52 protein-coding genes and 1 riboswitch (1 of these 53 cut by a window edge) are annotated in these 57550 nt (G+C 71.5%); of the genes, 35 read left to right on the forward strand and 17 right to left on the reverse strand.

What is annotated here, in order from left to right:
* Positions 1–192: 192 nt before the first annotated feature.
* Positions 193–447, forward strand: coding sequence for a (2Fe-2S)-binding protein (locus tag ACZ5K7_RS30100; protein ID WP_351695350.1), 255 nt, complete (start codon positions 193–195; stop codon positions 445–447).
* 1 nt (position 448) lies between these two features.
* Here ACZ5K7_RS30100 and bfr read toward each other — a convergent pair whose 3' ends face one another.
* On the reverse strand, positions 449–931 hold the full coding sequence (bfr, locus tag ACZ5K7_RS30105) for a bacterioferritin (protein ID WP_351695347.1): 483 nt from the start codon (positions 929–931) through the stop codon (positions 449–451).
* Between the two features lie 182 nt (positions 932–1113).
* On the opposite strand from bfr, the gene ACZ5K7_RS30110 reads away from it, so the two are divergent.
* Positions 1114–1746, forward strand: coding sequence for a sulfite oxidase-like oxidoreductase (locus ACZ5K7_RS30110; RefSeq protein ID WP_351695345.1), 633 nt, complete (start codon positions 1114–1116; stop codon positions 1744–1746).
* Positions 1747–1750: 4 nt separating this feature from the next.
* Here the strand turns inward: ACZ5K7_RS30110 and ACZ5K7_RS30115 are convergent, their stop codons facing one another.
* Positions 1751–2305 (reverse strand): DUF4396 domain-containing protein, encoded by a 555-nt coding sequence (locus ACZ5K7_RS30115; protein ID WP_468918095.1) that lies wholly within the window; start codon positions 2303–2305, stop codon positions 1751–1753.
* A gap of 236 nt (positions 2306–2541) precedes the next feature.
* Between ACZ5K7_RS30115 and ACZ5K7_RS30120 the strand changes: the two genes are divergently transcribed.
* From ACZ5K7_RS30120 to ACZ5K7_RS30140, 5 genes are all read left to right on the forward strand, one after another.
* Positions 2542–3240 carry a Crp/Fnr family transcriptional regulator gene (locus tag ACZ5K7_RS30120; protein WP_351695341.1) on the forward strand — a complete coding sequence of 233 codons (699 nt, stop codon included), beginning with the start codon at positions 2542–2544 and terminating at the stop codon, positions 3238–3240.
* 111 nt (positions 3241–3351) lie between these two features.
* Complete coding sequence (locus ACZ5K7_RS30125) at positions 3352–4146, forward strand: nucleotidyl cyclase domain-containing protein (RefSeq protein WP_351695339.1); 795 nt, start codon at positions 3352–3354, stop codon at positions 4144–4146.
* On the forward strand, positions 4143–6350 hold the full coding sequence (locus ACZ5K7_RS30130) for a hypothetical protein (protein WP_468918100.1): 2208 nt from the start codon (positions 4143–4145) through the stop codon (positions 6348–6350). Before ACZ5K7_RS30125 ends, ACZ5K7_RS30130 begins: the two co-directional genes overlap by 4 nt.
* On the forward strand, positions 6347–7435 hold the full coding sequence (locus tag ACZ5K7_RS30135; protein WP_351695335.1) for a hypothetical protein: 1089 nt from the start codon (positions 6347–6349) through the stop codon (positions 7433–7435). Before ACZ5K7_RS30130 ends, ACZ5K7_RS30135 begins: the two co-directional genes overlap by 4 nt.
* The gene (locus ACZ5K7_RS30140; protein ID WP_351695333.1) at positions 7432–7929 is read left to right on the forward strand and encodes a Pycsar system effector family protein; all 498 of its coding nucleotides are present in this window, start codon (positions 7432–7434) and stop codon (positions 7927–7929) included. The genes ACZ5K7_RS30135 and ACZ5K7_RS30140 overlap by 4 nt, the downstream gene beginning before the upstream one ends.
* Positions 7930–7939: 10 nt before the next feature.
* Here the strand turns inward: ACZ5K7_RS30140 and ACZ5K7_RS30145 are convergent, their stop codons facing one another.
* From ACZ5K7_RS30145 to thiO, 5 genes are all read right to left on the reverse strand, one after another.
* A complete protein-coding gene (locus ACZ5K7_RS30145) occupies positions 7940–8818 on the reverse strand; it encodes a deoxyribonuclease IV (RefSeq protein WP_351695331.1) in 879 nt (292 codons plus the stop codon).
* 34 nt (positions 8819–8852) lie between these two features.
* A complete protein-coding gene (gene pknB / locus ACZ5K7_RS30150) occupies positions 8853–10760 on the reverse strand; it encodes a Stk1 family PASTA domain-containing Ser/Thr kinase (protein WP_468918104.1) in 1908 nt (635 codons plus the stop codon).
* A gap of 245 nt (positions 10761–11005) precedes the next feature.
* Entirely contained in the window at positions 11006–11800 is a 795-nt protein-coding gene (locus ACZ5K7_RS30155; protein WP_351695327.1) for a thiazole synthase, read from the reverse strand.
* 3 nt (positions 11801–11803) lie between these two features.
* Positions 11804–12004: a sulfur carrier protein ThiS gene (gene thiS, locus ACZ5K7_RS30160; protein ID WP_365798614.1), complete on the reverse strand. Its 201-nt coding sequence runs from the start codon at positions 12002–12004 to the stop codon at positions 11804–11806.
* Positions 12001–13170, reverse strand: coding sequence for a glycine oxidase ThiO (thiO, locus tag ACZ5K7_RS30165; RefSeq protein ID WP_351695323.1), 1170 nt, complete (start codon positions 13168–13170; stop codon positions 12001–12003). The genes thiS and thiO overlap by 4 nt, the downstream gene beginning before the upstream one ends.
* A riboswitch (TPP riboswitch) is annotated at positions 13168–13279 on the reverse strand. It overlaps the preceding gene by 3 nt.
* Positions 13280–13408: 129 nt before the next feature.
* Here thiO and ACZ5K7_RS30170 point away from each other — a divergent pair.
* The 5 genes from ACZ5K7_RS30170 (at position 13409) to ACZ5K7_RS30190 (ending at position 17954) form a co-directional block, all read left to right on the forward strand.
* Entirely contained in the window at positions 13409–14641 is a 1233-nt protein-coding gene (locus tag ACZ5K7_RS30170; protein WP_468918108.1) for an NAD(P)/FAD-dependent oxidoreductase, read from the forward strand.
* Positions 14642–14803: 162 nt separating this feature from the next.
* A complete protein-coding gene (locus ACZ5K7_RS30175; RefSeq protein WP_351695318.1) occupies positions 14804–15169 on the forward strand; it encodes an Rv2175c family DNA-binding protein in 366 nt (121 codons plus the stop codon).
* Between the two features lie 34 nt (positions 15170–15203).
* Positions 15204–15851 (forward strand): thiamine phosphate synthase, encoded by a 648-nt coding sequence (gene thiE, locus ACZ5K7_RS30180; protein ID WP_351695316.1) that lies wholly within the window; start codon positions 15204–15206, stop codon positions 15849–15851.
* Positions 15852–15987: 136 nt separating this feature from the next.
* Entirely contained in the window at positions 15988–16911 is a 924-nt protein-coding gene (gene metF / locus ACZ5K7_RS30185) for a methylenetetrahydrofolate reductase [NAD(P)H] (RefSeq protein WP_351695314.1), read from the forward strand.
* A gap of 56 nt (positions 16912–16967) precedes the next feature.
* Positions 16968–17954, forward strand: a complete 987-nt coding sequence (locus ACZ5K7_RS30190) for an SCO2102 family sporulation regulator (RefSeq protein ID WP_468918112.1) — start codon at positions 16968–16970, stop codon at positions 17952–17954.
* Between the two features lie 31 nt (positions 17955–17985).
* On the opposite strand, the gene ACZ5K7_RS30195 is transcribed toward ACZ5K7_RS30190, so the two are convergent.
* From ACZ5K7_RS30195 to ACZ5K7_RS30215, 5 genes are all read right to left on the reverse strand, one after another.
* The gene (locus ACZ5K7_RS30195) at positions 17986–19500 is read right to left on the reverse strand and encodes a phytoene desaturase family protein (RefSeq protein ID WP_468918113.1); all 1515 of its coding nucleotides are present in this window, start codon (positions 19498–19500) and stop codon (positions 17986–17988) included.
* 47 nt (positions 19501–19547) lie between these two features.
* The gene (locus ACZ5K7_RS30200; protein WP_351695308.1) at positions 19548–20162 is read right to left on the reverse strand and encodes a DUF4126 domain-containing protein; all 615 of its coding nucleotides are present in this window, start codon (positions 20160–20162) and stop codon (positions 19548–19550) included.
* Between the two features lie 441 nt (positions 20163–20603).
* Positions 20604–21230 carry a TetR/AcrR family transcriptional regulator gene (locus tag ACZ5K7_RS30205; protein WP_351695306.1) on the reverse strand — a complete coding sequence of 209 codons (627 nt, stop codon included), beginning with the start codon at positions 21228–21230 and terminating at the stop codon, positions 20604–20606.
* 62 nt (positions 21231–21292) lie between these two features.
* Positions 21293–23377: a YhgE/Pip family protein gene (locus tag ACZ5K7_RS30210; RefSeq protein ID WP_468918116.1), complete on the reverse strand. Its 2085-nt coding sequence runs from the start codon at positions 23375–23377 to the stop codon at positions 21293–21295.
* Positions 23349–24119, reverse strand: coding sequence for an ATP-binding cassette domain-containing protein (locus tag ACZ5K7_RS30215; protein WP_468918118.1), 771 nt, complete (start codon positions 24117–24119; stop codon positions 23349–23351). Before ACZ5K7_RS30215 ends, ACZ5K7_RS30210 begins: the two co-directional genes overlap by 29 nt.
* A gap of 196 nt (positions 24120–24315) precedes the next feature.
* On the opposite strand from ACZ5K7_RS30215, the gene ACZ5K7_RS30220 reads away from it, so the two are divergent.
* The 3 genes from ACZ5K7_RS30220 (at position 24316) to ACZ5K7_RS30230 (ending at position 26467) form a co-directional block, all read left to right on the forward strand.
* A complete protein-coding gene (locus ACZ5K7_RS30220; protein WP_468918120.1) occupies positions 24316–24879 on the forward strand; it encodes an SAV_6107 family HEPN domain-containing protein in 564 nt (187 codons plus the stop codon).
* Between the two features lie 150 nt (positions 24880–25029).
* Entirely contained in the window at positions 25030–25800 is a 771-nt protein-coding gene (locus ACZ5K7_RS30225) for a methyltransferase (protein WP_351695297.1), read from the forward strand.
* Positions 25801–26077: 277 nt separating this feature from the next.
* On the forward strand, positions 26078–26467 hold the full coding sequence (locus ACZ5K7_RS30230) for a DUF3040 domain-containing protein (protein WP_351695295.1): 390 nt from the start codon (positions 26078–26080) through the stop codon (positions 26465–26467).
* A gap of 140 nt (positions 26468–26607) precedes the next feature.
* Here ACZ5K7_RS30230 and ACZ5K7_RS30235 read toward each other — a convergent pair whose 3' ends face one another.
* The 4 genes from ACZ5K7_RS30235 to ACZ5K7_RS30250 all read right to left on the reverse strand — a co-directional run bounded on the left by ACZ5K7_RS30235 (position 26608) and on the right by ACZ5K7_RS30250 (position 32253).
* Positions 26608–28992 carry a transglutaminase TgpA family protein gene (locus ACZ5K7_RS30235; protein ID WP_468918123.1) on the reverse strand — a complete coding sequence of 795 codons (2385 nt, stop codon included), beginning with the start codon at positions 28990–28992 and terminating at the stop codon, positions 26608–26610.
* Positions 28992–30338 (reverse strand): DUF58 domain-containing protein, encoded by a 1347-nt coding sequence (locus ACZ5K7_RS30240; protein ID WP_468918124.1) that lies wholly within the window; start codon positions 30336–30338, stop codon positions 28992–28994. Before ACZ5K7_RS30240 ends, ACZ5K7_RS30235 begins: the two co-directional genes overlap by 1 nt.
* Positions 30338–31378 (reverse strand): AAA family ATPase, encoded by a 1041-nt coding sequence (locus ACZ5K7_RS30245; RefSeq protein ID WP_351695289.1) that lies wholly within the window; start codon positions 31376–31378, stop codon positions 30338–30340. The genes ACZ5K7_RS30240 and ACZ5K7_RS30245 overlap by 1 nt, the downstream gene beginning before the upstream one ends.
* Before the next feature lie 263 nt (positions 31379–31641).
* Positions 31642–32253: a beta-class carbonic anhydrase gene (locus ACZ5K7_RS30250; RefSeq protein ID WP_468918126.1), complete on the reverse strand. Its 612-nt coding sequence runs from the start codon at positions 32251–32253 to the stop codon at positions 31642–31644.
* A gap of 298 nt (positions 32254–32551) precedes the next feature.
* Here ACZ5K7_RS30250 and rsmH point away from each other — a divergent pair, with 298 nt between their 5' ends.
* From rsmH to ACZ5K7_RS30330, 16 genes are all read left to right on the forward strand, one after another.
* Positions 32552–33556, forward strand: a complete 1005-nt coding sequence (rsmH, locus tag ACZ5K7_RS30255) for a 16S rRNA (cytosine(1402)-N(4))-methyltransferase RsmH (protein WP_351695285.1) — start codon at positions 32552–32554, stop codon at positions 33554–33556.
* 42 nt (positions 33557–33598) lie between these two features.
* Positions 33599–34147 (forward strand): cell division protein FtsL, encoded by a 549-nt coding sequence (ftsL, locus tag ACZ5K7_RS30260; RefSeq protein ID WP_468918128.1) that lies wholly within the window; start codon positions 33599–33601, stop codon positions 34145–34147.
* A gap of 203 nt (positions 34148–34350) precedes the next feature.
* Positions 34351–36138, forward strand: coding sequence for a peptidoglycan D,D-transpeptidase FtsI family protein (locus tag ACZ5K7_RS30265; RefSeq protein WP_468918130.1), 1788 nt, complete (start codon positions 34351–34353; stop codon positions 36136–36138).
* A gap of 42 nt (positions 36139–36180) precedes the next feature.
* Positions 36181–37845 carry a UDP-N-acetylmuramoyl-L-alanyl-D-glutamate--2,6-diaminopimelate ligase gene (locus ACZ5K7_RS30270; RefSeq protein WP_468918131.1) on the forward strand — a complete coding sequence of 555 codons (1665 nt, stop codon included), beginning with the start codon at positions 36181–36183 and terminating at the stop codon, positions 37843–37845.
* A 4-nt stretch (positions 37846–37849) separates the two neighbouring features.
* A complete protein-coding gene (locus tag ACZ5K7_RS30275) occupies positions 37850–39277 on the forward strand; it encodes a UDP-N-acetylmuramoyl-tripeptide--D-alanyl-D-alanine ligase (protein WP_351695277.1) in 1428 nt (475 codons plus the stop codon).
* On the forward strand, positions 39274–40347 hold the full coding sequence (gene mraY / locus ACZ5K7_RS30280) for a phospho-N-acetylmuramoyl-pentapeptide-transferase (RefSeq protein ID WP_351695275.1): 1074 nt from the start codon (positions 39274–39276) through the stop codon (positions 40345–40347). The genes ACZ5K7_RS30275 and mraY overlap by 4 nt, the downstream gene beginning before the upstream one ends.
* Positions 40329–41756: a UDP-N-acetylmuramoyl-L-alanine--D-glutamate ligase gene (gene murD, locus ACZ5K7_RS30285; RefSeq protein ID WP_351695273.1), complete on the forward strand. Its 1428-nt coding sequence runs from the start codon at positions 40329–40331 to the stop codon at positions 41754–41756. Before mraY ends, murD begins: the two co-directional genes overlap by 19 nt.
* A 66-nt stretch (positions 41757–41822) precedes the next feature.
* Positions 41823–43178: a putative lipid II flippase FtsW gene (gene ftsW, locus ACZ5K7_RS30290; protein WP_351695271.1), complete on the forward strand. Its 1356-nt coding sequence runs from the start codon at positions 41823–41825 to the stop codon at positions 43176–43178.
* Between the two features lie 6 nt (positions 43179–43184).
* On the forward strand, positions 43185–44273 hold the full coding sequence (gene murG, locus ACZ5K7_RS30295) for an undecaprenyldiphospho-muramoylpentapeptide beta-N-acetylglucosaminyltransferase (RefSeq protein WP_362567496.1): 1089 nt from the start codon (positions 43185–43187) through the stop codon (positions 44271–44273).
* 28 nt (positions 44274–44301) lie between these two features.
* The gene (locus tag ACZ5K7_RS30300; protein WP_351695456.1) at positions 44302–45096 is read left to right on the forward strand and encodes a cell division protein FtsQ/DivIB; all 795 of its coding nucleotides are present in this window, start codon (positions 44302–44304) and stop codon (positions 45094–45096) included.
* A 277-nt stretch (positions 45097–45373) separates the two neighbouring features.
* Positions 45374–46570: a cell division protein FtsZ gene (ftsZ, locus tag ACZ5K7_RS30305; protein ID WP_351695268.1), complete on the forward strand. Its 1197-nt coding sequence runs from the start codon at positions 45374–45376 to the stop codon at positions 46568–46570.
* Positions 46571–46580: 10 nt separating this feature from the next.
* Positions 46581–47309, forward strand: a complete 729-nt coding sequence (gene pgeF, locus ACZ5K7_RS30310; RefSeq protein WP_351695266.1) for a peptidoglycan editing factor PgeF — start codon at positions 46581–46583, stop codon at positions 47307–47309.
* A 6-nt stretch (positions 47310–47315) separates the two neighbouring features.
* Positions 47316–48035, forward strand: coding sequence for a YggS family pyridoxal phosphate-dependent enzyme (locus tag ACZ5K7_RS30315; protein WP_351695264.1), 720 nt, complete (start codon positions 47316–47318; stop codon positions 48033–48035).
* 126 nt (positions 48036–48161) lie between these two features.
* Complete coding sequence (locus ACZ5K7_RS30320; RefSeq protein WP_351695262.1) at positions 48162–48803, forward strand: cell division protein SepF; 642 nt, start codon at positions 48162–48164, stop codon at positions 48801–48803.
* Between the two features lie 50 nt (positions 48804–48853).
* Positions 48854–49138, forward strand: a complete 285-nt coding sequence (locus ACZ5K7_RS30325) for a YggT family protein (protein ID WP_351695260.1) — start codon at positions 48854–48856, stop codon at positions 49136–49138.
* Positions 49139–49193: 55 nt separating this feature from the next.
* Positions 49194–50507, forward strand: coding sequence for a DivIVA domain-containing protein (locus tag ACZ5K7_RS30330; RefSeq protein WP_351695258.1), 1314 nt, complete (start codon positions 49194–49196; stop codon positions 50505–50507).
* A gap of 385 nt (positions 50508–50892) precedes the next feature.
* Here ACZ5K7_RS30330 and ileS read toward each other — a convergent pair whose 3' ends face one another.
* On the reverse strand, positions 50893–54030 hold the full coding sequence (ileS, locus tag ACZ5K7_RS30335) for an isoleucine--tRNA ligase (RefSeq protein ID WP_468918140.1): 3138 nt from the start codon (positions 54028–54030) through the stop codon (positions 50893–50895).
* 788 nt (positions 54031–54818) lie between these two features.
* Here ileS and ACZ5K7_RS30340 point away from each other — a divergent pair.
* The 4 genes from ACZ5K7_RS30340 to ACZ5K7_RS30355 form a co-directional block, all read left to right on the forward strand.
* Entirely contained in the window at positions 54819–55520 is a 702-nt protein-coding gene (locus ACZ5K7_RS30340) for a TraR/DksA family transcriptional regulator (RefSeq protein ID WP_468918143.1), read from the forward strand.
* Positions 55521–55586: 66 nt separating this feature from the next.
* Positions 55587–56195 (forward strand): signal peptidase II, encoded by a 609-nt coding sequence (gene lspA, locus ACZ5K7_RS30345; RefSeq protein ID WP_351695252.1) that lies wholly within the window; start codon positions 55587–55589, stop codon positions 56193–56195.
* A gap of 80 nt (positions 56196–56275) precedes the next feature.
* The gene (locus ACZ5K7_RS30350) at positions 56276–57220 is read left to right on the forward strand and encodes an RluA family pseudouridine synthase (RefSeq protein ID WP_351695250.1); all 945 of its coding nucleotides are present in this window, start codon (positions 56276–56278) and stop codon (positions 57218–57220) included.
* Positions 57217–57550 carry the 5' portion of a GNAT family N-acetyltransferase gene (locus ACZ5K7_RS30355; RefSeq protein WP_351695248.1) on the forward strand. It continues 137 nt past the right edge of the window, so the window shows 334 of its 471 coding nt (coding positions 1–334); its start codon is at positions 57217–57219; the stop codon falls past the right edge of the window. The genes ACZ5K7_RS30350 and ACZ5K7_RS30355 overlap by 4 nt, the downstream gene beginning before the upstream one ends.

The following is a 57550-nucleotide window of genomic DNA, read 5'->3' on the forward strand; positions in this document are numbered from 1 at the left end:
TTTTGGGGGGGGATGGAAACTAGAGCGGGGGGTTTGGTGGGGGGGGGGGGGGGGGGGGGGGGGCCCCCCCCCCCCCCCCCCCCCCCCCCCCACTCCACTTTTGCACTCCCCGGGTGATGGGTAAGGTTAGGTTTGCCTCACCGACCAGTCGGGACGGCACCACTGATCGATCCCGGCGGGAGGTGAATCCGCGTGTACGTCTGCAGCTGTTTCGGGGTGACCGAAGCGCAGGTCAAGAAGCATGCGGAGGACGGAGCCTGCACCCCTCGCCAGATAGCGTCCGCCTGCAAGGCGGGCACGGACTGCGGTTCGTGCGTCCGCCGCATCCAGGCGATCCTCGGCCGGGGCGCCTGCCCCCGCCGCGAGCTGGCCGACCAGGGCCGCCCGGTGCTCTCCACTGATCTCTCGGACCTCTCGGAGTACGACGCGCTCGACGAAGCCGCCTGACTCAGCTGCTCTCGGGCTGCTCGATGATCTGCGAGATGTAGAGCGCCTCGCCGAGCTTCTCCACCAGGTCCAGCTGGGTGTCGAGGTAGTCGATGTGGTGCTCCTCGTCCTCCAGGATGGACTCGAAGATGTTCGCGGACGTGATGTCGCCCTTCTCGCGCATCACCTTGATCCCGCGCTTGAGACGGTCGATGGCCTCCACCTCGACCTGCTTGTCCGCCTCGAACATCTCCTTGACGGTCTGTCCCACCCGCACGTGGAAGAGCCGCTGGTAGTTGGGCAGCCCCTCCAGGAACAGAATCCGGTCGGTGAGCGTCTCGGCGTGCTTCATCTCGTCGAACGACTCGTGCCGGGTGTACTTCGCGAGCTTGTACCAGCCGAAGTTCTCCTGCATCTTCGCGTGCAGGAAGTACTGGTTGATCGCGGTGAGCTCACCCGTGAGCTGCTCGTTGAGGAATTCGATGACCTCGGGGTCGCCCTGCATCGCAGAGGCTCCTTCCACGGACTGGGGTGTTTGCGGCGCATGATTGCACCGGCATAGAAGATCGTCCAGTAAGTGCCTACTTAGTAAGTAAGGCCATGCTTGGCATCACTTGACCGATTTGATGATCTTTGCGGGGGCTGTGTGGTCAGGTGCACCACCTGTCGTCTGTCAGGATGGAAGGCATGGGTCATCCGGTGGAGCGTGCGTCGAGAGAAGCCGCGGAGTCCGGGCTTCCACCGGGACAGCGGCTGCAGCGCGGCTGGCCGGTCACCCACTACGGCCCGGTGCCCAAGTTCCGTCCGGAGCGCTGGGAGTTCAGGGTCTTCGGCGCCACCGCCGACGCGGGCCCGCACATCTGGAACCACGAGCAGTTCACGGCCCTGCCCTACGCCACCGTGGTCGCCGATCTGCACTGCGTGACGAAGTTCAGCATGCTGGGCGCCGAGTGGGGCGGGATCCCGGCGTGGACCCTCCTGGAGCTCGCTCCGCCCGCCCCCGATGTCACCCATGTGATGGTGTGGGCGGAGTACGGCTTCAGCTCCAACCTGCGCCTCACGGACTTCGCCACCGAGCGCACGATCTTCGCCACCCACAAGGACGGCGAACTCCTCACCGCCGAGCACGGCTTCCCGGTGCGCCTGGTCGTCCCCCAGCTGTACGCCTGGAAGGGCCCCAAGTGGGTCCGCGGCATCGAGTACATGACCGCCGACCGCCGCGGCTTCTGGGAGGAGCGCGGCTACCACAACCTCGGCGACCCCTGGAAGGAGCAGCGCTACTCCTACCAGGAGGGTCCCGGGGACGGTCCGGAGATCTGAGCTCTCAGTGGTGGTACCGGTGCACCACCGCGTGCCCCTTGCCCCGGCCGATCGTCCACTTGTTGACCGGGGTCGTCACCACGAACGCGATCACCAGCGAGACGGCCAGCGAGATCCAGAACAGCGCGTCGCCCAGCTGGGCGTCCATCGCGGCCGGCCAGACCAGGATCGTGCCGTTGTCGATCAGCTCCATCACGGCGATCGAGAGGGTGTCCGCCGCCAGCGCCACCCGCAGCGCGGTGCGCAGGTCGACGCCCGCCCTCAGCACCCCGCGCATGGTGAGCGAGTAGCCGAAGAAGAACGCCAGCACGATCGCCAGCAGGGTGGTCGGCAGGTTCCCCCAGCCGAAGGCCGTGCCGACGACCATGCCGAGCACCTCGCCGATGGCGCAGCCGGTGAGGCAGTGCAGGGTTGCCTGGACGGCCATGGCCCAGGAGGCGCCGGCGGGCCCGTGTGCGCCGTGCGGCCCGTGTGCTTCGTGGTGTGCATGAGGCTGTTCCGGTTGTGCGTGCTGTTCGTGCTGCTCGTGCTGCTCGTGAAGGGCGTGATCGTGGTCCATGGCTGATCCCCGGTGTCAGGTGCGGATCCCTCTTGAGATAACGACATGTATACCCCCCTGGGGTATTCCCGTGAAGGGTTCGGGCTCGTTCCGGTAACGGGCGGCACATTCCGTGCCCAGAGCGCTACGCTGAGATCCTTGCCTGGCGGGAGACGCGCCGGGCGGAGACGGATCCAAGGGGCCCTTGGGGTTCCGCTTGTGGTCCGGTTCGGGGGGCGAGCGGTCGGGGGACGACGGTGGGGCTGTTCGGAGAGCGGCATACCTTCATGGGCGGGCTCGGTCCGGGGGACCGGGAAGCACTGGCGGGCATCGGCACCCGGCACGAGTACCCGCCGTACGACACGGTCGTCGCGGAAGGCGACCGGACCACGTTCGCGGTGGTCCTGCTCAACGGCTGGTGCACGGTGTGGACGCCCACCGAACGCGGCGGCCGACTGATCCTGGCCCTGCGGCGGGCCGGTGAGGTCGTCGGCGACATGGCGGCGCTCGACGGCCGCCCGCGCAGCGCCTCGGTCAGCACTCTGGGCCCGGTCACCGGACTGGTCATACCCGGCGAGCGGTTCCGGCGGTTTCTGGCCGCCCGGCCGCACGCCAACGCGCTGATGACGGTCCAGCTCACCGAGCGGCTGCGCAGCGCGGACCACGAGCGCCGGGCCCTGGCCTCCATGACCGTGCTCCAGCGGCTCGCCGAGCGCCTGGTCGAACTCGCCGACCGCACCGGCCTGCGGGAGAACGAGGCCGTGACCATACGGCTGCCCCTCGCCCAGCACGAGCTGGCCGCCTCCGTGGGCTCCACCCGCGAGGCGGTCGCCAAGGCCCTGCGCCTGTTACGCGAACAGGGCCTGGTCCGCACCGGCCCCGGCACGCTGGCCGTCGCCGACCTGGACCCGCTCCGCCTGCTCGCCGCCGGACAACCACACGGCACGGAGACCTGACAAGCACCGAGTCCCGCGCTGTGTAAACGGCTACAGCGGCGACCGGCCGGCTCCGCGAGCATCACACCGGAGGCGCCGGTGGCCCGGCGGGACGGCAGGGAGGAGAAAACGATGGAGGGGGAAGCCGCGTACGGCTTCATCGTCAATGTGGACGCGCAGGGCTCGGGCCTGCTGTCCGACACCGAGAAACCCGAGATGCGGCGCAGACTCTACGACGTCACGGGCACCGCCTTCGAACAGGCCGGCATCCGCCCGCCGCGGCTCTACCAGGAAGACCGCGGCGACGGCATCCTCGGCGTACTGGCGCCCGACGTGCCGCCCGTCCGGGTCCTCGGCGAATGGGTGGAGCACCTCCACCAGAACCTCCGGGAGAGCAACCGGCACCTCCGGAATCCGCTGCGGCTGCGCGTCGGCCTGCACATCGGCCGGGTCACGGCCGACGCCCACGGCCGTTCCGGACGCGCCGTCGACCTCGCCTGCCGGCTGGCCGACTGCGGTGTCGCGAAGGCGATCCTCAAGGCCGCGGACGGCGCACCCATGGTGGTGGCCGCCTCCGACCGGGTGCACGAGGACTTCATCCTGCCCGGCGGGCGCTGGGTGGACCCCCAGCACTACCGCCGGCACGACGTGGACCTCAAGGAGGGCCGCACCACCGCCTGGTTCATGGTCCCCGGCCGGTCCCAGCCGCCCGAGCCGCCCGAAGAGCTGCGGCCGGACTCGACGGACGGGCCGGACGACCCGGGCGGGCCGGACGACTCGGGCGGCCCGTCGGGGGGCAACCCGCCGCAGCCGCCGGCCCCCAAGGACCCCGAGGGCGGCGTCGTCCAGACCATCCACCAGCACGGGACCGGCCGGATCGTGGTCGGCGGCACCATCGACACCATCAACTTCGGTGGTGACCAGTGAACGCGCAGAACCCCCCGCCGCCCCCGGGCGGCCCGAAACCCCAGCCGCAGCAACCGCAGCCGCAGCAGAAGGCCGAGCCGGACAAGCCGTCCGGCGCCGAGTCCGGCGGCGCACCCGAGCCGGAGAAGGCCGACGTCATCGGCGGCTCCGCCGCCAACCCGCTGGGCGAGGAGGCCCTGCCCGGCGCCGCGGCCGCCGCCTCCCGGATCTACCGCTCCGCCGTGAACCAGCACGGATCCGGCACCCTCATCAGCTCCGGATCCGTCGGCACCATGAACTTCTACGGCCGGCAGGCCGCGGAACGCCTGCTGGCCGGCCCGCTCCCGGAGGACGAACTGCGCAGGCTGCGCCGGGTCTTCCAGGAACCGGCGGACTACGGCGACTACCGCGAGCAACTGTGCGGCGGCCGCCTCCTGGTGCTGTACGGCCAGCCCGGCACCGGCCGCGCCTACACCGCCCTGTCCCTGCTCGACGACCTCACCCGCGGCCAGGTCTCCCGGCTCGACCCGCGCACCGACCTGGACCGGCTGGACGACGACCAGATCCACGACGGCCACGGCTACGCCCTGGAACCCAGCGCCACCGGACTGCCGGACGAGACCGGTCTCGACCGGCTCTGCGAACTGCTCGGCAGGAAGGAGGCGTACGCCGTCCTGCTGGCCACCCCCGAACCCGGTGACGTCCTCTCCCGCGGCGGCCGCTACTACCGCGTCCACACCCCGGCCGCCCAGACCGCCGTACTCGAAGGCCATCTCGCCCTCGAACTGGAGGCCTCGGGCCCCGAGCTGTACGAGCGGGCCCGGGCGACCGCCCTCGACCCGGACGTCCTGGAGGCGCGCGGACTCGACGAGTTACGGCCGGCGGAGGCCGCCCGCTTCGCGAGGCTCCTCGCCCGGCACACCAGGGACGAGCTCACCCACGACGAACTCCTCGCCGAGTGCCGGAAGTTCGCCGAGAGCCAGGCCGCCGAATGGTTCGCCGGCGGCATCCGCTCCGAGACCCCCGAGCGGCTGCGGGACGCGGCCTACCGGATCGCCGTCGCCGTCCTGGAGGGCGCCTCGCTCAGCGCCGTCGCCGAGGCCGCCGAGGTGCTCGCCTGGGAACTGGCCGTCACCGTCGACCCGGAGGCCACCCCCGGCCGGCCCCTGTTCAGCGACGGCGTCGACGCCCGGCTGGTCTCCGCCCGCGCGGTCGCCGAACTTGGCACCGAGGAGGTCGGCACCGAGGAAGTACCGGTCCGCACCGTCCGGTTCGGCGGCGAGGCCCTCGCCCCGGCCGTCCTCGGCCATCTGTGGCAGCACCGGCACAACGCGCGCGGACCGGTGCTGCGCTGGCTGGCCGGACTCTGCGAGGACACCCGGCCCCAGGTCTGGGTACGGGCCGCCGTGGCGGCCGGCCAGCTGTGCCGCCTCGACCTCTCGCACACCGTGCACGAACTGGTCCAGCCCATGGCCCAGTCCGAGCGGGCCCGCCGCCGGCTCTTCGCCGCGACCGTGCTCGACGTCGGCGTGCGCTCCCCGGAGGTCGGCACCGCCGTCCGCGCCCTGGCCGGCTCCTGGGCCCGGTACGGCGACGAGCAGCTGCGCTGGACCGCCGGGGCCGTGCTCGGCCGGGGCCGGGCCACGGACACCGTCCGCGAGTCGCTCGACCTGATCGGCGGGATCGGCGTCTGGGACGAGGGCAGACTGCGGGCCGACGCGGCCGTGCAGGTCGCCCACTTCGCCGGCGCCCACCCCGAGGCCCAGACCCTGCGCCGGATCCGCGCCTGGCTCTCCGACGAACGCCGGACCCAGCAGGACCTCGGCCTGCAGAGCACGGTCTATCTCGCCGCCGTCACCGTCGTCGACCTCTGGAACCAGCACGCGGACCTGGAGGGATACGGCGACTGGCCGCTGATGCTGGCCCTGGCCGCCGTCCGGCCCGCCCTCGCCCCGGAACTCGCCGGGCTCCTGTGGACCGCGCTCCAGACCCCACGGTCGTACGAGGCGGCGATCGAGACCCTCTCCGACTGGCTGCGCGACTCGGCCGACCAGCCCTGGGCCGACCGGCTGGAGCGGTTCCTGCCGCTCCTCGTGCACACCCACGACGACCGCAACCGGCTGCTCGGCCTGATCAAGGAACTGACCGAAGACCCCGACCAACCACTCAACGATCAGCAGGTCCGCCGCCTGTGGGGCGCGGTCCAGGGAGCGAGTACACCATGACGCACAACCAGTGGGGGCAGCCGTGGCCGCCCCAGGACGAGGAGTTCGTCCTTCCGCACGACCTCAGAGGCCCCTTCGTCCGCGAGTTCGCCCCGCAGACCACCTACCGGCACCGCAACAGCCAGGTCGCCTCGGTGCTCTACTACAAGAACGGCGGACACAGCGTCATCACCGTCCGCGGCGCCGAGCACCACAACAAGCCGCTGATGGGCAAGCCCACCTCGGTGTGCTGGATCGCCCGCGGCCAGCACCAGGTCTCCTTCCAGCTGGAACTGCCCACCCTCGGCGACCGCTCCCGGTTCCGGGCGGGCGCGGACGTCAACTGGGAGGTGCACGACTTCTACCAGGCCGCCGAGAAGCGCGTGGTCGACGTCGAGCGCATGCTGCGGCCCTCGCTGGAGGCCCGGCTGCGCGGACTCAGCCGCCGCTACAGCCTGGACTCGGCCCAGCAGGTCGACGAGGCGATCCAGGACGAGCTGGCCAGCGGCCGGTGGAGCGACTTCGGGGCAGATTTAGGCCTCGCCACCCAGGTGTTCGTCCGGATCGACCTCGGCCAGGCGGCCGCCGACCACCAGGCGCAGATGGTCGCGGTGGAGAAGGACAGCGTGGTCCAGGAGGCCATCGACAACGTCAACAAGGCGCGGATCACCGCCAACATCGACGACGCGCAGAAGCTGATCACGGCCGGCGAGACCGTCCAGTACGCCCATATGATCGCCTCGGACCCGAGCCGTGCGCACGAGATCCTCGGCGTGCTCCAGCAGCAGGCCCGCGAACAGCGCCAGGGCGCCCTGGACTATCTGACCAACCTGATCAACCAGGGCGTGGTGCAGCGCCACCAGATCGACGACCAGGTCCGGGCCCTCATCGACTTCAGCCGCACGGTCTCCACCGGAGTCTTCCCGAACGGCCTGCCGCAGGCCCCGACCTCGCTGCCGATACCGCCGATGCCGCCCGCGCCGCCGATGCTCCCGGCCGACGCGCCGCCGCCGGTCCCGCCCGCGCCGCCGGTACCCCCGGTGGACATCATCCCCGGAGAGGGCACGGGGGTGGAGGACGACTCCAGCCCCGAGGCGCGCCGATGACCCCAGCCGACCCCGACCCCGACGCCGCCGCGCACTATGTCGCCGAACGGCTGCTGCTGACCGTGCGCGAGGACCTGGGCAGGGCGGACGTGAAGGCGTCCGTCCTGCTGTCCGGCGCCGTGGCGGTACCCGCCCTGGTCCTCGGGCGCGGGCTGCCGCCCGGCGTCTCCGGGCCCGCCGTGGTGTTCCTCGCGGCGGGCGCGGCGCTGTGGGCGGCGGGCACCCTGCTGCTGCTCGCGGTGATCGTGCCCCGCACCCGTACGTTCCGCTCGGCACCGGGCCCGACCTTCTACGCCGACGCGCTCACCGCCACCGACCAGGAGGCGCTGCGCCGCGCCGCCGCCGAGGTCGGCGCGGACCGGGTGGGCTGGTTGCTCACCCAGTTCCAGGACGTCAGCGTCATCCTCTCGGCGAAGTACCGCTGGCTGCGCCGGTCGATGGCGCTGCTCGGGGTGGGACTGCTGCTTGCGGGGGTGCCGCTGGCGGTCGGCTGACCGGGCGCGGTCAGCCGTCGCGCAGCCGCTTGAGGCGCTCGACGTCCGCCGCGTGCCCCTCCTTGCCGCCGGGCGTCTCGATGACCAGCGGTACGCCCGCGGTCGCCGGATGGGTCATCAGCGCACGGAACGGATCCTCGCCGATGTGCCCGGCGCCGATGTTCTCGTGCCGGTCCTTGTGCGCGCCGGCGACATCCTTGGAGTCGTTGGCGTGGATCAGCTTGAGCCGGCCCTCGCCGACGGTGTCCACCAGCAGGTCGAGCGTCTGGTGCATCCCGCTCGGCCCGGTCAGGTCGTGCCCGGCGGCGAACACATGGCAGGTGTCCAGGCACACGCCCAGCTTGGGATGCGCGTCCAGCGCCTCGAAGTACGGCCCGAAGTCCCAGGTCCGCGAGCAGAGCGAGGCACCCTGCCCGGCGGTGGACTCCAGGAGCAGGAACGGGTCGTCGTCATGGGTCAGCTCGTCAAGGAGCGGCAGCAGATGTGTCCGTACCTGCTTCAGCGCCACCTCCCGGGGCCGCCCGCCGGTCGCGCTCCCGGTGTGCACCACCACCCCGAGCGCCCCGATCTCCCGCCCGCGCCGCAGCGAGTGCCGCAGCGACTCCACCGACCTCTCCACGGTCGCCTCGGTGTGCGAGCCGAAGTTGATCAGGTAGGGGGCGTGCACGTACGCCGGGACCGACCCCTCCGCGCAGGCCGCCCGGAACGCCTCGTCCTGCTTCGGGTTGCCCGCCGGGGTGGCCCAGCCGCGCGGGTTGGCGACGAAGACCTGCACGGTCTCGGCCTTCAGCTCACGGGCGTACGACAGCCCCACCGAGTGCAGGCCGCCGGCCACCGGGACATGACCGCCGACGGGGTTGCGGGGGAGAGGGGACGGGTGGCTCTTCACCCGTCCAGGGTGTCACGCCGCGGGCCGGCCCCGGTCACCGGATGGTGATCGTGATCGTCGACCCCTTGGGCGCCTGCTCCCCGGCGTCCACCGACTGCTGCTTCACGGTGTCACCGAACAGCCCGAGCAGCCCGCGGTCCTCCTTGACCTGGAAGCCGGACTGCTCCAGCAGCCTGGTCGCGTCGTCGACCGTGGCTCCGACCACGTCCGGCACCTCGACCATCTCCGGGCCCTTGGACAGCGTCAGCGTCACCGTGTCGCCCTCGGCGGCCCGCGCGTCGCCCACCGGGGTCTGCTGGGCCACCTGCCCCTGGTCGTACTCGGAGGTGACCTCGGTGGCCGACACGGTCACCTTCAGCCCGGCCTCCTGAAGTTCCTGCCGGGCGTCGTCCAGGTCGTCACCGGTGACATCCGGGACGTCCACCGGCGAACCCTTGCTGACGACCAGCGCGATCGCCGTCCCCGCGTGCCGCTCGGTCCCGGCACCCGGATCGCTGGAGATGACCGACCCCTTGGGCACGCTGTCGCTGAACTCCCGTGTCACCATGCCCGGTTCGAGCCCGGCTGCCTTCAGCAGCGCCCTGGCCCTCGCCTGCGTCCGCCCCTGCACGTCCGGCACCTTCACCGTCTCCGGGCCGTCCGAGATGGTGAGCGTCACCGAGTCGTTGCTGCGGATGCGCTTGCCGGCCGCCGGGTCGGTGCTGATCACCGTGCCCCGCTTGACCGTGTCGCTGTAGGCGTGCTCGACCTTCTTGATGTCGAGCCCGGCCTCCTTCAGCCGCGCGGTGGCCTGTGCCTCGGTTTTCGACAGCAGCGGCGGGACCTTGGTGAACTGCCCGGAGTTGATGTACCAGATCCCGGTGCCGGCACCGAAGAGGACCAGTACGGCGATGACGAGCGTGACCAGCCCGCGACGGGACCGGCGGCGGGCTCCGTGCCGCCGCTCCGGCACCGGCGGCGCCTCGAACCGGCTGGTCATCAGGACCCTGTCGGCCGGTTCGCTGACGGGCAGCGACCGCGGAATGACGCTGGTCCGGTCCTCGGCTATGTCATGCGCCTCGGAGACCGCCTGCGGCGGTACGGCGTCCAGCTGCTCGTCACGGAGGGCGGCCCGCGCCTGCCGCACCAGGGCCAGCAGCGCGACGGCGTCGTACGGCCGGACCTCCGGATCGCGGGCGGTGCCGTGGGCGACCAGCTCGTCCAGCTCGTGGGCCAGCCCGGGTACGGCGGCGGACGGCGGCGGCACGTCCTCGTGGAGATGCTTGTAGAGGATCACCGCGGGCGAGTCCGAGTCGTGCGGCTTCTCCCCGGTGAGCATCTCGTAGAGCACGACACCGCACGCGTACACGTCGACGCGGGGATCGGCGGCCCCGCTCTCGACCTGCTCGGGCGCGAGGTACGCCACGGTCCCCAGGACGGCGCCGGTCGTGTTGGTGACGCTGCCCACGGACCGCACCAGGCCGAAGTCGGCGACCTTGACCCGCCCGTCGTCCCCTATCAACACGTTCTCGGGCTTCATGTCCCGGTGCACGAACCCGGCGCGGTGCGCGGCACCCAGCGCGGCCAGCACCGGCTCCAGAATGTCCAGCGCGGCCCGCGGCTGCAGCGCGCCGCGCTCGCGCAGCACGTCACGCAGGGTGCACCCGGCGACGTACTCCATCGCGAGATACACGTACGGCCCGTCGGTCCCCTGGTCGAAGACCTGGACGACATTCGGGTGGGCCAGTCGGGCGACCGACTTGGCCTCCCGGATGAATCTCTCGACGAAGGACCCGTCGGCGGCGAGTGCCGGATGCATCACCTTGAGCGCGAGCACCCGGTCCAGCCGGACGTCCAGGGCCCGGTAGACCGTGGCCATCCCGCCGACGGCGATCCGCGCGTCGACGCGATAACGGCCGTCGAGCACCTGCCCGACGAGGGGGTCCTGAAGCGTCGTATCCACCCCGAGAGTGTACGAGCCCCGGCTGAAACCCCCACAGGTGAGACAGATTTCCCCACCGACTTGCAGCGCACCTGTAACGCAACGCGCCCCTCCGCGCGCCCCACAGCCCACCACCCACCCGGCAGGCCTGCCCCGTACGTCCCGCGGTCGCCGATGGTGTTCGGCCCCCACGGGAGAGTCCGGCTCTTCGGTCAACCATTCGGGTGGTGCGTGGGTGGGAGAGATGGCTGGGAGTGGGCCGGCGGTCAGAAGGCGGGGCGCTCGGGGTCCAGGGCGGCCCGGCCCTCCGTGGGGGACGACGGCTCGGCGAAGTGGCGGAAGGGGATCCGGCCGGCCAGCCGGGCCAGCCGTCCCGCCTCCACCCCGGCCCGCATGGCGGACGCCATCCGCTCGGGATCCTGCGCTCGCGTCACGGCGGACGCCAGCATCACCCCCGCACAGCCCAGCTCCATCGCCAGCGCCACGTCGGACGCCGTACCGGCCCCCGCGTCCAGGATCACCGGCACGCGCGCGTGCTCGACGATCAGCCGGAAGTTGTGCGGGTTGCGGATCCCGAGCCCGGATCCGATGGGCGACCCGAGCGGCATCACCGCGGCGCACCCGACGTCCTCCAGCTTCCGGGCCAGCACCGGATCGTCGTTGGTGTACGGCAGCACCGTGAACCCGTCGTCGACCAGCGTCTCCGCGGCGTCAAGGAGCTCGATCGGGTCGGGCAGCAGCGTCCGCTCGTCCGCGATCACCTCCAGCTTGACCAGCGAGGTGCCCAGCGCCTCCCGGGCCAGCCGGGCCGTCAGCACGGCCTCCCCGGCGGTGAAGCACCCCGCCGTGTTCGGCAGCACCCGGATCCCCAGCCGCTCCAGGACCGACAGCACGGACCCCCGTACCCCCGGATCCACCCGCCGCATCGCGACCGTCGTCAGCTCGGTTCCGGACGCGACCAGCGCCCGCTCCAGCACCTCCAGGCTGGGCGCACCCCCGGTCCCCATGATCAGCCGGGACGAGAAGGCCGTACCCCCGAGCACGAACGGATCGTCGGCCATGGCTCAGCCTCCCTGTACGGCGGTCAGGACTTCCACGCGGTCACCCTCGGTGAGCGCCGTACCCGGCCACTCCCCGCGTGGGACGACGGTCTCGTTGACCGCCGCGGCCACCCCGGACGGCGCGGCCGTGATCGACTTCACGAGCGTGTCGAGAGCCGTGCCCGGGGTGATCTCCCGGCGCTCCCCGTTGACGGAGATGTTCATGCGGTCTGCTCCAGGAGTGTGCCGGGGACGGGGCCGAAACGCTTCGGCGTGAACGGACGGGCCTCTTCCGGCAGCTCGCCGCCGGTCAGCAGCTCCGCCATCACGTCGCCCGTGACCGGCGTGAGCAGCACCCCGTTGCGGTGGTGGCCGGTGGCCAGCAGCAGTCCGTCGAGGCGGGTCGGCCCGAGCAGCGGCGCGTTGTCGGGGGAGCCGGGACGCAGCCCGGCCCGGGTCTCGGTCAGCGGCAGCTCGGTGATGCCGGGCACCAGTTCGTGCGCGTCGCGCAGCAGCTCGTACACGCCCCCCGCCGTGACCGTGGTGTCCCAGCCCAGCTCCTCGCTGGTCGCCCCGACGACCAACTCGCCGTTCTCCCTGGGCACCAGGTAGAGATGGCCGCCGCGCACCACGGCCCGTACGGTCCGGCTGAGGAACGGCGCGTACCGTGCGGGCACGGTCAGCCGCAGCACTTGCCCCTTCACGGGCCGCACCGGGGGCAGCACGTCCTCGGGCACCCCCGCCAGCCGCCCGCTCAGGCTCCCGGCGGCGAGCACGACCCGGTCCGCGCCCAGCGGGTCACCTGCGCGGGTGACGACACCGGCGGCCCGCTCGCGTACCACCTCCAGGCGCTCGGCCCAGTCGCGGTGGAAGACCACCCCGGCCCGTTCGCACGCGGCCACCAGGGCGGCCGCCAGCCGGCGCGGGTCGATCTGGTGGTCGCCGTCGACCCGCAGCCCGCCGCGCACACCCGGCGCGAGCATCGGCTCCAGGCGCCGGCACTCCCGCCCCGACAGCCACTCGGAGTCCAGCCCCGACTGCCGCTGGAGGGCGTGCAGCTCGCGCAGATGCGCGCGGTCATCGGCGTCCAGGGCGACCGCGAGTGTGCCGCAGCGCCGGTAGCCGAGGTCGTGGCCGGTCAGCTCGGTGAGCTCGGCGGCGAAGTCGGGATAGCGGCGGGCGGAGGCCAGGTTGAGTCCCAGCAGGGTCTGCTCGCCGTAGTGCAGTTCGGTGACCGCGGCCAGCATCCCCGCCGCGACCTGCGCGGCCCCGCCGCCGGGCTCCGGGTCGACCACGGCGGTGGCGAGCCCGCGCTGCGCGGACCGCCAGGCCGTGACCAGGCCGATGATGCCGCCCCCGATGACGAGGACGTCGGACGTATGTGCGGACATGGGCGTCCAGCCCCTCCCTTCGCCGGCATGACCCGGATCAGGTTCGTACGGTCGGAGGCCGCCAGCCTCCCTCTCAGCCCGGTGCGCCCGGGCTCCCGCGTGTGCTCACCGGCCACCCTAGACCGCGGGGCTCCGCCCTTGTAAGACGGCCTGCGCCGGCGGTGTGGAACAGGTCACTCAGCACGCCCCCTGACTGACTCTTTGTCAGTTGTCTATCGTTCTTGTCTATGGTGATCAGGTGAGCGAGCAGACGCAGCGACAGAGCACGTCACAGACGCGGCGCGTGGTGGTCGTGGGCGCGGGCATGGCCGGGGTGCAGACCGCCGTGGCCCTGCGCGAGCAGGGGTTCACCGGGACCCTCACCCTGATCGGCGCCGAGCCGCACCAGCCGTACGACCGGCCGCCGCTCTCCAAGGCGGTGCTGCTCGGCAAGGCGGAGGGCTCCGCCTTCGAGGTCGACTTCGAGGCGCTCGACATCGAGCTGGCGCTGGGCCGCGAGGCCCTCGGTGTGCGCCCCGCCGACCGCGAGCTGGACACCGAGGCAGGACCGGTGCCCTACGACGTCCTGGTGCTCGCCACCGGTGCCGAGCCGATCACGCTGCCCGGCACCGAGGGCGTGCCCGGCGTCCATCTGCTGCGCACCCTGGACGACGCCGAGCGGCTGCGGCCCGTGCTCGCCCGGCAGCACGACATCGTGGTGGTCGGCGCGGGCTGGATCGGCGCCGAGTTCACCACCGCGGCCCGGGAGGCCGGCTGCGCGGTGACCGTCGTGGAGGCCGCCGACCGCCCGCTCGCGGGAGCGCTCCCGGCCGAGGTGGCCGCGCCGATGACCGCCTGGTACGCCGACAGCGGCGCCGAACTGCGCACGCACGCGCGCGTGGCGCGTGTCGAACCCGGCGCGGTGGTGCTCGACGACGGCTCGCGGCTGCCCGCGGGCGCGGTCGTGGTCGGCATCGGCGCCCGCCCCGCCACCACCTGGCTGGCCGGCTCCGGCATCGACCTGGGCGCCCACGGGGAGGTGCTCGCCGACGACCGGCTGCGCACCGGCGTCCCGGACGTCTACGCGGTCGGCGACTGCGCCTCCTTCCCGTCCGGCCGCTACGGCGAACGCCTCCTGGTCCACCACTGGGACAACGCCCTCCAGGGCCCGCGTACGGTGGCCGCCAACATCCTCGGCGAGTCCGACGCGGTCTACGACCCGGTGCCGTACTTCTGGTCGGAGCAGTTCGGCCGCTTCGTGCAGTACGCCGGCCACCACACCGTCGCCGACCGCATGGTCTGGCGCGGTGACCCGTCCGGACCCGCCTGGACGGTGTGCTGGCTCCGCGAGGGCCGCCTGGTCGCCCTTCTGGCGGTGGGCCGCCCGCGTGACCTGGCCCAGGGCCGCAGGCTGATCGAGGCGGGCCGCCACATGGACGCCGAGGCGTCCGCCGATCCCGCACGCCCCCTGAAGAACGCGACCGTTGACTGATTCCCGTCCTGGGAACAGTGCCCCGCAAGGGGCGCGGGGCCGCGGCATGTGCGGCTCCGCCGCGTGGGCGCGATCAGCCCCGACGGTGCCGCACCTGAAGCGTGACCCGTCCCGGCGCTTCCCTCTCGCGGGCCGCCCGGCGGAACGCCTACCCTTGTTTCCGTGACCGAGATTGACGCAAAGATCGATGTTCTCGTCCCCGCCTGGCTCACCGTCCCCGACATCGCAGAGATGCTGGACGTCGAGGTGACGCGCGTGCGGCAGCTGGTCAAGGAGGGCCAGCTCATCGCCGTCCGCCGTGGTGAGAACCGCGCGCTGCACATCCCCGCCGCCTTCATCGACGGGGACAAGGTCGTCAAGGGCCTGTCCGGAACCTTGACGCTCCTGCGGGACGACGGCTTCACGGACGAAGAGATGCTGGAGTGGCTCTTCACGCCCGACGCCAGCCTGCCCGGCACCCCCGCGCAGGCCCTGAGCGAGAATCGCGGTACGGAGGTGAAGCGCCGCGCCCAGGCGCTCGCCGTCTGAGGCAGCCAGTAACGACACAACGGGGGACACACCGATGACCGACACCGCCCGCGCCCAGCTGGCCGACGCCCGTCTGTACCTGTGCACGGACGCCCGCAAGGAGCGGGGCGATCTCGCCGGGTTCCTGGACGCGGTCCTGGCGGGCGGTGTCGACATCGTGCAGCTGCGCGACAAGGGCATGGAGGCCGGCGAGGAGCTGGAGCACCTCGCCGTGTTCGCCGACGCCTGCGCCCGGCACGGCAAGCTGCTCGCGGTCAACGACCGCGCGGACGTGGCCCACGCGACCGGTGCCGACGTGCTCCACCTCGGCCAGGGCGACCTGCCGGTCCCGGCCGCCCGCGCGATCCTCGGCCCGGACGTCCTGATCGGCCGCTCCACGCACGCCGACTCCGAGGCCGCCGCGGCCGCCGTCCAGGACGGGGTGGACTACTTCTGCACCGGCCCCTGCTGGCCCACGCCCACCAAGCCCGGCCGCCCCGCACCCGGCCTCGACCTGGTGCGGTACACCGCCGCCCTGGGCACGGACCGTCCCTGGTTCGCCATCGGCGGCATCGACCTGGGCAACCTCGACCAGGTGCTGGACGCGGGCGCCCGCCGGGTGGTCGTGGTCCGCGCACTCACCGAGGCCGACGACCCGGGCGCCGCGGCGGCCGAGTTCGCTAAGCGGCTGCGGTCGGCGTAGCCCCGCGGCCGCTCCGGTCCGGCTGAGTGACAGGACCGTCCGGAAACTTGTCCAGTATCCGGACGCGGGACCGACAATCCGGGCAAATCTCCCGAGTGCGGTTGGGCGTCCGTCCGCCCCTGGCTAACCTGCGAGTATGGCCCTCGGAACCGCATCCACCAGGACTGACCGCGCACGCACCGTGCGTGACATGCTCGCCTCCGGCAAGACCACGTACTCGTTCGAGTTCTCGGCGCCGAAAACCCCCAAGGGCGAGCGGAACCTGTGGACCGCGCTCCGGCGGGTCGAGGCGGTCGCCCCCGACTTCGTCTCCGTGACCTACGGTGCCGGCGGCTCCACCCGCGCGGGCACCGTCAAGGAGACCCAGCAGATCGTCGCCGACACCACGCTCACCCCGGTCGCCCACCTCACCGCGGTCGACCACTCCCTGGCCGAACTGCGCAACATCATCGGCCAGTACGCGGACGCCGGGATCCGCAACATCCTCGCGGTGCGCGGCGACCCGCCCGGCGACCCGATGGGGGAGTGGGTGGCGCACCCGCGGGGCCTGACCTACGCGGCCGAACTCGTCCGGCTCATCAAGGAGTCCGGTGACTTCTGCGTGGGCGTGGCCGCCTTCCCGGAGATGCACCCGCGCTCCAGCGACTGGGACACCGACGTCCGGCACTTCGTCGACAAGTGCCGCGCGGGCGCCGACTACGCCATCACGCAGATGTTCTTCCAGCCCGAGTCCTACCTTCGCCTTCGCGACCGGGTCGCCGCGGCCGGCTGCGAGACCCCGGTGATTCCGGAAATCCTGCCCGTCACCAGTGTGAAGATGCTGGAACGGTTGCCCAAACTCAGCAACGCGACCTTCCCGGACGCCCTGAAAGAGCGGATCCTCACAGCCAAAGACGATCCGGCGGCGGTACGCTCCATCGGTATCGAGTTCGCCACGGAGTTCTGCGCACGGCTGCTGGCCGAGGGCGTCCCCGGACTGCACTTCATCACACTCAACAGCTCCACGGCGACGCTGGAAATCCACGAGAACCTGGGCCTGCACCATCCCCCGCGGGCCTAGACCGGCCGCACCGGAGTACGACACACTGCGTAGCGGTCACTGGGAGAGGGGCGTACATGGGCTGGACGGTCCTCTACGTAGCGTTCGGCATCGTCGCGCTGTGGTTGCTGGGCGAGGTACTGCTGCAGTACAAGGCGCGGCTGCGCTGGCGGCTGCTCGCCTTCGTCGGCTTCCTCGGGGTCGTGTTCGGTGTCCTGATCCCGTCGGTGATCGTCATCGGAGTGGGCGCGATCGCGTTCGCGGTCGGCCAGACCTACGTCACGCTGTCGTTCCGCCGTGGCTTCGAGGCAGGCTGGGCCGTCAAGCGCCCCGGCGCGGACGGTGAGGGCGGCCTGACCAAGCGCCGCCGCGGTGAGCCGGACGAGGACCCGGGCCTGGAGGCCACCGACCCGGACGCGGCCGACGCCGCCTACGCCGACGAGCGGGCGGCCTACGACACGGGCGGCACCCCGCGCTACGGCCGCGACGACGAGTACGAACGCGACGACGTCTTCTCCCCGGCCCGCGCCGCCGAGCCGACCGCCGCCGAGTCCACGGCGGTGTACGAGCCGCAGCCGATGCCCGACGACACCGGCTCCTACGGCATATACAACGACTCCGGCTACGCCACCAACACCACCGGCGACCCCGCCTACGCGACCGCCGGCCAGGACCAGGCGTACGCGGCCCAGGGCACCGACCAGAACTACGCGTACGACTACTCCGGCTACGGCCAGCAGCAGTACGGCTACGACGCCAATGGCCAGCAGCAATACGCCAACTACTCCGACCCGTACATCGGCAACCAGACCTACGGCGGCGCCGGGTACGACCAGTCCTACGGCACCCAGCAGTACGACCAGCAGGGGTACGCCCAGGACCAGTACGGCAACGCCGGTTACGGCGAGACCCCGGCGGGCGGTGTCTGGGTCCCGCAGCAGCGCGCCGACGAGACCTACGGCGGCGAACTCCCGCAGGAGCAGCCGTACCCCTACCAGGGCGACGGGCAGGGCCAGCAGCAGGGGCAGCACGGCGCCGGGTACGACGAGCAGTACCGTTTCTGAACCCGCTGTTCCGTGAAGCGCGGGCCGCGCCTCACTGCGAGCCGCGGAACTCCGGTCCCTCCACGATCAGCCCGGCCACCAGCGCACCCGACATGCCGGCGTGCGGCAGCCCGCCGCCGGGGTGCGACCAGCGGCCGACCCGGTACAGGCCCGGCAGCCGGGTGGTGTTGGCCGGGTGCAGGAAACGGCCCTTGCCGGCGGCGAGGGCGGGAGCTGAGATCTCGCCGAACCCCCCGGTCCCCGTGACCTGTTCCGGCAGCCGCGTCTCGTACCGGATCAGGCGCTCCCGCAGCCCCGGGACGGCCGCCTCGGCGGCTTCCAGGAGGAAGTCCGTACACACCCGGGCCGTGCTGTCGCTCTCCCAGTCGGCATCGGTCGACAGCACCGCCGACAGCACCACGGACTCGTGGTCGTCGTCCGGTCTGAGCGCCGGGTCGTCGGGGCGCAGCACGGTCACGGTGGGGCGCACCGGACGGTCGCCGCCGGGCGAGGCCAGCAGGTCCAGCTCGGTCTCGCCGTCCGGGGCGTGCACGATCGTGCGGTGCGCGGCACCGGCCTCGGGCCCGCCACGCAGTGCGAGCAGCACGGTGAAGCGGCCCGGGCGCGCCGTCTTCGTGCCGGCCCGCACATCGTCGTCGGCGTCCAGGCGGCACCCCGTCAGCCGCGTGAGGGCGTCGAGCCGCACCGGATCGACTCCGGCCACCACATGGTCCGCGTCGATCACACTGCCGTCGGCGAGCTCCACCCCCGCCGCCCGGCCGTCCTTCGCCAGCACCGCGGTGACCTCGGCGCCGAACACGAACTCGACCCTCCGCCGCACACACCGCTCGTACACCGCCCGTGCCAACTCCCGTATGCCGCCGCGCACATACCAGGTGCCGAAGGCGTGCTCCAGGTACGGCAGCACGGCCGCGCTCGCCGGAGTGTCACGGGGGTTGAGGCCATAGGCGAGCGCGTGGCTGTTCAGGAGGGCGGCGAGGCGCTCGTCGCGCAGCTCCCAGGCACCGATCTCGGCGAGGGTGCCGGCCCGGCGGGTGCGCAGGAGCTTCTTGTGCGGCACGGACGGGTACGGCTCGCGCTCGGCCAGCACCTGCCAGTCCGGCCACAGCGGCTCCTCCAGGAGCGGGCGCCTGGTGCGGTCCCAGGTCTCCCGGGCCCGCACCAGGAAGTCGCCCCAGCGCTGTCCGGCGCCCGCCCCCAGGGCCTCGTCGAGGGCGCTGACGACCCCCGCGCGGGACGCGTTCGGCAGCGCGACCTCGGTGCCGTCCGCGAAGACGTGCCGGGCCGACGGGTCGACCTGGACCAGCTCGACCAGGTCCTCCAGCGGCTCCTTGCCGGTCTTGACGAACAGGTCGCGGTAGACGGCGGGCAACGGCAGCAGGCCCGGGCCGGTGTCGAAGGCGAACCCGTCGCGCTCGAACCGGCGCACCCCGCCGCCGTACGTCTCCGTACGCTCGTACACCGTCACCCGGTGGCCCGCGACGGCCAGCCGGGCGGCCGCCGCCATGGCGCCCATCCCGGCGCCGATCACCGCAATCCGTCCCATGCCCGCGACTTTATCGACCGCCACTGACAACCCGGCCCGGCGGCCCGTCAGTCCGGTGGCCTGCCCACCTGCGTCGCGACCCGGCGTTCCTCCCGGCGCTGGGCGCGGCGGCGCCAGAAGCGGCGGATCCGGGAGACCAGGAACACCAGCACGATCAGACCGGTGGCCAGCAGCACCGCCGCGATGATCGCCGCCGCCAGCGGGTGGAACATCGCGAACGACACGATCGCGCCGACCCCGAGATCCTCGGCGAAGCTCAGCACGATGTTGCTGAACGGCTCCGGCGAGGTGTTGACCGCCATCCGGGTCCCGGCCTTGACCGTGTGGCTGGCCAGCGCCGTGGAACCGCCGACCAGCCCGGCCACCACGTCGTTGAGCGAGCCGCTCTGCCCGGCGAGCAGCGCCCCGACCCAGGCGCCCGCCACCGGGCGGACCACCGTGTGCACCGAGTCCCACACCGAGTCGACGTACGGGATCTTGTCGGCGACCGCCTCGCACAGGAACAGCACGCCCGCGATGATCAGCACCTCGGGGCGCTGCAGCGTCTCGGGGACGTCGTCGCTCAGGCCCGTCGCGCCGAAGAAGCCGAGCAGCAGCACCACCGCGTACGCGTTGATTCCGCTGGCCCAGCCGCTGGTGAAGACCAAGGGGAGTACCGACACGGAGGCGATCGTAACCAGTCGGCGACCGCGCGTCCTGGGCCTGAGCACACAGAGCTGAGTACGCGTACCTAGCGAGTGAGTTGAGTACGCGCGCGGATGGGCCACGACCTGCGTGAACGAGAGAGTGGAGACACGGAAAGGGGCGCCCGGTCCGGTACCGCCGACACGGGGCGGCGGAACGGCGCCGGCGCCCTTGCCCGCTCCTTCCGCCGATCCGTCGGCGGAAGCGAGACACGGGGGAAGGGGACCCGGGGGAACGACGGGAAACCGGGGGAAACACGGGGGTGCAGGGAAGGCGCCGGTCCGACGGTGGCCCGCGGGGGACGCGGCCACCGCGGGCCGGCGCTTTCGTGTGCCCACGCGCGCGTGCCGCGCTGTGGTGTGCCCACGCGCGCGTGCGGCTTCCTCGCGGTCACGCGCGCGTGCCGGTCCCGGAAGGGCTCAGCCCTTCCCGCTCACCCGCCCCTGCAACAGCCGGGACAGGGCCGAGTGGACGTCGTCCAGGGAGCGCTCGGGCTGGAAGGACTTCCAGTCCAGCGCGGCCACCAGCACCATGCCGACCAGCGCGGCCGCCGTCAGCTGGATGTCGATCTCGTCACTGAACTCGCCGTTCTCGACGCCCTCGCGCAGCACGCCCTCGACGACCGCGACCGCCTGCTGCCGGACCACCATGAGCGTCGACTGCCAGGCCCGGTTGGTGCGCCACAGCTCGGCCACGTAGAGCTGGGTGAAGGCCGGGTAGCGGTCGATGAAGACCAGGCCCGCCCGGACCATCGCGTCCAGGGCGTCGACCCGGTTGCCGCCCTCCCGCGCGGTCCGTTCGGCGGCCTCCTTCAGGGAGGCGGTGAGCAGGCCCACGCCGTGCCGCAGCAGCTCCTCGAAGAGGACCGACTTGCTCGCGAAGTTGTAGTAGACCGTGCCCTTCGCGACCCCGGCACGCTCGGCGATCTCGTCCACGGTGGTGGCGGAGAAGCCCTGCTCGGCGATGAGGGTGACGGCCGCCTCGTAGAGCTTCTGCCGGGTGGCTTCACGGCGCGTGCTGCCGCCCGTGGTGCTGCTGCTTTCCATGGTCCTGATTCTCACAGGAACGGCGGCCCCCGCGGGCACCGGAGGAAAGGTCATGGATCTCCTCACAGGCTCAGCTCGGGGTGCAGCCGGTCCAGCGTCCACACCTGGCGGCGCCTGGCCGAAAGGGCCGTGAGCGCGAGTGCGCCCACAGTGAACGCCGTCAGCACGGCGCAGGCCTGCCACACCGGTCCCAGTCCGCCGCCGGTGATCAGCCGCCGCAGCGCCGCCACGATGTAGCTCATCGGCAGGAACGGGTGGATCGCGTTGAAGAAGCCCGGGCTGGTCTGCACGGGATAGGTGCCGCCCGCCGACGTCAGCTGGAGCATCAGCAGCGCCAGCACCAGGATCCGGCCGGCCGCGCCGAAGCGCGCGTTCAGCCACTGCACGATCGCCGCGAAGCACGCCGTCACCAGGAACAGGAACCCGACCGTCCCGGCCGCGCGGGCCATCTCCAGACCGATCGCCCAGTGCAGGACGGCCATCAGGGCGGCCGTCTGCAGCACCCCGACCGCGACCACCGGCAGCCAGCCCGCCAGCGCGATCCGCCAGGCCGCCGAACCGGCCGCCAGGGCACGCCGGTTGAGCGGCTGGATCAGCATGTAGGCCACCATCGCGCCGACCCACAGGGACAGCGGGATGAAGTACGGGGCGAACCCGGTGCCGTAGTTGGGCGCCTTGTGCAGGTCCTGGGAGGCGAGCCGGACAGGGTCGGCCATCACCTCGGTGCGCCGGTCGCGGTCGTTCTTGCCGTAGTCGGGGATCCGGGCGGCGCCGTCGTGCAGACCGCCGGCGAGCCTGCCGGAGCCGTCGACGAGCTTGTACATCCCGCCGTTGAGGTCGTAGGCGCCGGTCTTGAGCTTGCCGATGCCCGCGTCCAGACCGGTCGCGCCGGTCAGGGCCGTGCCGAGCCCGGTGTGCAGCTTCTCGGCACCCGCGGCGACCTGGGCCGCGCCGTCGTTCAGCTTGTTGATCTTCCTGACGGCGTCGGCGACGTCCTCGGACAGGTGCGGGGCCCGGTCGGCGAGAGCCTCGGCCTGCCGCTGGAGGACGGCGAGGTTTCCGTCGAGCGTCTTCAGGTCGCCGTGCTGGTCCGCGATCAGCGTGTCGAGGTCGTCGGCGACGGCGGCCACGTCGTCGGCCGCGTCCCTGGCCTTCTTCAGGTCGGGACAGGCCGGGTCGGTCAGCAGCGCGGCCGGGCAGCGCGCCCGGTAGACCTCGTCCAGCGTCCCGGCGGCCGTGTGCGCGGTCTTCGCGGCCGCGGGGGCCGCCTTCACCAGGACGCCCAGGTTGTCGCGGACGGTCCCGGCCGAGTCGGCGACCAGCCGCGCCGTGTCGCCGATGGTCTTCTCGTTGCCCTCCAGATACGGGCCGACCTTTCCGTAGACCCCGTCGACCTGGTCCGCGAGGGACTGGGTGCCGTCCGCGACCTGCCGGGAACCGTCCTCCAGCCGCCCCGCGCCCGCGTCCAGCTTCTTGACCCCCTTGGCGAGCTTGCCGCTGCCGGTCTTGGTGTCCTTCAGTCCGTCCGCGAGATCTTTCGAGCCCTTCTCGGCCTTCCCGATGCCACCGGTGAGCGTGTCGGCGCCCTCGGCGGCCTTCACGGTCTGTCCGTGGATGTCGGCGAACGAGATGAAGATGCGGTCCAGGAAGGACCGGGACGCCTTGGCGGACGCGGCCGAGCGCACCTCGTTGAAGACGGTGCGGGAGATCTGGCCGACGATGTAGTTGTTCGCGTCGTTCGTACGCACCTGGAGCGCGCCGGTCTCCGGGGAGTCGCCCGCGCTGGAGGCGACGCGCGAGCTGAAGTCGGCGGGCATGGTCAGCGACAGGTAGTAGGTGCCGTTTTCGACACCCCGGCGCGCCTCGGCCGCGCTCACCTGGTGCCACTCGAACGTCCTGCTGTCCTTGAGGCCGTCCACGATGTCCTCGCCCGCGGTGATCTTCCTGCCGCTCGCGCTCGCCCCCTTGTCGTCGTTCACGAGCGCCACCGGGATGCGGTCCAGCCGGCCGTACGGATCCCAGAACGACCACAGATAGAGGGCGCCGTACAGCAGCGGCAGCACCAGCAGGGCCACCAGGGCCGCGCGGGGCAGCCTCCCCCGTCCGAAACGCCTGAGCTCAAGCGCGGCCAGTCGTGGCGAGCGCATCGCGGGCCTCCTCCCCGGTTCCGGTGCCTTCGGGCATCCCGGTCTCCTCTTCCTGAGCGGTCCCGGTACGGACCACGACAGCCCCCTCCAGGGCCTCCCCGCACACCGCCACCACGGTCGTCCCGGCCGCGGCGATCGACGCCAACAGCGCCCGCGCCTCGGTCTGTTCGGCCGCCGACAGCTTCAGGTCCACGTCGTCCACGGCCAGTAGCCGCGGCTTCCCGACCAGCGCCAGCGCCACGGACAGCCGCAGCGCCTCGATCCGCTCCAGATCCCGTACGGCGGTCCGGGAGCCCTTCGGCAGCGCCTCCAGGTCGAGCCCGGCGGCGGCCAGGGCGTCGTCGATCAACTGCCGTGCCTGGGCGCCCTTCTCGGCCCGGGGCCGCAGCAGGGCGCGCAGCGAGTCGCCGAACCGGCGCTGCAGCAGGGCCCGTTCGCGCAGGTGCTCGCCCACGGTCAGGGCGGGTTCGAGGTCGGTGACCCCGGTCATGTTGGCCACCGCGCTGATCCGGCGTACGGCCGCCGGCTGCTTGAGCAGCCGGGCCTCGCCGACCGTCGCGTTGCCCTCGGTGGCCCTCATCCGCCCGGTGAGGGCCAGCAGCAGACAGGTGCGGCCGGAGCCGGACGGCCCCTCCACCGCGATCAGCGCGCCGGGCCCGGCGTCCAGGGAGATCCCCCGGAACGCCCAGCCGCGCGGGCCCTTGAGCCCGAGCCGCTCGGCCGTGACAGGTACGCCGTGCACAGATCCCCCCTGCCTTCCGAAGCGCTGTCCGCATGCGACTTCGTTTTTGAACTGACTGGTCAGTGCAAAAACTAACCCGAACCTGCGATCGAAGCAAAGCCCCAGGTCAGAACGGATTGTCAGTGCCATACCTCACGATGGGCACATACGGCACCCCGTGTGAGGGAGCCGTCACCCAGACGACAGGAGGTTCGTCATGGCCAACTCCTCAGCGGCCGCCGCCCACCGGCGCCGCGCCACCGGCCCTGCCCCCTCACTGACCGGCCCGGCGAGCGACGTGCACCCCGTGCTCCGCCGGGCCACGGCCCCGCCCGCCGCCCTCGACCTGCTCGCCCAGGCCCGCGCCACCCTCGACGAGGCCGAACTCCTCGACGCCCCCAACGAGCGCTATGCGACGGCCCATCTGGCCGCCCTGCGCACCGCGGCCGCCGTGCTCGCCGCCCGCGCCCGCCCCGAGACCTCGCCCCGGCGCCGGGCCCGCATCCGCAGCGCCTGGGAGGTGCTCCCCGAGGTCGCGCCCGAGCTCACCGAGTGGAGCGCCCTGTTCGCCTCCGGCGCCGGCCGCCGCGCCCGCGCCGAGGCGGGCATCCAGGGCGCGGCCGGCCGCCGCGACGCCGACGACCTGATACGGGACGTGGAGATGTTCCTCCGCATAGTCGAGCGGATGCTCGTCCTCCAGCCGGTGCTGCCGCAGCCCCGCCGACAGGAGGGGGAGCGGCCGGACGGCCTCCCGGAGAGAGGGCTGCCCGACGCGGGATGACCGGGCGGGCAGCGGAGGCGAGAGGGCGGCAGCCGAGGCAATAGGGTGGAGAGCGCCTGAAGCCTTCCTTCCTCCCGCACCCCGGGCAGGGGAGGCACCGAGTTCGCGCCGCCGGGCAACAGGCGGTGCCGCGCCGAGGAGTCAACTGCCGTGCCGGACCCCACACGACCCCGCGCTTCTCTCCGTACCGCCGTGGTCTGGGAGGTCCTCCAGGACGCCCTCGACCGCCGGGTCAAGGCCACCGGCCGGGACGCGCTGGACGTCCTGGACACCGGCGGCGGCAGCGGCAACTTCGCCGTGCCCCTCGCCCGCCTCGGCCACCGTGTCACCGTGGTCGACCCCAGCCCGAACGCCCTGTTCGCGCTGGAGCGCCGCGCCGCCGAGGCCGGTGTCGCCGACCGGGTCAAGGGCGTCCAGGGCGACGTCCTCGGCCTGTTCGACGTGGTCGAGCGCGGCAGCCACGACGTGGTGCTCTGCCACGGCGTCCTGGAGTACGTCGACGACCCGGCCGAGGGCGTGCGCAACACGGTGGCCGCGCTGCGCTCCGAGGGCGTCCTCAGCCTGCTCGCCGCCGGGCTCGGCGGGGCCGTGGTCGCGCGGGCCCTCGCCGGGCACTTCAAGGAGGCCCGGCAGGCCCTCGACGACCCCGACGGCCGCTGGGGCAGCGGCGACCCCATGCCGCGCCGTTTCACCGCCGAGCAGCTCACCGGCCTGGTCGAGGGCGCGGGCCTGGCCGTCGCCGCCGTGCACGGCGTGCGGGTCTTCGCCGACCTGGTACCCGGCGTCCTGGTGGACACCGAGCCCGGCGCCCTCGACGCCCTGCTGAAGCTGGAGGCCGCCGCGGCCGAGCTCCCGGCCTTCCACGCCGTCGCCACCCAGCTTCATGTGCTCGGCGAGACTCCGGGTGCGGCCGGGGCCTGAGATTCTCCTGAGACGAGCCCGCTGATCAGGGGCTCGGCAGCGGATGGAGTACGCCACAGGCCCCCCGATCGAGGGGTTTGCGCCGTATGATCGAGGGAGACCGCTCGGCATGACGGGACGGCCGCTGGGGAATGGAAGCCTCAGCGAGCCGGAACGGCCATGGCGGATTCCGGTTGGCCAATTGGCCTAGAGGGGCGGGTTTCACGGGGGCGATTCCCTGCCTATCCTGAAGGGACCCCCCGGGTCGCCCTGGCGACTGCACGATGAGGAGGACGCCGTGCCGCTCTCGGAGCACGAGCAGCGAATGCTTGAGCAGATGGAGCGAGCGCTGTACGCCGAAGACCCCAAGTTCGCGACAGCGCTTGAGGGAAGCGGGTTGCGGACGTACACCCGGCGACGGGTCTACCAGGCGGCCGCAGGCTTCCTCGTGGGTATCGCGCTCCTCATGGCCGGAATGGTCGCACAGCAGATCTGGGTCAGCGTGGTGGGCTTCCTCGTCATGCTGGGCTGCGCGGTCCTTGCCGTCACCGGCTGGCGCAAGGCTCCCAAGCCCGGCGAACAGCCCGCGGGAGGCCCGCAGGCCCGCCGTCAGGGCCGGCCGAAGCGCTCGATGATGGACCGCATCGAGGAGCGCTGGCAGCGCCGCCGCGACGAACAGGGCCACTGACTTCGCCGCTTCCACGACTGAGCTTCAAGCATGACTGAGCTTCACGTACGACTGAGCTTCACGTACGACTGAGGGGTGACCACCCAGTGGGTGGTCACCCCTCAGTCGTGTTCCCTCGGGCCCGCTCCGCGCAGCGGCCCTCAGCCCTGCTGCCCCGAAGGCTTCCGCAGCGTCGGCCGGTAGGCTGCCACCCGCTCCCGCAGCCGCGCCCACCCGGCCGACATCGCCCACAGCACGCGCACGGCCGACCGCGGCAGGAGCAGCGCCCTGAAGTGGGTGGGGCCACTCGCCGGGCCGTCCAGTCCGACCGCCACCCGGCGGACGTCGTCCGCGATCCCCGGCGTCAGCCGCGACCGCGGCGCGTACAGCACCTGCTCGACCGCGTCCGCGACCCGGTGCGCCGAAGCGGCCGACGCCGGGTCGAGACGGCCCAGGCGGACGATCCGGGCGGCCGTCCCGCGCGGGGTCTGTGACTCGTCCGGCAGGATGCCGAAGTCCCATGCCGTGTCGGTCAGTTCCTGCCAGACCGCCAGCGTGTGCGCCGCGATGCCCTCCTCGGTCCGCGCATACGAACCGAGCCGCTTCGCCCGCACCCGCTGCCGCCACAGCATCGGTGACAGCAGCACCGCCACCACGGCGATACCGCCGAGCGGCCCCAGCAGCCACCACAGGGACGGCCCGCCTCCGTCGCCGGCCGTCACCGCACCCGCCGCCGACGGGCTCGCGCAGATGTCCTGCCTGCGCATCTGGGCCGTGCAGCTCTCGCTCGCCGAGGCCGAGGCCGACGGCGCCGCCGAGGCGCCCGTGGAGGGCACGGCCTGGTCCGGCACCGAGGAGCCGGGGGTGTCCGAGACGGTGTACGACGGCGTCGTGCCCCGGGTCGGGGTCGGCTCGAACCGGGTCCAGCCCACGCCCTCGAAGTACAGCTCCGGCCAGGCGTGCGCGTCCTTCAGACCCACCGAGACCGTGCCGTCGGCCTGCGGGGTGCCGGGCGCGAAGCCCACCGCGACCCGGGCCGGGATGCCCAGCGTCCGGGCCATCGCGGCCATCGCGAAGGAGAAGTGCACGCAGAAGCCGCGCTTCTGCTTCAGGAAGTTCGCGATCGCGCCCTCGCCCCGGCCGACCTGCACCTGGGTGTCGTACTGGAAGCCGCCGTTCACCGCGAAGTAGTCCTGGAGCTTGACCGCCTCCTCGTAGTGGTTCGTCGCGCCCGCGGTGACCTCCTGGGCCGTCCGCGCCACCACCGACGGCAGCGAGGAAGGCACCTTGGTGTAGTCCTTCCTCATGGCGGCCGTCGGCTCCGGCGCCGTGGCCAGCTGCTCCGCCGTCGGCTGCACGTCCAGGCTGGTGACCTGGTAGGTCTCACCGCGCGTGTTCTGCCCGTGGTCACCGACCAGCGTCATCCCGACGGGTTCGTAGCGCCAGGTGCCGGCGACCTTCACCCCGCTCGGCGGGTACGGCATCGGCAGCCAGTCCTGGGCGTACCAGTCGGCGGCCGAGATCGTGGTCCGCACCGTCGCCCGCTTGATGTCGCCGCCCAGGCCGGCCGGGGTCGGGAAGGTGTCCGGGACGCCGGTGATGTGCCGCTGGGCCGGCTTCCAGGTGGTGCCGTCGAAGTCGTCCAGGGAGACGATCCGCAGATACAGGTCGGAGACGTCGGCGGTGGTGGTCCGTACGGACAGCACCTGACGGTCCTCGTCCACGTTGAGGCTGTCCCGCAGCGACACCAGGGGGTTGACCGCGGAGATCGTGCCGCCGTTCCCGGCGCCCACGCCGACGCCGTTCCCGGTGCCGTCCAGCAGGCCGCCCTGGATCGAGGGCATCACGAACGGCACGAACAGGGCCACGCTCAGCACGGCGAAGCCGATCCGGCGGCCGGTGCGCACCGGGGCCACCGCGCCGCTCTCCTGGCCGCCCGGGGTGCGCGAGACCCCGCCGAACACCCGGCCCCATTGCGAGAGCCGGTCCCGGCCCTCGGCGAGCAGGAGCAGCAGATAGCCGGCCGCCGCCACCAGGAACCAGAACCAGTCGTTCGGCCCGTCGGACAGGCCCGCCGCCACCGAGTACAGCGCGAGCAACGGCAGTCCGGCCGGGGCCGCGCTGCGGAAGGTCACCGCGAGGGTGTCCACGATCAGCCCGACGATCAGTACCCCGCCGATCAGCATCAGCCGGATGCCGTCCGACAGCGGCGCGGGTATCGCATACCGGCTGACGTCCTCGGAGCCCTGCTGGAGCAGGTCGGCGAAGTACCGGAAGGTGTCCGGGCCGGGGATCAGCCCGGCGACGGCGTGGCCCCGGGCGAAGACCAGGGTCAGCATCAGCAGCGTGGCCAGGGCCTGCGCGGCCACGGTCAGCGGCCGGGCCAGCGGCACCCGGCGCGCGGCCGCGCCCACGCCGGTCTGGATCGCCACCAGGAAGGCCGCCTGGAACAGCCAGGTCTTCGGGGAGACCAGGGGCAGCAGGGCACAGGACGCCATCAGCGTCGCCGCCGCCGCGGTCAGGGCCAGCCGGGCCCGTCCGCTCATCACCGGGCCTCGCCGCCCGCCGCGGCCACCGAGAGGCGCTCCCGGTCGGCCTGCTGCCACAAGTCGGCGAGCGGGGCGCCGCGCGGCACGCCGACCGCCGTCCAGCCGGACTCGCGCAGCATCCGCAGCCCCTCCTCGTGGGCGTGGCCCGCGGCGGGCACGTCGGTGGGCTCCCGCACCCAGGTGAACGGGTCCAGGACGAAGGCGACGGCACCGCCGCTGCGCTGGCGCATCTTCGTGGCGATCGCCGCCTGTTCCTCGTCGAGGTCGCCCAGGAAGGCCACCAGCAGCCCCTCGTTCCCGCCGCGCAGCACGTCGTAGGCCCGGGACAGGCCGGCGCCGTCCGAGTGGTCGATCACGGCCAGGGTGTCCATCAGCAGCCCGGCCGCGTCGGCCGAATCCTGGCCGGAGCCCGCGAAACCGTCGGCGCCCTCACCGGGCACCGCGCTGCCGGTGTCCGTCAACAGCCGGACCGAGTAGCCGCGTTCGAGCATGTGGACCAGGACCGAGGCGGCGCCGGAGACCGCCCATTCGAACGCCGAGTCGGGGCCCGCGCCCTCGTAGGCGATGCCCCGGGTGTCCAGCAGTACCGTGCAGCGGGCGCGCTGCGGCTGCTCCTCGCGGCGCACCATCAGCTCGCCGTAGCGGGCGGTGGAGCGCCAGTGCACCCGGCGCAGGTCGTCGCCGTACCGGTAGCCGCGCGGGATCACGTCGTCCTCGCCGGCCAGGGCCAGGGAGCGCTGCCGCCCGTCGCCGTACCCCTTCGCCTCGCCGCCGAGCCGGATCGGCGACAGCGGCTCCACGCGCGGGATGACGGTCAGGGTGTCGAACGTCGAGAAGGACCGGGTCAGTTCGCACATTCCGAACGGGTCGGTCAGGCGCAGCTGGAGCGGGCCCAGCGGATAGCGGCCGCGCAGGTCCGAGCGGACCCGGTAGGAGACCTCCCGGCGGCCGCCCGGCTCGACCCGGTCCAGGACGAAACGCGGGCGCGGGCCGAGGACGTAGGGCACCCGGTCCTGGAGCATCAGCAGGCCGGTGGGCAGCCGCGAGACGTTGTCCATCCGCAGATGGACCCGGGCCTCGCTGCCGGCCGGCACCCGCGAGGGGGAGAGCCGGCGGCTGCCGGCCACCCGGTAGCGGGTGCGGTAGAGCACGGCCGCGCAGATCAGCGGCAGCACGGCGAGCAGCAGCCCGACCCGGCGCAGATCGCTCTGGCCGAGTATGTACGCGCAGATCACCGCCGCGATGCCGGCCGCCAGGAAGGAGCGGCCACGGGTGGTCAGCCCGGCCAGGGCCGTGCGGATGCCGCCCGACTCCTCGCGGTCGGCCTCCGCCGGGGCGCTCATCACAGACTCCGCGGGGGCTGCTGGGGATACGCCGGGACGCCCTGGCCCAGACCGCCGAAGCCGCTCTGCTGGCGGGGGGCCGCGGGTACCGGGGTCTGCTGCAGGATCTCCTGGACGACCTGTTCCGCGGTGCGCCGGTTGAGCTGGGCCTGGGCGGTGGGCAGCAGCCGGTGGGCCAGCACCGCCACGGCGAGCGCCTGCACGTCGTCCGGCAGCGCGTACTCCCGGCCGCTCAGGGCCGCGGACGCCTTCGCCGCGCGCAGCAGGTGCAGCGTCGCGCGCGGCGAGGCGCCGAGTCTGAGGTCGGGGTGGGTACGGGTGGCGGAGACCAGGTCCACCGCGTACCGCCGGACCGTCTCGGCGACATGGACGCCCCGCACGGTCTCGACGAGCTTCACGATGTCGTGCGCGTGCGCCACCGGCTGCAGGTCCTCCAGGGGGCTCGCCCCGCCGTGGATGTCGAGCATCTGCAACTCGGCCTCCACGCTGGGGTAGCCGACCGAGACGCGGGCCATGAAGCGGTCGCGCTGGGCCTCCGGCAGCGGGTAGGTGCCCTCCATCTCGACCGGGTTCTGGGTGGCCACCACCATGAACGGACTGGGCAGTTCATAGGTCTGCCCGTCGATGGTGACCTGCCGCTCCTCCATCGACTCCAGCAGTGCGGACTGGGTCTTGGGCGACGCGCGGTTGATCTCGTCGCCGATCACGATCTGGGCGAAGATGGCGCCCGGTTTGAACTCGAAGTCCCGGCGCTGCTGGTCCCAGATGGACACGCCGGTGATGTCCGACGGCAGCAGGTCGGGCGTGAACTGGATGCGTCGCACCGAACAGTCGATGGACCGCGCCAGCGCCTTCGCCAGCATCGTCTTGCCCACGCCGGGGACGTCCTCGATCAGAAGATGTCCCTCGGCCAGCAGCACGGTCAGCGAAAGCCGTACGACCTCGGGCTTGCCCTCGATCACACCCTCCACCGAACTGCGGACCCGCTCCACAGTGGCGGTCAGATCTGTGAGGCTCGCTCGATCGTCATAGGTCGTCACCCGGCCCTCCTCGGCCCTACATTGCCCGGGCCGGCGCTCTGTCAGCGGAACCGGCCCACCCCGAAACACGGACACCACGCGTGAATAGTTCCGCGCGACGTCTCACACCGCATTCTTGCTGCCGTTACCGATTCGTGTCACTCGCCTGTGGACAACTGCCCGCACTATGTCGGTCTTACGGCCTTTCGACCGTGTATTCGACAGGGTCCTGACAGGGTACGGCGGCGGTTTTCGGGGCGGGCGGTCCGTCGGAGCCGGTCGGCTCAGGCCGGATCGACCTCGCGCAGCAGGCCGGTGCGGACGTCGAAGACGAAGCCGCGTACGTCGTCGGTGTGGAGCAGGAACGGCGAGGTGCGCACCCGCTGCATGGACTGCCGTACGTCCTGGTCGACGTCCCGGAAGGACTCCACCGCCCAGGCCGGGCGCTGGCCGACCTCCATCTCCAGCTCGGTGCGGAAGTCCTCGGTGAGGGCCTCCAGGCCGCAGCCGGTGTGGTGGATGAGGACCACGCTGCGGGTGCCGAGCTTGCGCTGGCTGATGGTGAGGGAGCGGATCACGTCGTCGGTGACCACACCGCCGGCGTTGCGGATGGTGTGACAGTCGCCGAGGTGCAGGCCGAGCGCCTTGTGCAGGTCGATACGGGCGTCCATACAGGACACCACAGCCACGTGCAGGACGGGCCGGGCGTCCATACCGGGGTCGGTGAAGGCGGCTGCGTACGTTTGGTTGGCGTCGACCAGGCGGTCCGTCACGGTGCCGCCGTCGGTTATGGCGCCTTCGGATCCAGTGGGAGCTGCTGCGGAAGTCGTCATAGACACGACGGTACTGGTCACGGGCGGTCGGAGCCTGCTGTGAGAGGGCACAAAGAACGCCATGGTGGCTTGTTGTGAGCTAACCCACACGGAGGGCAAACCAGGGCCGTACGGGTGATTCCTTTCCAATCGCGGCCCCCGCCGCCATGTCGTACGCGCCGCGCAGGCCGGTTGATTGACCGGGCGACACGGTGGACTAAAGTGACGCGAAGCGGGAGGCGAGGCTCTCCCCGCTGGTGAAATCCCCTGGAGACCCCGGCACGGCGCCCGGACCGTCTCCCCACGTGCGCGGCGCGCGTACCGAGCGGGCGGGGACCCGGCGGTGCGTATCTCCCGCGCGGAACCTGAGAGGCCCCCAAGAATGCAAGGGCGCGAAGCGCTTCCGAACAAGGGCGGTGGCGGGCGACCGGAGGGCGAGAGCCGACACGTCCCGGTGATGCTCCAGCGGTGCCTGGACCTGCTGGCGCCCGCTCTGGAGGCGCCGGGCGGGGTGGTCGTCGACTGCACCCTCGGCCTCGGCGGCCACAGCGAGGCGCTGCTGACCCGCTTCCCCGAGGCCCGTCTGGTCGCCCTGGACCGTGACAAGGAGGCGCTGCGCCTGTCCGGCGAACGCCTCGCCCCCTTCGGTGACCGCGCCACCCTGGTGCACGCCGTGTACGACGAGCTGCCCGGGGTACTCGAACGTCTCGGCATCGCGCGCGTGCAGGGCGTGTTGTTCGACCTCGGTGTCTCCTCCATGCAGCTCGACGAGGCGGACCGCGGCTTCGCCTACGCCCAGGACGCACCCTTGGACATGCGCATGGACCAGACGACCGGCATCAGCGCCGCCGAGGTCCTCAACACCTACCCGCCCGGCGACCTCGTGCGCATCCTGTTCGCGTACGGCGAGGAGAAGCAGGCCAAGCGGATCGTCTCGGCGATCGTCCGGGAACGCGAGAAGGAGCCGTTCAGCAACAGCGCCCGGCTCGTCGAGCTGATCCGGGACTCCCTGCCGCAGGCCGCCAAGCGCACCGGCGGCAACCCGGCCAAGCGCACCTTCCAGGCGCTGCGCATCGAGGTCAACGGCGAACTGGCCGTCCTGGAAAGGGCGATCCCGGCCGCGGTGAAGGCCCTCGCGGTCGGCGGTCGGATCGCCGTACTGTCGTACCACTCGCTCGAAGACCGCCTCGTCAAGCAGGTGTTCGCGGCCGGTGCCGCCACCACCGCGCCACCCGGACTGCCGGTCGTGCCCGAGCAGTACCAGCCCCGGCTCAAGCTGCTCACGCGCGGTGCCGAACTTCCCACCGAGGAAGAGGTCGCCGAGAACCGCCGGGCCGCCCCCGCGCGTCTTCGAGGGGCCCAGCGCATCAGGGAGTCCATCGAATGAGCGGCGTGAGCACGCGGGGTTTCCGGACCCACCGGAGGACACGTGAGTAGGAAACCCGAGCTGAAAGGGCGGGCCGCCCGGCTCGCCCGGCTCTTTCCGGTCGGCCGGGCCAACCAGGCCGCCCGTACCCCGTTCGTCCTGCTGGTCGTCCTGCTGCTCGGCGGCGGCCTGATCGGCCTGCTGGTGCTGAACTCGGCGCTCAGCGAGGGCTCGTTCAGACTCGACGACCTGCAGAAGCAGACCAAGAACCTCACCGACGAGGAACAGGCCCTGCAGCGGGACATCGACGCCTACTCCGCCCCCGACGCCCTCCAGCGCCGGGCCAGTGAGCTCGGCATGGTCCCCGGCGGTGACCCGGCCTTCCTCGGCTCCGACGGCACCGTCAAGGGCGTCCCCAGCCCCGCCGCTCTGCGCGGGACCACCCAGCCGCCCGCCCCCGAGGTCATCGGCACGCCGTCCGTCGCCGCGCCGACGGCGGCCGTCTCCGCTCCGGTGACCGCACCGACACCCACGCCGGTCACCACACCGGTGACGGCCCCGACGCCGGCACTCACGCCCGTGACGACCCCGACCACGACCCCCGGCAGGTGACGGAAGTGCCAGACACTACGGGAGAAAGGCAACCGCCGCGCCGCCGTGTGCCCGGCCCCGCCAAGCCGCCCCGCCCCCGGGAGCCCAGGGGCGCCGTCCGCAGTCAGCCGGGCCCCGGCGCTCGCCCGGTCCGCCGCCCGAGCGCGCGGCGCCCTCCGCCCTCGCCCCCCCTGCGGCTCGGCAGCCCCCGCCCCCGGCTGCGCATGGTCGGCTTCGCCCTGACCCTGGTGCTGCTGGTCTTCGTCGGACGGCTGCTCCAGGTGCAGGCCGTCGACGCCAGCGCGTACGCCGCCAAGGCCGAACAGAACCGGTACGTCGTGCACACCCTGGCCGCCGAGCGCGGCGGGATCACCGACCGCAACGGCGTGGCGCTGGCGATCAGCGAGGACGCCTACGACATCACCGCCGACCCCACGATGTTCACCCGCAAGCAGCTCAAGGTGGACGACGGCCCCGAGCAGGCCGCCGCGCTGCTCGCCCCGATCCTCGGCAAGAACCAGGCCGACCTGGTCAAGCTGCTGCGGCCCGAGAACAGGGAACTGCGCTACGTCCGGCTCGCCGCCCGGCAGACCCCGCAGGTCTGGAAGCAGATCAAGGACCTGAAGACCGCGCTCACCAACAAGGCCGACACCGAGGGCGGCACCGTCAACGTGCTCGCCGGTGTCTTCGCCGACCCCAGCAGCCAGCGCGTGTACCCGAACGGCGACCTGGCCGCCGGGATACTGGGCTGGGTCAACGTCGACGGCAAGGGCGGCGGCGGTATCGAGCAGCAGCTCGACAAGCAGCTGACCGGCAAGGACGGCAAGATCCGCTACGCCCAGTCCGGCGGCCGTGAGGTGCCCACCGCGGGCTCCACGGAGACCCCGGCGGTGCCCGGCGCGGACGTCGAGCTGACCATCGACCGGGACATCCAGTGGGCCGCGCAGAACGCCATCACCGAGCAGGTCGAGAAGTCCAAGGCGGACCGCGGCTATGTGGTCGTCCAGGACACCAGGACCGGACAGATCCTGGCGATGGCCAACTCGCCCGGCTTCGACCCGAACGACCTGTCGACGGCCGACGCCGCCGCGATGGGCAACGCCGCCCTCCAGGACGCCTACGAGCCCGGCTCCACCGCCAAGGTGATGTCGATGGCGGCCGTTCTGGAGGAGAACGCGGCAACCCCGCTCACCCATGTGGTGGTGCCCAACCGGCTGCACCGCGGCGACCGGCTCTTCAAGGACGACATCGACCACGCGACCTGGTACCTCACGCTCAACGGCGTGCTCGCCAAGTCCAGCAACATCGGCACCATCCTCGCCACCGGCCAGCTCGGCAAGACCCAGGAGCAGGCCAACCAGGTCCTCTACTCGTATCTGCGCAAGTTCGGCATCGGCGGCTACACCGGGCTCGGCTTCCCCGGCGAGACCCGGGGCATCCTGGCCGCCCCGGCCAAGTGGTCGACCTCGCAGCAGTTCACGATCCCTTTCGGCCAGGGTTTCTCCATCAACGCCATGCAGGCGGCCTCCGTCTACTCGACCATCGCCAACGGCGGAGTCCGGGTCGAGCCGTCCCTGGTGCGCGGCTCCAAGGGCGCCGACGGCCGCTTCACCCCGGCCGCGCAGCCCAAGAAGTCGCGCGTGGTCAGTGCGAAGACGGCCAAGACCCTTGCCGAGATGCTGGAGTCCGTCGTGGACGACGAGCAGGGCACCGGCGCCAAGGCCGCCATCCCCGGCTACAACGTCGCGGGCAAGACCGGCACCGCCAACCGAGTGGATCCGGCCACCGGCAGATACCGCGGCTACACCTCGTCGTTCGCCGGGTTCGCGCCCGCGGACAACCCCCGCATCACCGTCTACTGCGCCATCCAGAACGCCACCGCCGGCAGCTACTTCGGCGGCCAGATCTGCGGCCCGATCTACAAGCAGGTGATGGAGTTCGCCCTCAAGACCCTGCAGATCCCGCCGACCGGCGCCAAGGCGGCGAACCTGCCCGTCGACTACAAGCCCTGATCAGCGCCCCAGCTTTTCGGAAAGACCACCAGGAACGAGTCCGTGACAACGATCACCCCCGATCCCGGGAACCACCGGGCCCCGAGCCCCTCACTTCGCTCCGGAGCGGGTGCGCCCGGTACGCTCACCGCCGTGCCACACGCTGATCAGTCCCAAACCACCCAGAAGGGCGCTTCCGTGACATATCCGGGGCCGCCCCGGCCGGTTCAGGTCTCCGCCACACCCCTCGCGGAGCTCGCCGATCAGCTGGGTGCCGCCGTCCCGGACACCGCCGGCAACGCGGTGGAGGTCACGGGCATCACCCATGACTCGCGCGCGGTCCGCCCCGGTGACGTGTACGCCGCCCTGCCGGGTGCCCGGCTGCACGGCGCCGACTTCGTCGCCCAGGCCGCCGGCCTCGGCGCGGTCGCCGTGCTGACCGACCCGACGGGCGCCGAACGCGCCGCCGCGACCGGTCTGCCGGTCCTGGTCGTCGACGATCCGCGCGCGCGGATGGGCGAACTCGCGGCCACCATCTACGGTCACCCGGGCCGCGACCTGCTCCAGATCGGCATCACCGGCACCTCCGGCAAGACCACCACGGCCTACCTGGTCGAGGGCGGCCTTAAGGGCACGCGCGGCACGGGACTCATCGGCACCGTCGAGATGCGCATCGGCGACGAGCGCATCAAGTCCGAGCGCACCACCCCCGAGGCCACCGACCTTCAGGCCCTGTTCGCCGTCATGCGCGAGCGCGGCGTCGAGGCCGTCGCCATGGAGGTCTCCAGCCACGCCCTGGTCCTCGGCCGGGTCGACGGCTGCGTCTTCGACATCGCGGTCTTCACCAACCTCAGCCCGGAACACATGGAGTTCCACTCCGACATGGAGGACTACTTCCGGGCCAAGGCGCAGCTCTTCACCCCGGAACGCAGCAGACGGGGAGTGGTCAACGTCGACGACGAGTACGGCCGCAGACTCGCCCGCGAGGCCGGCGTCCCGGTCGTCACCTACTCCGCCGAGGGCCACCCCGACGCCGACTGGCGGGCCGCGGACGTCCACATCGGCCCGATGGACTCGACGTTCACCGTCGTCGGGCCCGGGGACGTCCGGATCGCCGCCAAGTCGCCGCTGCCGGGCCCCTTCAACGTGGCCAACACCCTCGCCGCGATCGTCGCCCTGGCCGCCGCGGGCCTCGACCCGCAGACGGCCGCCGACGGCGTCGCCGCCGTCCCGGGTGTCCCGGGCCGCCTGGAGCGCGTGGACGCCGGACAGCCCTACCTCGCGGTCGTCGACTACGCCCACAAGACGGACGCCGTCGAATCGGTCCTCAAGGCCCTGCGCAAGGTCACCAAGGGCCGGCTGCACATCGTCCTCGGCTGCGGCGGCGACCGCGACAGGACCAAGCGGGCCCCGATGGGCGCCGCCGCGGCCCGGCTCGCCGACACGGCCGTACTGACCTCCGACAACCCCCGCTCCGAGGACCCGCTCGCCATCCTCGCGACCATGCTCGAAGGCGCCGCCACGGTGCCCGCCCACGAGCGCGGCGAGGTGCTCCTCTTCGAGGAGCGGGCCGCCGCGATCGCCGCGGCCGTCGCCCGCGCCCACCCCGGCGACACCGTGCTGGTCGCCGGCAAGGGCCATGAGCAGGGCCAGGACATCGCCGGCGTGGTTCGTCCCTTCGACGACCGCCAGGTGCTTCGCGAAGCTATCCAGAAGACCCAGGGATGAACTTGTGATCGCCCTCTCCCTCGCCGAGATCGCTGAAGTCGTCGGCGGGCAGACGCACGACATACCGGATCCGTCCGTCCAGGTCACCTCAGAGGTCGTCCGGGACTCCCGCGAGGCGGGCCCCGGCAGCCTCTTCGCCGCCTTCGTGGGCGAACGCGTGGACGGCCACGACTTCGCCGCACAGGTCGTCGGACAGGGCGCGGTCGCCGTTCTGGCGTCCCGCCCCGTCGGCGTGCCCGCGATCGTCGTGGACGACGTCCAGACCGCCCTGGGCGCCCTCGCCCGCCATGTCGTACGACGGCTCGGCGCAACCCTCGTGGCTCTCACCGGCTCGGCCGGCAAGACCAGCACCAAGGACCTCATCGCCCAGGTGCTGCGCACCAAGGCACCGACCGTCTTCACGCCCGGCTCGTTCAACAACGAGATCGGGCTGCCGCTGACCGCCCTGTCCGCCACCGAGGAGACGAAGTTCCTGGTGCTGGAGATGGGCGCCCGCGGCATCGGCCACATCCGCTACCTGACGGATCTGACGCCCCCGAGGATCGGCCTGGTCCTCAACGTCGGCACCGCCCATATCGGCGAGTTCGGCGGCCGTGAGCAGATCGCCCAGGCGAAGGGCGAGTTGGTGGAGGCCCTGCCCCCGGCCGAGGACGGCGGCACCGCGATCCTCAACGCGGACGACCCCCTGGTGCGGGCCATGGCATCCCGTACCAAGGCGAAGGTGGTCCTTTTCGGAGAGTCGGCCGAAGCGGACGTACGCGCCGAGAACGTACGACTCACGGACACGGGACAGCCCGCGTTCAGCCTTCACACACCCTCCGGTGCAAGCGATGTGACCATGCGCCTGTACGGTGAGCACCACGTGTCGAACGCGCTCGCCGCGGCCGCCGTCGCCCATGAGCTGGGCATGTCCGCGGAAGAGATCGCCACCGCGCTCTCCGAGGCTGGCTCCCTCTCCCGCTGGCGTATGGAGGTCACCGAGCGCCCGGACGGCGTGACCATCGTCAACGACGCCTACAACGCCAACCCCGAGTCCATGCGAGCCGCCCTGCGCGCGCTCGCGGCCATGGGCACAGCCGCACAGGCAAAGGGGGGACGCACGTGGGCGGTGCTCGGCAAGATGGCCGAGCTCGGGGACGAGGCGCTCGCCGAGCACGACGCGGTCGGACGGCTCGCCGTCCGGCTCAATGTCGGCAAGCTCGTCGCGGTCGGGGGACTGGAAGCCTCCTGGCTGCAACTGGGCGCATATAACGAGGGTTCGTGGGGTGAGGAGTCGGTGCACGTGTCCGACGCACAGGCGGCGGTCGACCTGTTGCGCAGCGAGTTGCGCCCGGGGGACGTCGTCCTCGTGAAGGCATCACGGTCGGTGGGCCTGGAGAGCGTTGCCCAGGCGCTCCTCCAGAGCGGTGCCGAGGGTGTTGATGCCCGATGATGAAGCAGATCCTCTTCTCGGGCGTCATCGGTCTCTTCCTGACCCTGGTCGGCACCCCGCTGCTGATCAAGCTCCTCGCCCGCAAGGGCTACGGCCAGTACATCCGTGACGACGGCCCGCGCGAGCACGCCAGCAAGCGCGGTACGCCGACGATGGGCGGTATCGCCTTCATCCTGTCGACGGTCGCCGCCTACTTCCTGTCCAAGGTGATCACCGGCTACGCCCCGACCTACTCGGGCCTGCTGGTGCTCGGCCTGATGTGCGGGATGGGCCTGGTCGGCTTCCTGGACGACTACATCAAGATCGTCAAGCGGCGTTCGCTGGGTCTGCGGGCCAAGGCGAAGATGGCCGGCCAGCTGATCGTCGGCATCTCCTTCGCGGTGCTCTCGCTGCAGTTCCCGGATGCCATCGGCAACACCCCGGCGTCCACCAAGCTGTCCTTCATCACGGACTTCGGCTGGACCATCGGCCCGGTGCTGTTCGTGGTCTGGGCGCTGTTCATGATCCTCGCGATGTCCAACGGCGTGAACCTGACGGACGGTCTGGACGGGCTCGCCACCGGCGCCTCCGTGCTCGTCTTCGGCGCCTACACGTTCATCGGCGTCTGGCAGTTCCAGGAGTCCTGCGCCAACGCGATGACCCTGACCAACCCCAACGCCTGCTACACGGTCCGCGATCCGCTGGACCTCGCGGTCATCGCCTCCGCGCTGATGGGTTCCTGCCTGGGCTTCCTGTGGTGGAACACCTCGCCGGCCAAGATCTTCATGGGCGACACCGGTTCGCTCGCGCTCGGCGGTGTCCTCACGGGCCTCGCGATCCTGTCCCGCACGGAACTCCTCGTCGCCCTCATGGGCGGCCTGTTCGTCCTCATCACCATGTCGGTCGTCATCCAGGTCGGCTCCTTCCGGCTCACCGGCAGGCGCGTCTTCCGGATGGCGCCACTCCAGCACCACTTCGAACTCAAGGGCTGGTCCGAAGTCCTGGTGGTGGTCCGCTTCTGGATCATCCAAGGCATCTGTGTGATTGTCGGACTTGGGCTCTTCTACGCAGGATGGGCAGCGCAAAAGTGACCGACTGGCAGGGCAGGCACGTCACCGTCGCCGGGCTCGGCGTCTCCGGTGTCCCGGCGGCCAAGGTGCTGCACGCGCGCGGGGCGATCGTCACGGTCGTCAACGACGGCGACGACGCACGCGCGCGTGCCCAGGCCGCGGAGCTGGAGGCGCTCGGCATCACCGTGCGCCTCGGTGACGGTGCGACCCTGCCGGAGGGCACAGAGCTGATCGTCACCGCGCCCGGCTGGAAGCCGGACAAGCCGCTGTTCCAGGCGGCACGTGAAGCCGGTGTCGACATCTGGGGCGACGTGGAGCTCGCCTGGCGGCTGCGGGGCCAGGACGGTAAGAAGGCGGCGCCCTGGCTGGCCGTCACGGGCACCAACGGCAAGACCACCACCGTCCAGATGCTGGCGTCGATCCTGAAGGCCGCCGGCCTGCGCACGGCCGCCGTCGGCAACATCGGCGTCTCGCTGCTCGACGCGGTCCTCGGCGACGAGGAGTACGACGTCCTGGCCGTCGAGCTGTCGAGTTATCAGCTGCACTGGGCGCCCTCCCTGCGCGCCCACTCCGCGGTCGTGCTCAACCTCGCCCCCGACCACCTCGACTGGCACGGCTCCATGGAGGCGTACGCCGCCGACAAGGGCCGTATCTACGAGGGCAACCGGGTCGCCTGCGTCTACAACGTCGCCGACAAGCTCACCGAGGAGCTGGTGCGGCAGGCCGACGTCGAGGAGGGCTGCCGGGCCATCGGCTTCACCCTCGGCACCCCGGGGCCGTCCCAACTCGGTGTCGTGGACGGCATCCTGGTCGACCGCGCCTTCGTCGAGAACCGGCAGCAGAACGCCCAGGAGCTGGCCGAGGTCTCCGACGTCAACCCGCCCGCCCCGCACAACATCGCCAATGCCCTTGCCGCGGCGGCCCTCGCGCGCGCCTTCGGGGTGCCCGCCACGGCCGTACGGGACGGGCTGCGGAACTTCACCCCGGACGCCCACCGCATCGCGCACGTGGCCGACGTGGACGGCGTCGCGTACGTCGACGACTCCAAGGCGACCAACACGCACGCGGCGGAAGCCTCTTTGGCGTCATATGAGCCGATCGTATGGATTGCGGGCGGTCTGGCGAAGGGGGCGACCTTCGACGAACTGGTCGCCAAGTCGGCAAAGCGACTTCGCGGCGTGGTGCTGATCGGTGCCGATCGCGCCCTCATCCGGGACGCCCTGGCGCGACACGCGCCGGAAGTACCCGTCGTCGACCTCGACCGGACCGACACTGGGGCGATGCTCGCGGCGGTCCAGGAGGCGCGGCGACTCGCTGTCGCCGGAGACACGGTGCTGCTTGCCCCCGCCTGTGCCTCCATGGACATGTTCGCCAACTACAACAAGCGCGGTGACGCGTTCGCTCAGGCTGTTCGCGAACTCGGCGCCTGACCCGGCCGCCTGCCGGGCGACCTTGGGAGGGACGCGTGGGACGGTCGACGTTCAGCGGAGGCGTTGATGCCAGGTAGCCGCACCGGCCGACCGCCCGTACAGCGAGCAGTCCGCAGGCCCGCCGCCGCCCGTACGCAGCTGGACAATCCGCTGCGGCGACTCCACACGCGCCTGCTCCGGGCCTGGGACCGGCCGCTGACCGCGTACTACCTGATCCTCGGTGGCAGTCTGCTGATCATCGTGCTGGGCCTGGTGATGGTCTACTCGGCCTCCCAGATCACCGCGCTGCAGATGTCGCTGCCGGGTTCGTTCTTCTTCCGCAAACAGTTCCTGGCCGCCTGTATCGGGGGCGTGCTGCTGTTCGTGGCGTCCCGCATGCCGGTGAAACTGCACCGGGCGCTCGCCTATCCGATCCTCGCCGGTGCCGTCTTCCTGATGGCCCTGGTGCAGATCCCCGGGATAGGGATGTCGGTCAACGGCAACCAGAACTGGATCTCCCTCGGCGGCTCCTTCCAGATCCAGCCCAGCGAGTTCGGCAAGCTCGCCCTGGTGCTGTGGGGCGCCGACCTGATGGCGCGCAAACAGGAGAAGCGGCTGCTGACCCAGTGGAAGCACATGCTGGTGCCGCTGGTCCCGGTCAGCTTCCTGCTGCTCGGGCTGATCATGCTCGGCGGCGACATGGGTACGGCGATCATCCTGACCGCGATCCTCTTCGGCCTGCTGTGGCTGGCGGGGGCGCCGACCCGGCTGTTCGCCGGGGTGCTGTCGATCGCCGGCCTGCTCGGTGTGATCCTCATCAAGACCAGCCCCAACCGGATGGCCCGGCTCGCCTGCATCGGCGCCACCGAGCCCAAGACCGGCGTCGCCGACTGCTGGCAGGCGGTTCATGGCATTTACGCCCTGGCCTCCGGCGGACTCTTCGGCTCCGGACTCGGTGCGAGTGTGGAAAAATGGGGCCAACTGCCCGAAGCCCATACCGACTTCATCTTCGCCGTCACCGGTGAGGAACTGGGCCTGGCGGGGACGCTGTCGGTACTGGCCCTCTTCGCGGCTCTAGGCTATGCGGGTATCCGCGTGGCCGGACGCACGGAGGACCCCTTCGTGAGGTACGCCGCGGGAGGCGTGACCACCTGGATCACCGCCCAGGCAGTGATCAACATCGGTGCGGTGCTCGGCCTGCTGCCGATCGCCGGAGTCCCCCTCCCGCTGTTCTCCTACGGAGGCTCCGCCCTGCTGCCGACCATGTTCGCCATCGGGTTGCTGATCGCCTTCGCGCGCGACGAGCCCGCTGCGCGGGCGGCGCTTGCGGCGCGGCAACCTCGCTTTGGTAGAAAGCGGGGGGCTGGGAGTCCTCGGGGCCCTCGGAGATGGAACACGATGCGACGGCGCGCCCCGGTGGCGCGCTCGTCCGGAGAGCGGTGAATTTCGGTGCATGTCGTACTCGCTGGTGGGGGGACCGCCGGCCACATCGAGCCCGCGCTCGCCCTCGCGGACGCCCTGCGCAGGCAGGACCCCACCGTGGGGATCACGGCCCTGGGCACGGAGCGCGGCCTGGAGACCAAGCTGGTACCCGAGCGCGGCTACGAGCTCGCCCTGATCCCGGCGGTGCCGCTGCCCCGCAAGCCCACCCCTGAACTGATCACCGTCCCGGGCCGGCTGCGGGGCACCATCAAGGCGGCCGAGCAGATCCTGGAGCGCACCAAGGCGGACTGCGTCGTCGGCTTCGGCGGCTACGTCGCCCTGCCCGGCTACCTCGCCGCCAAGCGCCTCGGCGTGCCGATCGTGATCCACGAGGCCAACGCGCGCCCCGGCCTCGCCAACAAGATCGGCTCCCGGTACGCCGCCCGGGTCGCGGTCTCCACCCCGGACAGCAAGCTGCGCGACGCCCGCTACATCGGCATCCCGCTGCGCCGCTCCATCTCCGTCCTGGACCGTGCAGCCGCCCGCCCCGAGGCCCGGCACCGCTTCGGCCTCGACCCCAACCTGCCCACGTTGCTGGTCTCCGGTGGTTCCCAGGGCGCCCGCCGTCTCAACGAGGTCATCCAGCAGGTCGCCCCCTGGCTCCAGCAGGCCGGCATCCAGATCCTGCACGCGGTCGGCCCGAAGAACGAACTGCCGCAGGTGCACCAGATGCCGGGGATGCCCCCGTACATCCCGGTAAGTTACCTGGACCGGATGGATCTCGCGTACGCCGCGGCCGACATGATGCTCTGCCGTGCGGGCGCGATGACCGTCGCCGAACTCTCCGCCGTCGGGCTCCCGGCCGCCTATGTCCCGCTGCCCATCGGCAACGGCGAACAGCGGCTGAACGCCCAGCCGGTGGTCAAGGCCGGCGGCGGTCTGCTGGTCGACGACGCGGAACTCACCCCGGAGTGGGTGCAGCAGAACGTCCTGCCCGTGCTCGCCGACCCGCACCGGCTGTACGAGATGTCCCGCGCGGCAAGTGAGTTCGGCCGCCGGGACGCCGACGACCTGCTCGTCGGGATGGTGTACGAGGCGATCGCCTCCAGCCGTTAGGCCGTATGACGAAAGGCAAGTGAGCAGCGTGGCCGGACCGACCACCGCCGAGCGCGGTGAACGCCAGCAGGAGTCGTCCGGCCCGCCGCCCGCCCGGCGCTGGCGGAACCGCCGCTTTCGTACGATCGTCATTCTGGTTCTGGTCGTTGTCCTCCTGGGCTCCGGCTCCGTCTGGCTGCTCTACGGCTCCCCGTGGCTGCGCCTTCGGCATGTCTCCGTCTCCGGTACGGCCGTTCTGACGCCGGAGGAGGTGCTGGAGGCGGCCGACGTCCCCGTCGGCGCGCCGCTGATTTCCGTCGACACCGACGGCATCGAGGCCCGACTGCGCCGGAAACTGCCCCGAATTGACGAGATTGACGTCGTCCGTTCCTGGCCCCATGGAATCGGGCTGAAAGTGACCGAGCGCACTCCGGTTCTGCTCATCGAAAAGGGCGGAAAGTTCACCGAAGTGGACAAGGAAGGCGTCCGTTTCGCGACGGTTTCGCAGGCGCCGAAAGGTGCTCCGTCGCTGGAATTGAGTCTGTCCCGGTCGGGTTCGGCCACCGCGAGCCTGCGCCGTTTCGGCACCGACCGGCTGGTGCGGGAAGCCGTGGATGTCGCGGGTGACATTCCGGCCGCCGTCCGCCGGGACACCCGAACCCTCAAGGTCCGCTCCTACGACGACATCACGCTGGACTTGGGCGGCGGCCGCACTGTCGAGTGGGGCAGTGCCGAGAACGGCGCCGCCAAGGCGCGAACGCTCACCGCTCTCATGAAAGCCGCTTCCGGTGCGCGGCACTTCGACGTGAGTGTTCCCACCGCCCCTGCGTCATCGGCTAGTTGACGCACATCTGCGCAGGCCAGCACCCTGGTTGGGCACCGCTACGGCTGATCACATAGGGTGAAAAGAAAAACGGGAGGTTCGGCGTGTTCGTTGAACGCGCGCCACTTGTCGACTTAGTGTCCTGTTCAGAAGACTCCAGGGAACAGACACACTGGTAACCCTAAACTTCAACGTTAGGGTTCGGGTCGGCGCTACGGACCGTCCCAATCGGCATCTGCCGTCCCACGCGGGCATCGCATGGCGACGGCAACGTAATTCGAGGCGAGAGGCCTTCGACGTGGCAGCACCGCAGAACTACCTCGCAGTCATCAAGGTCATCGGTGTCGGCGGCGGTGGTGTCAATGCCATCAACCGGATGATCGAGGTCGGTCTCAAGGGCGTCGAGTTCATCGCCATCAACACCGACGCACAGGCGCTGTTGATGAGCGACGCCGACGTCAAGCTCGACGTCGGCCGTGAACTCACCCGTGGACTCGGCGCCGGCGCCAACCCGGCCGTCGGCCGCAAGGCCGCCGAGGACCACCGCGAGGAGATCGAGGAGGTCCTCAAGGGGGCCGACATGGTCTTCGTGACGGCCGGTGAAGGCGGCGGCACCGGCACCGGCGGCGCCCCCGTCGTGGCCAACATCGCCCGCTCGCTGGGCGCCCTCACCATCGGCGTGGTCACCCGTCCCTTCACCTTCGAGGGCCGGCGCCGCGCCAACCAGGCCGAGGACGGCATCGCGGAACTCCGCGAAGAGGTCGACACCCTCATCGTCATCCCCAACGACCGGCTGCTCTCCATCTCCGACCGCCAGGTCTCGGTCCTCGACGCGTTCAAGTCGGCCGACCAGGTCCTGCTCTCCGGTGTCCAGGGCATCACCGACCTCATCACCACCCCCGGCCTGATCAACCTCGACTTCGCCGACGTCAAGTCCGTCATGTCCGAGGCAGGTTCGGCCCTCATGGGCATCGGCTCGGCCCGCGGCGACGACCGCGCGGTGGCGGCCGCGGAGATGGCGATCTCCTCGCCGCTCCTGGAGGCCTCCATCGACGGCGCCAGGGGCGTCCTGCTCTCCATCTCCGGCGGCTCCGACCTCGGCCTGTTCGAGATCAACGAGGCCGCCCAGCTGGTCAGCGAGGCCGCCCACCCCGAGGCCAACATCATCTTCGGCGCGGTCATCGACGACGCCCTCGGCGACGAGGTCCGCGTCACGGTCATCGCGGCCGGCTTCGACGGGGGCCAGCCCCCGGCCCGCCGGGACACCGTACTGGGCTCGTCCTCGTCCTCGGCCCGCCGCGAGGAGCCCGCTCCGGCCCGGCAGCCCGAGTCCCGCCCGTCCTTCGGCTCGCTCGGCAGCGTGACCCCGAAGGAGGAGCCGGAGCCGGCCCCCGAGCCGGTGGCCGACATCCCGGTCGCCCCGCCGGTTCCGCCGTCGCGTTCCTACACGGACAGCGCGGCCGAGGAACTGGACGTACCGGACTTCCTCAAGTGATCCTTCAGTCGTGATAGGACAGCGCGAAACCGTGAGCGGCGCGCACTTCGCTTTCACCGACAGGTGGGGCGGGGTGAGCGCCGCTCCGTACGAGCAGCTCAACCTGGGCGGAGCGGTGGGCGACGACCCCGACGTGGTGCGGACCAATCGGGAACTCGCCGCCAAGTCGCTCGGCCTGGACCCCGGCCGGGTGGTCTGGATGAACCAGGTGCACGGCAATCTCGTCGCCGAGGTCGAGGGGCCCTGGACCACCCGGCAGACTCCGCCGGTCGACGGACTGGTGACCGCGACCCGGGGGCTCGCCCTCGCCGTGCTGACCGCCGACTGCGTGCCGGTCCTGCTGGCCGACCCGGTGGCCCAGGTGGTCGCCGCCGCCCATGCCGGACGGCCGGGCATGGTGAAGGGGATCGTGCCGGCCGCGATCGACGCCATGGAGTCGCTCGGCGCCGACCCGGCCCGGATCGTCGCCCGCACCGGGCCGGCCGTCTGCGGACGGTGCTACGAGGTGCCGGAGGCGATGCGCGCCGAAGTGGCCGAGGTCGAGCCGACGGCGCACGCCGAGACCAGCTGGGGCACTCCGGCGGTCGACGTGAGCGCCGGTGTGCACGCGCAGCTCGCACGCGCCGGGGTGCTCGACCGGGCGCAGTCGCCGGTGTGCACGCTGGAGTCGGGCGATCACTTCTCGTACCGTCGCGACCGCACCACCGGGCGGCTCGCGGGCTATGTGTGGCTGGACTGATGGGACATGACGGACCGTAAGACCGAACTCGCCGGAAATCTGGCGAAAGTGGAAGAGCGCATCGCCGCCGCCTGTGCGGCGGCCGGGCGCAAGCGGGAGGAGGTGACCCTGATCGTGGTCACCAAGACCTACCCGGCGAGCGATGTGCGGATCCTGTCGGGACTCGGCGTGCGGCATGTCGCCGAGAACCGGGACCAGGACGCCGCCCCCAAAGCCGCTGAATGCGCCGATCTGCCCCTTGCTTGGCACTTTGTTGGCCAGTTGCAGACCAACAAAGTGCGATCCGTGGTGGGTTACGCGGATATCGTCCAGTCCGTCGATCGTTCCAAGCTCGTCGGGGCGCTGTCCAGGGAAGCGGTGCGGGCCGGGCGCGAGGTGGGGTGTCTGCTCCAGGTCGCGCTCGACGCCGGTGCGAGCGGAAGGGGTGAGCGCGGCGGTGTGGCGCCGGGCGGAATCGAAGAGTTGGCCGACCTCGTCGCCGCGGCGCCGGGGCTGCGGCTCGGCGGCCTGATGACCGTCGCGCCGCTCACCGGGGAGTACGCGGGGCGCCAACAAGCGGCGTTCGAGCGGTTGATGGATTTGTCGACCCGCCTGCGCCGAGCCCATCCGGCTGCGAACATGGTCTCCGCAGGGATGAGTGCGGACCTTGAGGAAGCCGTGGCCGCCGGGGCGACACATGTGCGCGTCGGCACTGCGGTACTCGGCGTCCGCCCCAGGCTCGGGTAACGTCGCCAAGAAGTCGGACCACAGCAGAAAATATGGTCAATGCGGCCCAATACGGGCACAACGGCCACGTGGATCGCGGGACTTGGCAGTCGTCACCGATCCACCACAGAGCGGAGGACTCAGAGCATGGCCGGCGCGATGCGCAAGATGGCGGTCTACCTCGGCCTCGTGGAGGACGATGGGTACGACGGCCGCGGATTCGACCCCGACGACGACTTCGAGCCCGAACTGGACCCGGAGCCCGAACGGGACCACCGACGGCATGAGCCGTCGCACCAGTCCCACAGCGCACACCAGTCCCAAAGGGACGATTCGGTACGAGTGGTACAGCCGCCGGCGCCGCGCGAACCGGTGTCGCATGCCGCTTCGCTAGCCGCGGAATCGGGACGCCCAGCGCGTATCGCCCCCGTGGCGTCCATCACACAAGAACGCGCAAGCCTGGAGAAGAACGCACCGGTGATCATGCCCAAGGTCGTGTCGGAACGAGAGCCTTACCGGATCACCACGCTTCACCCTCGGACCTACAACGAGGCCCGTACCATCGGGGAACACTTCCGTGAGGGCACCCCGGTGATCATGAATCTGACTGAGATGGATGACACAGACGCGAAGCGACTTGTCGACTTTGCGGCTGGTTTGGTGTTTGGTCTTCACGGCAGCATCGAGCGGGTGACGCAGAAGGTGTTCCTGTTGTCGCCTGCTAACGTCGATGTCACGGCGGAGGACAAGGCCCGTATCGCAGAGGGCGGGTTCTTCAACCAGAGCTGAGACGCGACACCGGTACAAGGCACGGGACAGGGGAGAGGGAAGCACGGATCATGAGCGTGTTCCTGGATGTGATTCGCATCGCGCTGATGTGCTTCCTCATCGTGCTGCTTTTCCGGTTGGTCATGGACTATGTGTTCCAGTTCGCCCGCTCATGGCAACCCGGCAAGGCGATGGTGGTGGTACTTGAGGCCACCTACACTGTCACCGATCCACCGCTCAAGCTTCTGCGGCGGGTCATCCCGCCGCTGCGTCTCGGGGGCGTGGCGCTCGACCTGTCCTTCTTCGTACTGATGATCATCGTTTACATCCTGATCGCGATCGTTGGTCGGCTGTGATGAGCGATGTGACCTACCGTCTTGCCGATGCCGACGACTACGTTGAGGTGAAGAGATGCCGTTGACCCCCGAGGACGTGCGGAACAAGCAGTTCACGACCGTCCGCCTCCGAGAAGGCTATGACGAGGACGAGGTCGATGCCTTCCTCGATGAGGTCGAAGCCGAACTGACGCGCCTGCTGCGCGAGAACGAGGACCTGCGCGCCAAGCTCGCCGCGGCCACGCGCGCGGCTGCCCAGAACCAGCAGAACATGCGCAAGCCTCCGGAGCCGCAGGACCAGCAGGGCGGCATGCAGCAGGGCGGTATGCAGCAAGGCGGCATGCCTCAGCAGGGTGGTATGCCGCAGCAAGGTGGCATGCCTCAGCAGGGCATGCGAGGCCCCGGCGCTCCGGTGCCCGCCGGCATATCGGGCCCGCCGCAGCAGCAGATGGGTGGCCCCATGGGTGGCCCCCCGCAGCTGCCGAGCGGCGCCCCGCAGCTGCCGGCCGGTCCCAGTGGCCAGGGCGGTCCGCAGGGTCCTGGTCCGATGGGTCAGGGTCCGATGGGCCAGGGCGGTCCGATGGGTCAGGGCCCCATGGGCCAGGGCGGTCCGATGGGTCAGGGTCCGATGGGCCAGGGTGGCCCGATGGGTCAGGGCCCCATGGGTCAGGGTCCGATGGGCCAGGGCATGGGCCAGGGCCCGATGGGCGGCCAGCCCCCCATGCAGCAGCAGATGGGTGGCCCGATGGGCGGCCCCATGGGCGGTCCGATGGGCGGCCCCGGTCAGGGCCCCGGTGGCGACAGCGCCGCTCGAGTCCTCTCGCTGGCCCAGCAGACCGCCGACCAGGCGATCGCCGAGGCCCGCTCCGAGGCCAACAAGATCGTCGGCGAGGCCCGCAGCCGCGCCGAGGGTCTGGAGCGTGACGCCCGTGCCAAGGCGGACGCGCTGGAGCGGGACGCGCAGGAGAAGCACCGCGTCGCCATGGGCTCCCTGGAGTCCGCGCGCGCCACGCTGGAGCGCAAGGTCGAGGACCTGCGCGGCTTCGAGCGCGAGTACCGCACGCGTCTGAAGTCGTACCTGGAGTCGCAGCTGCGTCAGCTGGAGACCCAGGCCGACGACTCCCTGGCGCCGCCGCGCACCCCGGCCACGGCCTCCCTCCCGCCGTCCCCGGCGCCCTCCATGGCCCCGGCCGGCGCGAGCGCCCCGTCCTACGGCGGCAACCAGCCCATGGGCGGTCCGTCCCCGGCTCCGCCGTCCTACGGCGGCCAGCAGCAGATGACGCCGGCGATGACCCAGCCGATGGCACCGGTACGCCCGCAGGGCCCCTCTCCGATGGGCCAGGCGCCGTCCCCGATGCGCGGCTTCCTCATCGACGAGGACGACAACTGACGGCGGGCGCGTAGCGCGCCACAGTCGTCGGCAGAGCACCACAGGGCGGGCCCCGGATTTCGATCCGGGGCCCGCCCTGTTTATGCGTGTTGCGCGCCCCTGCTCCAGCGGCCCGGCACACCGCACACGGCGGCCGGCCCGGCCCTCGGGCAAGGGGGAGGAGCCGGTCTTGAGGGGGCACGGGAACCGCACGGCGCCTGGTCCGGCCTTCGGGCAGGGGAGGGGCCGGTCTTGGAGGGGCGCGGGGAACCGCGCACGCTCACGGCGCCGGCATGTGCCTGAAGGGGCGCGGGGAACCGCGCACAGCACCTGCTCCGACCCGCACCTATGAGAGGGGCCCGATCCCCACCGCGGAGACCGGGCCCTTCTCAAACAGGCGGGACGCTTAAGCCTTGCGCAGGCGGAACGTCAGAGACAGCCCCTCGTCCACGAACGGCTCGCCGTAACCGTCGTCCCCCTCGCCCTGCGCGAAGTCCGTCGCCAGCACCTCGTCGGCGATCAGCGGAGCATGCTCCGCCAGCGCCGCGATCACCGCCGGGTCGGTCGACACCCACCGCAGCGCGATCCGGTCGGCCACGTCCAGGCCGCTGTTCTTGCGGGCCTCCTGGATCAGCCGGATCGCGTCCCGGGCGAGCCCCGCCTGGCGCAGCTCCTCGGTGATCTCCAGGTCGAGCGCGACGGTCGCACCGGAGTCCGACGCCACCGACCAGCCCTCACGCGGCGTCTCCGTGATGATCACCTCGTCCGGTGCCAGCGTCACGTTCTCGCCGTCGACCTCCACCGACGCCGTGCCCTCGCGCAGCGCCAGCGACAGCGCGGCCGCGTCCGCCGCGGCGACCGCCTTCGCCACGTCCTGCACCCGCTTGCCGAACCGCTTGCCCAGCGCCCGGAAGTTGGCCTTGGCCGTGGTGTCCACCAGCGAGCCGCCCACCTCGGACAGCGACGCCAGCGACGAGACGTTCAGCTCGTCGGTGATCTGCGTGTGCAACTCCGGGTCGAGCGCGTCGAAGCCCACGGCCGCGACCAGCGCCCGGGACAGCGGCTGCCGCGTCTTGACCCCCGACTCCGCGCGCGTGGCCCGGCCGAGCTCCACGAGCCGTCGTACCAGAACCATCTGACGGGACAGCTCCGGGTCGATCGCGGAGAGGTCCGCCTCCGGCCAGGCCGCCAGGTGCACCGACTCCGGGGCGCCCGGGGCGACCGGCACGACGAGGTCTTGCCAGACCCGCTCGGTGATGAACGGCGTCAGCGGGGCCATCAGCTTGGTGACGGTCTCCACCACCTCGTGCAGGGTGCGCAGCGCGGCCTTGTCGCCCTGCCAGAAGCGGCGGCGCGAGCGGCGGACGTACCAGTTGGACAGGTCGTCGACGAACGCGGACAGCAGCTTGCCGGCGCGCTGGGTGTCGTACGCCTCCAGCGCCTGGGTCACCTGGTCGGTGAGCGCGTGCAGTTCGGAGAGCAGCCACCGGTCGAGCAGCGGGCGGTCGGCCGGGGCCGGGTCCGCCGCGCTCGGCGCCCAGTTCGACGTACGGGCGTACAGCGCCTGGAAGGCGACCGTGTTCCAGTAGGTGAGGAGGGTCTTGCGCACGACCTCCTGGATGGTGCCGTGGCCGACCCGGCGGGCCGCCCACGGGGAGCCGCCGGCCGCCATGAACCAGCGCACCGCGTCCGCGCCGTGCTGGTCCATCAACGGGATCGGCTGCAGGATGTTGCCCAGGTGCTTGGACATCTTGCGGCCGTCCTCGGCGAGGATGTGGCCCAGGCAGACCACGTTCTCGTACGACGACTTGTCGAAGACCAGCGTGCCGACCGCCATGAGGGTGTAGAACCACCCTCGCGTCTGGTCGATGGCCTCGGAGATGAACTGGGCCGGGTAGCGGCTCTCGAACAGCTCCTTGTTCTTGTACGGGTAGCCCCACTGAGCGAACGGCATCGAACCCGAGTCGTACCAGGCGTCGATGACCTCCGGCACGCGCGTGGCCGTCTTCTGGCACTGCGGGCAGGCGAAGGTGACCTCGTCGATGAACGGGCGGTGCGGGTCCAGGGCCGACTGGTCGGTGCCGGTCAGCCCGGTCAGCTCCGCGCGGGAGCCGACGACGGTGAGGTGGTCGTCCTCGCAGCGCCAGATCGGCAGCGGGGTGCCCCAGTAGCGGTTGCGGGACAGCGCCCAGTCGATGTTGTTGTTCAGCCAGTCCCCGTAACGGCCGTGCTTGACGGTCTCCGGGAACCAGTTCGTCTTCTCGTTCTCCTGAAGGAGCCGGTCCTTGATCTCCGTGGTGCGGATGTACCAGGACGGCTGCGCGTAGTAGAGCAGCGCGGTGTGGCAGCGCCAGCAGTGCGGGTAGCTGTGCTCGTACGGCAGGTGCTTGAGGAGGAGGCCGCGCTGCGACAGGTCCTCGGTGAGGCGTTCGTCGGCCTTCTTGAAGAAGACGCCGCCGACCAGCGGGACGTCCTCCTCGAAGGTGCCGTCCGGGCGGACCGGGTTCACCACCGGCAGGCCGTAGGCGCGGCAGACCTTGAGGTCTTCCTCACCGAAGGCGGGGGACTGGTGGACCAGACCCGTGCCGTCCTCGGTCGTGACGTATTCCGCGTTCACGACGTAATGCGCCGGTTCCGGGAACTCAACCAGCTCGAACGGACGTTGATAGGTCCAGCGCTCCATCTCGGCGCCGGTGAAGGTCTGGCCCGTGGTCTCCCAGCCCTCGCCGAGCGCCTTGGCGACCAGCGGTTCGGCGACGACGAGCCGCTCCTCGCCGTTGGTCGCGACGACGTAGGTGACGTCGGGGCGCGCGGCGACCGCCGTGTTGGACACCAGGGTCCACGGGGTCGTCGTCCACACCAGGAGCGCGGCCTGGCCGGCGAGCGGACCGGAGGTGAGCGGGAAACGGACGTACACGGAGGGGTCGACGACCGTCTCGTAGCCCTGCGCCAGCTCGTGGTCGGACAGACCGGTGCCGCAGCGCGGGCACCAGGGGGCGACGCGGTGGTCCTGGACCAGCAGACCCTTGTCGAAGATCTCCTTGAGCGACCACCAGACCGACTCGATGTACTCGGGGTCCATGGTCACGTACGCGTCGTCCAGGTCGACCCAGTACCCCATGCGGGTGGTCAGCTCGGTGAACGCGTCGGTGTGGCGGAGCACGGACTCCCGGCACCTGGCGTTGAACTCGGCGATGCCGTACTTCTCGATGTCCGGCTTGCCGCTGAAGCCCAGCTCCTTCTCGACCGCGAGCTCCACGGGCAGGCCGTGGCAGTCCCAGCCGGCCTTGCGGGCCACGTGGTAGCCGCGCATGGTGCGGAAGCGGGGGAAGACGTCCTTGAAGACGCGCGCCTCGATGTGGTGGGCGCCGGGCATGCCGTTGGCGGTGGGCGGGCCCTCGTAGAACACCCACTCGGGGCGGCCCTCGGACTGCTCCAGGGTCTTGGCGAAGATCTTCTGCTCGCGCCAGAAGTCGAGCACGGCGTGCTCGAGGGCGGGCAGGTCGACCTGTGCGGGCACCTGGCGGTACGTCGGCGCTGTCATCTGCGAGCTTCCTCCAACGGACTTGCTGCCTTCCGTCGGAGGGACGAGAGCCTTGTCCTGCCTACGCCGTGTGCGGCGCGCTCCCGCGGTACCACCCTCCTTGGCTCCCCGGGCGCCGTACGCGCCGGTGAGCCCCCTCATTGGGGTCGCGAAACCGGTTCTACTCGCCCCCGCTTCTCAGCTGCGGCTTTCTTCCGGCGGCTCCGGGGTGATCTTCACGTCGCGCCGGCCCCCGGGCTCCCACCGTCCCCGGGTCGCTCTGGGCTGCGTACGCCGCTACTCGTCCCCATCCACGCTTCTCGCTCCGCCCAGTGTACGGCGCCGCACGGACAGCGGCCGACCCGTTTTCCCGGGACGGGCGGCGCCGGGCCGTCCACCTGCCGAGATGACCCGAATGGCGCGGTACGCGTGTTCGCATCCTGGGATGTCCGGCTCGGCGGATTACCGCGCGGGGAGTTGGGCACAACGGATGCATACCTGCTGCGTGGGGGGTGCGGGGCAGGCGGACCGGGCGGCGTGCCCCGTTGCCGCGGGACTCAAGTCGATTTATCGTCCCAGCAGGATTCGCGTGCAAGATCACAATATGTGAAGGGGCCGCGGCCATGGTGGCGAAGAAGACCGCCGTACAGCAGTCGGCGTCCGGCCGATCCAGTGGCGCGGCTGCCTCCGGCGGTGACACCAAGGGGGGCGGCGGAAAGCGGGGCATGCGCGCGGGGGAGACAGCCGTGGCGGACAAAACGGCTGGTGGGAAGGGTTCCGCCGCGGAAACGGTTGCACACAGGACGCCGGTGAAGAAGGCGGACGGCAAGAGAGCGGACGGCAAGAGAGCCGCCGAGACCAGGACGGCGGAGAAGAAGGCGACCGCGGCTCCCAAGGGCGTCGCGGGGAAGTCGGAGAAGAGCGCGTCCAAGGCCGCGGCGACGAAGACCGCGGCGGCGAAGAGCACGGCCAAGAAGAGCACGGCCAAGAAAGCGGGCGCGGCGCGGGCCGCGAAGCAGACGGGAGCCACGACGGTGGTTGCGAAGAAGACCCCTGGCACGGCCACTGCGGCGGACACCGCCGTCCCCAAGGCGCGGGTCGCCACGGCGGCTCCGGGTGAACTCGCGGTGCGCCCCGGCGAGGACCCGTGGACGCCGGAGGAGGTCGAGGAGGCGCGCACCGAGCTGATGACCGAGGCGCTGCGGCTGCGCACCGAGCTCGACGCCTCCGGCAGCGCCCTGGCCGGCCTGATGCGGGACTCCGGGGACGGCGCGGGTGACGACCAGGCCGACACCGGCACCAAGAACATCACGCGCGAGCACGAGCTGGCGCTGGCCGCCAACGCGCGCGAGATGCTGGAACAGACCGAGCGGGCCCTGGAGAAGCTCGACGCGGGCACCTACGGACTCTGCGAGAACTGCGGGAACCCCATCGGCAAGGCCCGGATGCAGGCCTTCCCGAGGGCGACCCTGTGCGTCGAGTGCAAGCAGAAACAGGAACGCCGCTACTGAGCATCGGGGTCGCGTGGGGCGTGCCGTAGTCTCGTCCCGAGCAGGCACCTAGGTTGAGGGACTCACGTGGCAGAGGCGGAGCGCATCATCGGTACGCCGGACACTCCGGACGACGGCGGTGAGGAGACGGCGGCACCCGGCGTGTCCGGCGCGGAGCAGCAGCGGACCGGGGACGAACGGCGGCCCGGACGCGGACGCCGGATCGCCGTGCTGTTCGCGGTGGCGGCCTTCGCGTACGCCCTCGACCTGGTCAGCAAGACGATCGTGGTCGCGAAGCTGGAGCACCACGCGCCGATCGAGGTCATCGGCGACTGGCTGGAGTTCCACGCGATCCGCAACCCGGGCGCGGCCTTCGGGTTCGGCGGCGCCTTCACGATCATCTTCACGGTGATCGCGGCGGCCGTGATCGTCGTGATCTTCCGCCTGGCCCGCAAGCTCTACAGCTTCCCCTGGGCGGTCGCGCTCGGCCTGCTGCTGGGCGGCGCGCTCGGCAACCTCACGGACCGGATCTTCCGCTCGCCGGGGATCTTCGAGGGCCAGGTCGTCGACTTCATCGCGCCCAAGGGCTTCGCGGTGTTCAATCTGGCCGACTCGGCGATCGTCTGCGGCGGCATCCTGATCGTCCTGCTCTCCTTCCGCGGCCTGGACCCGGACGGCACCGTCCACAAGGACTGACCGCGGCCGGAGCCGGGCCGGAGCGCGGGCCGGACGGGCTCGCGTACGGCACTGTCGGTACAGTCCGGCATACTCGACGGGTGAGCACCGTTCCCGAGATCCGAACCCTGCCCGTGCCCGACGGCCTGGAGGGCGAGCGCGTCGACGCCGCCATCTCCCGCATGTTCGGCTTCTCCCGCACCAAGGCGGCCGAGCTGGCGGCGGCGGGCAAGGTCCAGGTCGACGGCGCGGTGGTCGGCAAGTCCGAGCGGGTGAGCGGCGGATCCTGGCTGGAGGTCGAGATGCCGGGGGCGCCCGCGCCCGTGCAGATCGTCGCGGAGCCCGTCGAGGGCATGGAGATCGTGTACGACGACGATGACGTGGTCGTGATCGTCAAGCCGGTCGGCGTGGCCGCGCACCCCAGCCCCGGCTGGACCGGCACGACCGTCATCGGCGGCCTCGCGGCCGCCGGCTACCGCATCTCCACCTCCGGCGCCGCCGAGCGCCAGGGCATCGTGCACCGCCTCGACGTCGGCACCTCCGGCCTGATGGTGGTGGCCAAGTCGGAGCGCGCCTACACCTCGCTCAAGCGCCAGTTCAAGGAGCGCACGGTCGACAAGCGCTACCACACGCTCGTGCAGGGCCACCCGGACCCGACCAGCGGCACCATCGACGCCCCCATCGGCCGCCACCCCCAGCACGACTACAAGTGGGCGGTCACGGCCGACGGCAAGCCCTCCGTGACCCACTACGACCTCGTCGAGGCGTTCCGCGCGGCCTCCCTGCTGGACGTGAAGCTGGAGACCGGCCGTACCCACCAGATCCGCGTCCACATGGCCGCCCACCGCCACCCCTGCGTCGGCGACCTCACCTACGGCGCCGACCCGACGCTCGCCAAGCGGCTGCACCTGACCCGGCAGTGGCTGCACGCGGTCCGGCTCGGTTTCGAGCACCCCGGCAGCGGTGACTGGGTCGAGTTCGAGAGCGACTACCCGGCCGACCTGAGCACGGCGCTGGACCAGGTCCGCGAGGAGACATACGGATGAGCACGCGCGCGTACCGGGTGCGGGTCGCCGAGGACCCCGCCGACCTGGAGGCGTGCTTCGCCGTACGCAAGCAGGTCTTCGTCGTCGAACAGGGCGTCCCCGAGGACCTGGAGTACGACGAGTACGACGCCACGGCTCTGCATGTGCTCGCGATCCGCGAGGACGGCGTACCGCTGGGCACCGGCCGGCTGCTGTACGGCGAGACGGCCGCCGAGAAGACCGACGGCGATCCGTCCCTCGGCTCCCTGGGCCGGCTCGCGGTCTCCCAGGAGGCCCGCGGCCTCGGCATCGGCGTGGCCCTGGTGCGCGCGATCGAGGACGCCGCACGCG

This window comes from Streptomyces sp. NPDC031497, assembly GCF_055580905.1.

Bases quoted from the DNA above. Each gene is read 5' to 3' on its own strand.
- metF (WP_351695314.1), top strand. From the start codon at position 15,988: ATGGCCCTCGGAACCGCATCCACCAGGACTGACCGCGCACGCACCGTG.
- ftsW (WP_351695271.1), top strand. From the start codon at position 41,823: ATGCCAGGTAGCCGCACCGGCCGACCGCCCGTACAGCGAGCAGTCCGC.
- ACZ5K7_RS30235 (WP_468918123.1), bottom strand. From the start codon at position 28,992: ATGAGCGGACGGGCCCGGCTGGCCCTGACCGCGGCGGCGGCGACGCTG.
- ACZ5K7_RS30320 (WP_351695262.1), top strand. From the start codon at position 48,162: ATGGCCGGCGCGATGCGCAAGATGGCGGTCTACCTCGGCCTCGTGGAG.
- ACZ5K7_RS30330 (WP_351695258.1), top strand. From the start codon at position 49,194: ATGCCGTTGACCCCCGAGGACGTGCGGAACAAGCAGTTCACGACCGTC.
- rsmH (WP_351695285.1), top strand. From the start codon at position 32,552: ATGCAAGGGCGCGAAGCGCTTCCGAACAAGGGCGGTGGCGGGCGACCG.
- ACZ5K7_RS30250 (WP_468918126.1), bottom strand. From the start codon at position 32,253: ATGGCGTTCTTTGTGCCCTCTCACAGCAGGCTCCGACCGCCCGTGACC.
- ACZ5K7_RS30210 (WP_468918116.1), bottom strand. From the start codon at position 23,377: ATGCGCTCGCCACGACTGGCCGCGCTTGAGCTCAGGCGTTTCGGACGG.
- ACZ5K7_RS30240 (WP_468918124.1), bottom strand. From the start codon at position 30,338: ATGAGCGCCCCGGCGGAGGCCGACCGCGAGGAGTCGGGCGGCATCCGC.
- thiE (WP_351695316.1), top strand. From the start codon at position 15,204: ATGACCGACACCGCCCGCGCCCAGCTGGCCGACGCCCGTCTGTACCTG.
- ACZ5K7_RS30325 (WP_351695260.1), top strand. From the start codon at position 48,854: ATGAGCGTGTTCCTGGATGTGATTCGCATCGCGCTGATGTGCTTCCTC.
- ACZ5K7_RS30135 (WP_351695335.1), top strand. From the start codon at position 6,347: ATGACGCACAACCAGTGGGGGCAGCCGTGGCCGCCCCAGGACGAGGAG.
- ACZ5K7_RS30110 (WP_351695345.1), top strand. From the start codon at position 1,114: ATGGGTCATCCGGTGGAGCGTGCGTCGAGAGAAGCCGCGGAGTCCGGG.
- ACZ5K7_RS30205 (WP_351695306.1), bottom strand. From the start codon at position 21,230: ATGGAAAGCAGCAGCACCACGGGCGGCAGCACGCGCCGTGAAGCCACC.
- ACZ5K7_RS30155 (WP_351695327.1), bottom strand. From the start codon at position 11,800: ATGGCCGACGATCCGTTCGTGCTCGGGGGTACGGCCTTCTCGTCCCGG.
- ACZ5K7_RS30265 (WP_468918130.1), top strand. From the start codon at position 34,351: ATGGTCGGCTTCGCCCTGACCCTGGTGCTGCTGGTCTTCGTCGGACGG.
- murD (WP_351695273.1), top strand. From the start codon at position 40,329: ATGGGCAGCGCAAAAGTGACCGACTGGCAGGGCAGGCACGTCACCGTC.
- ACZ5K7_RS30115 (WP_468918095.1), bottom strand. From the start codon at position 2,305: ATGGACCACGATCACGCCCTTCACGAGCAGCACGAGCAGCACGAACAG.
- ACZ5K7_RS30125 (WP_351695339.1), top strand. From the start codon at position 3,352: ATGGAGGGGGAAGCCGCGTACGGCTTCATCGTCAATGTGGACGCGCAG.
- mraY (WP_351695275.1), top strand. From the start codon at position 39,274: ATGATGAAGCAGATCCTCTTCTCGGGCGTCATCGGTCTCTTCCTGACC.
- thiO (WP_351695323.1), bottom strand. From the start codon at position 13,170: ATGTCCGCACATACGTCCGACGTCCTCGTCATCGGGGGCGGCATCATC.
- ACZ5K7_RS30195 (WP_468918113.1), bottom strand. From the start codon at position 19,500: ATGGGACGGATTGCGGTGATCGGCGCCGGGATGGGCGCCATGGCGGCG.
- thiS (WP_365798614.1), bottom strand. From the start codon at position 12,004: ATGAACATCTCCGTCAACGGGGAGCGCCGGGAGATCACCCCGGGCACG.
- ACZ5K7_RS30140 (WP_351695333.1), top strand. From the start codon at position 7,432: ATGACCCCAGCCGACCCCGACCCCGACGCCGCCGCGCACTATGTCGCC.
- ACZ5K7_RS30220 (WP_468918120.1), top strand. From the start codon at position 24,316: ATGGCCAACTCCTCAGCGGCCGCCGCCCACCGGCGCCGCGCCACCGGC.
- ileS (WP_468918140.1), bottom strand. From the start codon at position 54,030: ATGACAGCGCCGACGTACCGCCAGGTGCCCGCACAGGTCGACCTGCCC.
- ACZ5K7_RS30190 (WP_468918112.1), top strand. From the start codon at position 16,968: ATGGGCTGGACGGTCCTCTACGTAGCGTTCGGCATCGTCGCGCTGTGG.
- bfr (WP_351695347.1), bottom strand. From the start codon at position 931: ATGCAGGGCGACCCCGAGGTCATCGAATTCCTCAACGAGCAGCTCACG.
- ACZ5K7_RS30315 (WP_351695264.1), top strand. From the start codon at position 47,316: ATGACGGACCGTAAGACCGAACTCGCCGGAAATCTGGCGAAAGTGGAA.